Source organism: Lysinibacillus sp. C5.1 (assembly GCF_016350185.1).
GTDB classification, from domain to species: domain Bacteria; phylum Bacillota; class Bacilli; order Bacillales_A; family Planococcaceae; genus Lysinibacillus; species Lysinibacillus sphaericus.
This window is the reverse complement of record NZ_CP066226.1, coordinates 2,546,928-2,604,598: the sequence shown is the minus strand read 5'-3', so window position 1 is coordinate 2,604,598 and position 57,671 is coordinate 2,546,928. Positions and strand designations below refer to the sequence as shown.

The window sequence follows — 57,671 nt, the reverse complement described above, 5'->3', positions numbered from 1 at the left end:
TGTTCCAACGTCATTTTCTTTTTTGGAACAAATGCACCATCTACTGGATTAATCTCAATAAGACCAACTTCTTTTGCATAGTTGAACATCATCTTAGCAGCGTTTTGAATGCCTCTAAGGGTAAAATAGGCGCAGCCTTTTTCAAATAAGTCATTAATGACATTTTGATAGCGAACCGTTGTAATATTAATTAATTTGTAATCCGCTAAATATCGATTAAGGACAGATAAACAATACTCTCTATATTTAACAGTCGTTTCTTTATTTCCTTTCAGACGATAGAGAGTAAGCCATTGGTTATAGAATTTTGCAAAACGTATTTCTGGATCAATCGTAAACTGATGTTTTAATGCAGCAACACCTTGCTTTACTTTTTCCTCAGCTTCCTTTTTGGTTTTACCACGTCTAGTAACTTGCCTACGTTTGCCTGTAATAGGGTGACGAGGACCTTCTCCAATACATCGCCAAGTATGTTTGTCGATTCTCTCACAAAACATAAAATCACCTCTAAAATAAAGTACGGATACTTTTATCTTCCCATAGTAAGCAGTAATTTCAACATTTCCTGCTGTTCCAATATGGAACATAGAAACGCTTGTTTAAGTATTGTGTTAAACGCTTCAAAGCAAATTCATATTCAACATTAAATAACTCTTGAAGTTTTACCACGGTTTGAGGCAAATAATCATATAGCTGCATTTCATCCAACATAAAGGTAGGCATACAGGCATGATACATAAAATTATTCGCTTTATATTCTTGGTATTCACGGAAGAGGGGATACATATAGAATTGATCCCCGGTATGTAGTAACACATGTGCTAACTCATGGCAAAAATCCTGCCATTGTTGCTGCTGGGTAAGGGATTCGTCTAAGAATATGTAGGGTAGGTCGTTCGCATATAACGCCTGACTAGTTTCTGACCAATAGAAAACCTTAATACCTAAATTTTTTGCAATATCTCTGAAATCCAAAAGGGGAGGAGTGGTGATATTCATTTTAAAGTAGAATTCTTTAATGAAATCTTCTAAATGACTATAGTTCATGTAACCACCTCCGATTAGAACGTATGTTCTTTTTATTTTACAATAAAACCCTACTAATTGGTAGTGGCGTGAAACTTTATCTCATGAAGTTTACTTGTATTGTATTTTATATTGTTAATAAATAATAATACATTTATTGATTTAGTTGTTGATTTAAATGGTTTATTGAGTGTATTATAAATGTATTAAAAGGAGGTTTATAATACATTGGGTATAGAAAAATTAGTTTCTCAGTTGATAAGAGCCTCTTTAGATAATAACTCAAGAGAAGTAAGAGCTATTTCAATGAGGATAATTAGAAAAATTAAAGATGATCATCCTAAAATTGCGGATGAAATAGCATCAGCATTAGCAGAACATTCAATAGGCGCAAGTACACAACGATCGATTGGGATATCTCCAACTCCTCAAGATTCAGAGTCTATGAAGGATTTAGTTTTAATTGAAGAATTTATTGATTTGGAGAAACCGATATTTTCTGAAAATATCGCAGAGCAACTAGAGACATTCATTAAAGAAAGAGAACAAAGTGAAAAATTAATGCAAGTGGGACTTACACCACCTTCATCTTTATTGCTTCACGGTCCTCCTGGAGTCGGTAAGACACAAATTGCTAAGTATTTATCTAACAGATTCGAACTTAGCTTGATCACATTAGATTTATCTAGTGTTATTTCAAGTTATTTAGGAAAAACAGGACAAAATTTAAAAAAAGTTTTAGATTATGTAAAAAATCAACCATCAATTTTACTTTTAGATGAGTTTGATGCTGTCGCAAAACGAAGAGATGATATGTCTGACTTAGGTGAATTAAAACGAATAGTAAACGTGTTGTTAAAGGAATTAGAAAATTGGCCATCACATACCATTCTTATTGCTGCAACGAATCATCCTAATCTTTTAGATCCTGCGATTTGGAGAAGATTTGATAGAGATATTGAAATTACACTACCCGGTCCAAAAGAACGTAAATTAATGCTTGAAAGTGAATTTAATGATGTTGCTGAAAATCTCAAAGAAATAATCTCTTTATTAGTACAATTTACTGATGGATTATCCGGAGCAGATATTAAAAAATTAAGTGATCGAACAAAACGCCGCGTGATATTACATGATGTTGATTATGCTGAGGCTATTATTCAAGAGTTACTACAATTTAAAAATGATGGCTCTATAGAGTTTAATAAGAAGTTCGCTAAGTTAGCCCATGAACAAGTTAGAATTCCAATCCGAACTATTGCAAAATGGCTAGGGAAAAGTAGTTCAGCTGTACAATATTATTTGAAAAAATAGGGGGTAATGAATATGGGAGAAATGTTTAGACCTATTTTAGGTAAAGGGGAAAATTATATTTATCATGAAGAGCCGAGAAAAGGAGCACCTAATCAAGATAATAGGCCAAGTTATGATGAAGTAAAAATGAAATTGAAAGATCAAATATCACAAGTTAAACAGCAAATCCTTTATATAGATGCTGAAAATAAATTACCTGAAATAGTTCTTAATTTAAAGTTATCATTAGGTTATTCTGCTAAGTCATATCATCCAAAAGCACTTATTAGAAGTATGGGAGCTACTGAAATTGGTACTAAAAAATGGAGTGGTATGGTAAATACAAAAAAAGGTAAAAAACTAAAGGATGGTAAAGATATTTTTATTAGGGTTAATGAAGATAATCTTAATGAATTAGAGAACATCATAGCTTCGTCAGAGGAATTTTTGAGTCAAAATTTAATAAATGAAATAAGAACGGTAGAAGAAATCTATTTAGATTCCCATGAAAGTATGCTAGATATTTTTTCTGAAAATTGGTCAGCTGGTAGAATTGAATTTGTACTTCATCCTTTTGGGGAATTAGAGAGCGAGTTAATTGAGAAGTTTAAACAGTTATTTTCCAAAAATGGAGGAGATGTTTCAACTTTGAAAATTCGAAGTTATTCACCAGGACCAATATTTATTAGTGCTTATTTAGACAAAGATACGTTAAAAAAAATGGTGAATTTTAATCCATTGCGTACTTGTCACCCACTACAATTCAGAGGGTTACCAAATATTAGAATTAATAATACTCAGGGGTTTAAATTGCCGATACCACCTTCGGAAATATTTCAGTCATCTATAAAAGTAGGAGTATTCGATGGGGGGGTAGAGTTAAACTCTCCTTTAGTAGCACCATTTATATCTGAACACAACCCTATTGAAACTGAAAAAAATTTAAATTATGTACAACATGGATTAGGCGTAGCAGGTACAATACTTTATGGTGATCTTAGGCATTATAGCAGTACTGATCAATTACAGACTCCGATAATTAATGTTGATAGTTACAGAGTATTACCTCTACTTAATGAAAAAGATTTTGATTTATATGACGTAATAGACGTAGTTGAAGAAGTTGTACCTAATCGATCTGATATTAAGGTTTTCAATCTTTCAATTGGTCCTTATGGCCCTATAGAAGATGATTACATATCTCGTTTCACATATGTAATAGATGGGTTATCAAAAAATGGTGAAAGATTATTTGTGGTTGCTGTTGGGAATGATGGAGAACTTCAAAATGGAAATGATAGAATTCAGGCACCTTCAGATACTGTTAATGGATTAGGTGTAGGTGCGTATACAATCAATTCTAAGCAAATTAAAGAGAGAGCTTCATATAGCTGTGTAGGAAGTGGAAGAGAAGGTTCTAAAATTAAGCCTGATATTCTTGATTTTGGTGGTAGTGAAACTACTCCTTTCCATTTAATTGGGGTGGATGGCGTGAACAGATATTTATCTGCTGGGACTAGCTTTGCTGCACCTTTAGTTGCTAAAAAATCTGCTGAATTAATTGGGCGTTGTAATATAGTTGATCCTTTAGTAGCGAAAGCGCTGGTAATAAATAGTGCTGTACATCCTGAGGATAAACCTGATAAATATTGTGGTTATGGTTTGGTACCGGATGATGTTGATGAAATTTTAGGGTGTACTAAAAACAAGGTTACTGTGTTATATCGTAATAGGATTTTACCAAAAAAGTATGCTAGATTAGCAGTTCCAGTTGCTGGGAATTTAGATTATAAGGGAAGAGTTAAAATCCAATGGACGATTTCAGTAGCTACTAAACCTAATGCTGTAAATACTGAAGACTACACTTCTGTAACATTAGAAGATACATTTTATCCTCACAATAATAAGTTTAAGTTAAAAGCGCCTAAAGGAGTGAGCCCTAAAACAAAGATAGTCGACGTTATAGAGGAAAAACATCTTGTTAATCAACTACTAGCCCAAGGGTGGGAGATGCCCAAATACCCTATAACAACTGCACCAAAGAAACCAAAAACAGAGGAAGAGCGTAAAGCTGATTTCAAGTGGGACACAGTATTGAGAAAAGAAGCAACAGTTAATTATAAATCTTTAAAAAATCCATATTTAGTTTTACATGCTATGGATCGTTATATTAATGAAGATATGTCAGATTTCTTTAATTACGCTGTAGTTATTACAGTTGAGTATCTTGATTATAAAGATGATGCTTATAAAGAAACTATTAAACAATTTAATTTATTGGAACAAGCAAGTATCCGAAGTAGAAACGAATTAATAATTCGAGGGTAATAAAAAAAAGAAGTAGGTTATTTAGGTACTAAAAATAGGCATCCATTCGAATGGTATGCCTATTTCTCATCTCAATAATAGAAAAATTAATAACAAGTTTTAAAGGACATGCAAGCATGTCCTTATTTGATTTCACCGCTATCCTTCAAAATCTCCCACATTTTACGTAATCTCTGTAAATCCTCTTCGCGATTCTTTGGTAAATCCTTGTACCATTTTTGTAATGATGGGTCGTTGGCGAAAGCTTGGAATTCAGCTTCGTCCTCTGTTTGGTTAAGTGGTATATCATAATCAGTGTTACCGAGTAAATAATCTGTTGTAGTATTTAAGGCTTTTGCTAAAAGTACAAGCATTTCATTAGAAGGAGTGCTATAGCCATTTTCATAATTACTAATTGTACCTTTAGTGGTTTGAACTTGTATCGCAAGTTGTTCTTGTGTAAGTTTTTTTGCCTTTCTGGCTATCTTCAAGCGGTGGTCTAACATTCAATCACTCCTTTGACATATGTAAATAAAATAGATAAGTAAAAAATATACCTTCTAAAAATATTTTACATACAGAAGTAACTTAATGGATATACAGTTGGTGTTACTTTATTTTATCTCACCATTATCCTTCAAAATCTCCCACATTTTTCGTAATCTCTGTAAATCCTCTTCGCGATTCTTAGGTAAATCCTTGTACCATTTTTGTAATGAAGGATCGTTAGCGAATGCTTGGAATTCAGCTTCGTCATTTATGGATTGAGTATGAGGGTTTTTAACGTCACTTTCACATAAAATATATGCGACACTAACGCCATATTTTTCAGCTAATTTTTGTAGGCTACTTATTGAAATTTCATTGCGACCTTGTTCGTAATAACCATAGGCACTCTCAGAAATATTCAAGAATTTAGCAATATCAGCTTGTGTTAATTTGAATTCTTTTCTTAATTCCTTAAGTCTTTGTGGGACATTAGGCATGGTTACACCTCTTTCGCATATGTAAGTACATTATACAACTAATAGTTGGGTAATTAGGTAAATAAAAATCAAATACAACAAAAAATCCGATTTATTGTTGACTCACAACATTTTGTTGTGTAAAATAAAAACAACAAAATGTTGGGGAGGTGATGATTTGAGCCATTCTACTTGTCGACATAGGTTAGTAGGTCTTCGTAAAGAAAAAGGTTGGTTACAAAAAGATGTTGTTGCGAATTTGCTAAAAGAATACAACATATCAATCACTGAGAGTTACTACGGAATGATCGAGCGGGGAGTTAGAACACCCTCGTTAAAAGTTGCTTTAGCGATTGCAGCATTATTTAATGTTGAACCAATTGATATTTTTTTAAACGTTAAAACAACATTTTGTTGTATTTAGGTAAGTGAGAGAACAACTTAATGTGGAATTATCAAGATTAGTAAGTGATGTCATTGGATGTAATTTATCATTTTCAATCTACTACTAGCTTAGCAGATTGGAAGACTTCAAAAATAGGAGGTTATTTATGAATCCATTACAAGTAATCGTACATGATAATCAGCGTGTGTTAACAACAAATCAATTAGCTGAAAGTTATGAAACAGATGTAAAAGTCATTTCGAATAATTTCACTCGTAACAAAGATCGGTATATCGAAGGCAAACACTTTATTCATCTTTCGGGTGAGGACTTAAAACAATTTAAAGCCATTCATCAAAATGATGAAAGCCTAAAATTTGCTTCTTCATTGTACCTTTGGACTGAAAAGGGAGCATGGTTACACGCAAAATCTCTTAACACCGATAGAGCGTGGGATGCCTATGAAAAACTAGTGGACGAGTACTACAACATGAAAGAAAAGATTGTGCCTTTATCAAAAGACCAAGCGCTTGTCACAGTTCTTCGTACTACTGCAGATTTGGTTGAAGATACGCAGGAGATTAAAAAAGAACAACACGAGATCCGTAAAGAACTGTCACTTATCAATGAAAAGGTTGAAGAGCAAATTACCCTAACGTCAGGTGAACAGCGTGCCGTACAAAAGGCTGTAGCGACAAAAGTCTATGAATGTGAACAGGACACAACACTACGACCAAAACTTTTTCGTGAATTATATCGTGAAATTAAAGACCGGTTTGCTGTAGCCAGTTACAAGGATATTCGTCGTCAGGATTTACAACTAGCGCTACGATATATCAATTCTTGGATTCCACGAAAAGTTTCATTGGAAGAGGCTGCCGGGCAAAGCAGCCTATAGATTGGAGGGCTGGTCATGTTTAGCGAGGATTTTAAGAAGAATTTGATGCTTGAGTTTCGCACGATGATTCGTGAGGAGATGGAAGCAACTTTACAGGGGACATATGTACAAATTCAACAGTTGCCACCGTTTTTAACGAAAGAAGAGTTAAAAAAATTGCTTCGAATTGCGGATACAAAGGCTTCATCGTTGCTTGCAAGAGCCGATTTTCCGGTATTGCGAGAAGCGGGTGTTTTAGTACCCTCTCACTTATTTATGCAATGGGTTGAAGCCAACACACAGTGGATTGATTTAAATACAGGGTTAGCCCCTCATTCACTAAAAGCATTAAGACCAATTAAGCCCTACTTACTTAAGTGATTGGGCATACAACCTCTTGACACTATTTTACCTCAACTATCAACAACAATTGGTTCTGCTTTTGCTATCCCTTGTTCCGCCTTGGAACGTTGAGAGGAGGTGAGACCAATGTCATACGGAGCTATCTTAAAAGCGCTACGAGTAAAAGCCAATCTCACACAACAAGAATTAGCGGACAAACTACATCGCAGCCGTTCGTGTATTTCTAAATTTGAAAAAGAGACTAAAACAATTGATATGCCAACATTTATGCAGTGGATACAAATTACAGATGGGCAAGTTGCAGCGGCTGCCATGATGTTTGGAATGGATGCATTATCAATCGTAAATCAGTTATTACCGTTTATCGGAGGAGGTTTTATATGGTGGATGTAATTATGCTTATCAAGCATCGTAGAGCGATTTACGGGGCAATAGGAGCAATTGAATCCAATTTAATAATGGAAGATTACAACTTAGCTATTGAAAGGGCTTATGACATTATCAGAAGTTTAAAAGCTTTACAAGCCAATCAAAAAATTGATTTAGCAGAAATAGATAGAGTGATAGATCACATCCAGCAATGGGAGGTGCAAGATGTTCAAGTTTAAACGATGGAGCAGGTTATCTTTACAACAACGTCTAGTGTCGGTCGGCAATTGGTGGTGCCGATGGTGAAGTGGTTAGTGGATTACTTATACATGCCAGACGATGGCCGTGACCACCGCCACAAAGTGTTCTGTGTGAAGTGCGGTCTAATCATCATCGCCATTGGTGTACCAGTAGTTATTGCTTGTTGGCAATAAAAAAGCTGCTTAATCGCGGGAACGATTAAACAGCAGTGCGGTTTTGTCTACACATAGTATACCACAATATTCGACGTTTGCGAGTCGCAACTCGCTCTCGTCAAGCAGTTTGTAAAAAGGGTTGGTTAGCCGGCTCCTCAATTGATTTTACAAGCTGCTTGATGGGAAAGTCCATCAGAAAGAAGGTGAGGACATGAATCTTCAAGTTGAGAATCCAATGGTATTAGGAACACTCGAAACAGTTAATCGAGTATCGACAAATCACTTGGTTGAGAAAGAATTTCGGGATTTTTATGGCAGTTTAATAGTAAGCAATGACGATTACATGGAGTTTCAGAACGGTGATATTGTTCACATGGATAACATTCACACGTACTTAGAAGATCACTTTAAAGCTTCATTTTGCACAAAAAAATAAACCACTACTCGCAATAGTGGCTTAGAAAAAACATTAATTATCGTTATTTTAACACAGGAGGTTAAAAGAATGGAAGCAGTATCTACTTTAAAGATGGATCGTATTGAATGGCTCCAACTACGTAAAAGCGGTATCGGCGGTTCAGATGCATCAGCAATTCTTGGATTTAATCGCTGGAAGTCAGCGTTTCAGTTATTCATCGAAAAGACATCTAAAATGGTTGAAGAAATCGACAATGAATTTGTGTACTGGGGCAATGTGCTAGAAGATATTGTTGCACAAGAATTTGCAAGACGAACACGTAAAAAAGTACAGCGTGTGAATCGTATGCTACGACATCCTGATTATCAATTTATGATAGCAAACTTAGACCGCCGAATCGTTGGAGAAAGAGCAATCCTCGAATGTAAAACAACTTCTACGTACAACAAAGATGCTTGGAAAGGTGACGAAGTACCAGCAGCGTATATTTGTCAGTTGCAACATTATCTAGCGGTCACTGGATTTGAAAAGGCATATATTGCGGTTTTGATTGGTGGGAACACTTTTGTGTGGAAAGAAGTTGCCCGTGATGATGAATTTATTGAGTTAATGATTGAGCGAGAAAAAGACTTCTGGCATAACCATGTCCTTGCTAACGTACCTCCGGCGATTGATGGTAGTTCATCTGCTAGTGAGTTTTTAGCTAAAATGTTCCCTCAGGATGATGGTTCAGCCATTATGTTGGATGAGCAGATGAACACATTAATTGAGGCGATTGAATCATTAAAAAGTGAAGAAAAGCAACTCGAAAACCAACGTAAAGAATATGAAAATCAACTAAAAATAAAGCTTGGTGAGGCCGTGGAAGGATATTCGAATCGATTTAAAGTGACTTATAAAACAATTACAACTAATCGAATTGATAGCAAGCGATTAAAGGAAGAACAACCGGAGCTATATAAGAAATATTGCAATGAATCATTATTTCGCCGTTTGTCGATTAAGGAGGCGAATTAAACATGGCAACTACAAATGACTTAAAAGCGCAAATGCAAAGTCAAGTACAACAAGGTCTTACACCAGAACAATCATTAAACAAATTGTTAAAGCGTATGGGTCCTCAAATTCAACGAGCATTACCTAAACACATGGATGCTGATCGTATTGCACGAATTGCCTTAACAGCAGTTCGTGCTACACCAAAACTATTAGAATGTGACCAAATGAGTTTTCTAGCAGCACTTATGCAATCTGCTCAACTAGGAGTGGAGCCAAATACAGGGCTAGGACAAGCTTATTTAATCCCATATGGCAAACAAGTACAGTTCCAGTTAGGTTATAAAGGTTTAATTGATTTAGCTGTTCGTAGCGGTCAATATAAAGCCATTTATGCGCATGAAGTGTATAAGGAAGATGAATTTTCGTTTGCATACGGATTACACAAAGATCTTATACATGTACCTTCGACAAATCCAGAAGGCGAACCAATCGGTTACTACGCTGTGTACCATTTAAAAAATGGCGGATACGACTTTGTTTACTGGACAAGAGAACGTATTGATAAACATGCTCAAAAGTTTTCGCAAGCCGTTCAAAAAGGTTCGACAAGCCCTTGGAAAACTAACTATGACGCAATGGCTAAAAAAACTGTACTAAAAGAAGTATTAAAATATTCTCCTAAATCAATCGAGCTGCAGAAGGTAGTAGAGGCTGATGAAACGATTAAAAACGAGGTATCAGAGGATATGAGTGATGTTATTGATATCACAGATTATTCGATCATTGAAGCAGAAGCAGTTCAAGAGGAAAAGATTATTGAACAGTAACGTACCACACAAAGTCCTTCTGCCTGCGTGGATCTTTCAACAGGCGAAGGATAACGATCAAATCAAACGTTTGGTGTTGCAATACATGATTAGATATCCAAACTATCGAATTATCAAAATCAAGGGTAGTTTTGCGGTTTGTGAAAGATTAGAGGGGTTCTTATAAAAACGATATGTAAAGGTGACATTTAGAGTTAGGAATTAAAGTATTAAATTCCTTTGTTGTTACGAAGTTCTACTATTGTTCCTTCAGGTGCTTTTATTTTGCATAAGCTACCATTCCCAACATGGTAAATTATTTCATTATTCTTCATTAAGAATTCAGTGTCTAATTCATGAAGGCGAGATACTTCTGATTTTAAATCTTCTACCCATAAACAAAAGTGAACTAGACCCAGGGAATTTGTGTTTACGTCACATAGTATTTCATTTTGTTTTCCAGTTTGCAGTTCAATATAAAAATCGCCCAATTGAATCCATGTATTAAAATTGCGTCCGTGAAAATCAGGTGATTCTTGTACTACTTTAAAACCCAGTATGTCTGTATAGAAATTTAACGATTCGGTGTATGTATTGGTTTGGATGCATAAATGATGCACGAAACTTTTATTCATAAATTACCTCTTTTCAGTGGATAAATGATGTTCAAATAAATAGTTCATTACAATATTATATCAATTTGGTTTAAGGAATAAATAAAAACCTTTAAAAAAGGTCGAGTTAAGGAGAGGCGAGGGCAAATGGGCATTATCCGAGTAGCTAAAAACAACAACTTTGTAGTGATGAATCGTACAGCATTAAATGACAACCGTCTATCTTGGAAAGCTAAAGGCATTATGGCTTATATGCTTTCAATGCCAGATGATTGGGTGTTTTATATGGACGAATTAATTACGCATGCTACAGATGGCAAAGATTCGTTCAAAAGTGGACTGAAAGAGCTTAAAGATAACGGCTATGTAGAGCGTAAACCAGTTAGAGATGAAAAAACGAAAAGGATCGTTGCTTGGGAGACAATTGTCCATGAAGCGCCTATCCAACAAGAGGAGAAACCACCAGTAGAAATGCCAACAGTGGAAAAGCCATTAGAGGAAAACCCACTAATGGAAAACCCACAAGTGGAAAAACCACTAGTGGCAAATCCGCCCCTACTAAGTATTGATAATAACCAAGTATTGAATAAACTAAATACTGATATTAACCAAGTACTGACTACAGACAAGCAGCATGCTCAAAAGCTATATAGCTTCTTTGTCAGTCGTCTGCAAAAGTTACCTAGCAATAAATTACGAGAAGATATTGATTACTATCTATCGACCTATCAAGATGCAAATCTAGTTATTGAAGCGTTTGAGCGAGCTCTGTTAAATGGACGAGTCAGAAATAAAGAAAAATATGCTAATGGTACATTACGTAATTGGAGATATGAAGGCGTAACATCTATGCAACTATTAGCGAAAAAGGAGGCTCAACAACGTGCATCCAATACAGGAAGTACTAGCAAAGGCACAAGCAAAGTACCAAGCATTATTGGACGAAGAAGCAGTCTCGATTAATGACAAACAGTACGATTGTACGAAGTGTAAAGATGTAGGCGGATTATTTGAAATGAAAGTCGATGAAGATGAAGCCAGTATTACTTACGGTAAATCATTTCAAATTTGGGTTGACTGCGAATGCGAGAAAAATAGAATTGTTAGCAAGCTGATGAAGGCTAGTGAAATCACCGAAGAATTTAAAGCAATGACATTTGATAACTTTTTCACCAATGGAGCACCCAAGGTAGTACAAGACATGCACCTATTGGCTACTAAATACTATGCAGATTTTGAACAAATTCAAAAGTCAAAGCAAAACAGTATTGCCTATCTAGGTCAACCAGGATCAGGGAAAACACACTTACTTATAGCTTTGGCCAACTTAATGATGACAGAGAAACATAAGTCAGTATTGTATTTTCCATTCGTGGAAGGCTTCGATGATTTACGTTCAGACTTCGAAAAGCTAGAGGCCAAGATGATCCGTATGAAGCAGGTCGATATTCTCTTTATCGATGACTTGTTTAAACCTGTTACAAAGCAAATGAAAGATGGGGAAAGGATTAAAGTGCCACAAGGGAGTGAGTGGGAAATTAAACAGCTTTATTCAGTTGTGAACTATCGTTATATGAATCATAAGCCAGTGTTTATTAGCAGCGAACTAACGTTTGATGAAATGATTGTTCAAATGGACGAAGGGCTCGGTACACGCTTTTATCAGATGTGTAAGCAGTTCTTTATTCATATCGATAAGGACTTAGGGTTGAATTATAGATTAAAGTGAGGGGCGCTTAGCCCCTTGATTGGAGGGCGAACAGATGAGGTACAACAAATCTATCGATTGTGGTTGTGGTCATAAAGTTAATCTAGACGACTTCTTAAATCTTGTCAGGAACGAAGCCTTAGACGATGGTGAAATAAGCGATTTACAGGAAGAAATAACGTGTAATGTATGTAATGCCATTTATCAAGTAAGTGCAAGTGCTTATGTACATGTCGATGTTTCACTGGAAAGAGTCGAATTATTAAGCCGAGGCTTTGTGCTTAATGGTGAAACAGTAAGTTTAAATCAATTTGGCATTGGTGAAGAAGTTGCTTTGCCAGATGGCGAATACCAAGCTGGTAACATGCTTTACAAGATTAGTGGTGGAGTAGTTTGCAACATTTACAATGCACAAATTGATGAAAATCAATTAGCTTTGGCTATTTAGGAGGGAGTATGGATGAATAATGATTTAAAACAGATTTTAGCCAAGGTTCGTGAGGCGAGATGTGAGTGGGAACTAAAAAACCTCATGAATGAGCTAGAGGAATTCAACAAACAAAATTACAAAGCTGCTGCTATCGATATCGCTCTAGAAACAGGTGACCGCAAGGCTTTTAATAAATTGGTGGTGTGTGATACAAATGCCTAAAAATTTCACATGGTACGCACCAAATGCAGAGCTGCTGAAATGCCCTGTGCCTGGCTGTCATCACATTGGGACCATCATCACGAAAAAGCATTGCTGGCTAGTGCATGGCATGACGAGAGATGAGGTTGGGAAAAAGTATGGGAAGCCTAAGCGTATTTTGACATATAGCAAGAATCAAATTAAAGCGAGGAATGCGGAATGGGTGAACAATACTTAATCAATCAGATGGTATTACACATTGGCCTCTACAAAAAATATCAGTACAAAGAAAACGAGATAGGGTTTTATCAGAACCTTGAAGCTTTACGGTTACTGAAAGGGTTGAGCACACAGGACGAAGCTTTGGATTATGCTATTGCAGTTACTGAAGGATTGAAAGCTTCATGAGACTGTGTAACTGTCTTTCCAATCGACATACCTAGTGCACGGAAGCCAGTACCCAAATGGAAGTTGTGTATCAAGAATAAACGATAAAAATTGTTTATTTTGATGAAGAAAGAGGTGTAATTTAGACTGATAAACAAGTTATTGTGGATTTAAAGAAATTAAAAGAGTAACAGAAGGCGATTGAACAAATGGATAATTTAAAAGCACAAATTTGACTTACTAAACAATTCGTCAATCTCTGAACAATATGATGAAATAAAAAACAAGGTAGGTGTTGACGAAATGAGAATGCGAAATTTAGAAATATCTAGAAATGGTATGTTAAAAATTGATACAATAGAACTACCTTCAAGTTGTGTAATTATACTTAGTGACGGTGTTGCGAAATTAACTGAACTACCTGCACATGCTGAAATAAGGATTATTACTCATCAAGGAAAAGTTAAAAGAGTTCGTTGGGATGAGGGTGAAGAGTTTTAATATCATAATTAAAAGGATGATACGATTGTTAAACCATTATACAGGTAGTAAAAATTCTGCAATATCTATTTTAAAATCTAAAAAATTTCGAATGAGTAGAACTGATATTGTTAAAACAGATGATAATGAGATAAATCATTACCTAGATATAATTAACAAGATTAATGAAATTTCAGAGATTTTAATAAAATTAGACGAAGCTGAAAATACATTCATGTTTAGTAGAGTTTTAAAAATAAAAGAACAAAGGGATAAATTAATAAAAGATGCATTTCGAACTTTATTTCGTTGTATTACTACTAAATTTTACTATGATAATTCTCTAGCAATTGGAAAATTGGCATCAGAAATTTTAAGGACGGAAAGTTACATGGCCTGTTTTACAGAAGAAAGTTCAAGTGCTCATCATCTAGGAATATATGGTGATGTTTGTTTTTCTTTTGCAGACAATGATGTCTTTGAGAAAATTAATGGATTTGAAATATTCTCAAATGAGATAAGATATTTAGATACAGAAAATTTTTCTGAGCTTGGGAATACAGCAGAATTATTCATAGACTTACTTAAAACACAAGAAAGAGGCTTATTTGATGATACAAAATTCATTGATCAGTTCTATGAAAAATTATTATCAATTAATTATTCTCAAGAAGAATATTTTAAAAAAATAATATTCATATTGAATGAATTCAATAGTATTAAGTTAAAAAATAAAGATGAATTTAATCTCCATAACCAACTATTTACTACATCTAAAGTTTTTATTGCTTTAAAGGATTCCATTAATGTTTGTAATTACTTAGATGAACATACAAGATCAATAAGGCAAAATCGGTTTAAGGATTATTTAAAGGATGGGGGATTAGTAGAGTATTATATGGGAATAAGAAATCCTTTCACGCATCATATAAACCTTGCAAGTTGCTTCATAAAGGATATAAAATTTAAGGATGATAAAGAATACAGATTCATTGCTTTACCTACAAAATATAATCAAAATCAAAATTATATAGAAGTTCCGATAAATACTAGGAATCTTAGGAAAATTACGATAAATCCAGATTTGGAAAATAGAGAAAATGCAGTTTCCGAAATTGAAGAAGTGCTTAAAAATTTTGGCTATAAAGATGTAGAAGTAATTTAGACGTTAAATTTTGTTCTACCAGCCCTCTGGAGGACAACATTTGCTTAGTAGTAGTCACTACTTTCATTTGTTGTTCTCTTTTATTTTGTAAAAAAAGGGAGATGTTGAAGTTGTATGAGTGGTTGAAGGATTATCGAAAACTTGAGGATCAAATTACTTACCTTGAATACAATCTAAATAAAACCAAACGTGAATTAAGACGGTGGGAAAACGTAAATGATTTAGGTAAGTACAAACTTGAAGCAGAGTCTCTTGGTGCCAATGTTGAAGAAAAGATTGAATTAATCGAATATGAATTAGCTCATAAAATAAATGACCTTTATGATTTAAAGAAACTTATTAATACATTTGAGGGTTTAGAATACAAGATACTGTATCGTAAGCATGTGGAGGGCAAGACACTTGAAACAATAGCGTTTGAATTAAATTACAGTACAAACTACATCAAGATGAAACATGCCAATATAATGCGTATGATGAAATATGCTAAAAAAGTATCATCTAAGTAATGTATTAAAATAGTACCTTACTATCTAGAGACTGAAAATATTGAAAAAGCGTTATATGATGGTATTATCAAAAAGCGCACGGAAATACTATGTGAAATTTCCTATAGAGATCGTAGATTTAATACGGTCTTTTTATTATAATTGTATATTATTAGGAATTATATAGGAGATGAAGATTAGTTGTTTAATTTATTTAGAAAGAAAAAAGTGGATTTAAACCGTGGCCTTTACGACAGTAAATACATATTAAAGAATTTTAAAACAGAAGATAATTTAAGAGAACTAAGTAAAAAACAAATAGAAAAAGTTATTGATACATTGGAAAAAGAATTAAACTTTCAAACTAATTACTTAAGTGTATACTTAATGTTTACGGCGTTAATTTTTGCAATAATTTTCTTTATTGTTCCCAATACTAATAATGAAATTGAAAGTGGTGTTTTTACAAATATTAACGGAAAAGATTACCAATTAGAAAGTATAAATTTAGAATATAAAGATTTTAATTACCCTGAAAAGGATAACATTAATGGTACATTTAAGTATTTTGATGGGGTTGGAAAATCTTTATTGATAATTTATGGTAGTTGTGCTCTATTTGCAGGTATTTATTTAGTATTTTTTACTAATATTTATCATTGGCGAAAATTACGAAAATTGTATAACAATGCGAGATATATCTATTCATTGAAATGATCTAAACCATTGAGACTACTATATTGGTAGTCTCTTTTGTATGACATATCTTACCTTTTATTCTATGATAATTATTATCCTATGTAGATTAGAGGGGAAAAATATGAAATGTCCGAAATGTAAATCATCAAACGTAGTAGAAATAAGTAAAAAGACTGTTAGACGTAATGGAAATATTGTTACATTGGCTATGGTTCAATGTAATGATTGTTATTCTCGCTCTAATATAGAAATTCATGAGTGAACATTAAGTCGCATCTACCAAGTTGTGGCTTTTTATTATGCCTTGAAGACTGCATCAAACAGCTATAAATATAATAACGGACTAGTTTTACGGGTGAGTAAGTATCTTAGGAACATTAGAAAACGAAAAGTGCGAGCATGTACTTGTAGACGATAGGGTGGAGTTTGGTGTGGTTTTGAGAATGGAATATGTAGAAAATTGTTCCAATATGTAGATTCTCAGGCTAATATTGTTTGAGAGGTGAGGAAAATGAAGAAAAACCTATCAGATGTTAATAAGGAAGACGTTTACGAAAAAGAAAGATCTTTACCTTGGTGGATGTACGTTATTATCGTTATATTAATTTTAATAACACCAGGGATATTAGCTGTATTTATGGATTTTGAAATATTTGCATCTGCAAGAGGTGGAATTGATGGATGGTTAAGTTATTGGGGTGCTTATTTAGGAGGTATTATAGGATTAATTGCAATTGTTGGTACTACACAATTTCTAATTAGTACTCAAAAAAATCTCCATAAACAACAACTGTTTCAACAGAATCTTCATCAAAATAAATTAATTGAAGATCAACAAAAACACCATCAAGAGCAATTAGATCAACAAAAAGAGCATCATATTAAAATGATTGAAGAACAGAAACAACAACATCAAGCTCAATTAGAATCACAACGAAAAGCAATTGAAGATTCAGCTAAATTGCAAGATAAAACAGAAAGAGAGAGATATATTTTACAATTAGAATTACGGAAGACTGAAGAATTTTCCAAACTGTTAATTGATATTGAAGACCATCTACAAAAATTAAAATTGATTGCTTTTAAGAGTATGGATATGCTTAAAAATGTAGCTGAAAGATATGGTAGTTATACTCTCGCTAGTCTTAAAGAAGATGTAGAGGGTAAAAATGAGCACGAAGATGGATTTAAAAATAACATTGCTAATTTAAATAGCATTTTTACTAATTATACTAATCTTACTTTAGATATTGATAAAATTATTAATAACTTACTTATCTATAATATTGCAGAGGATCTAGAAATGTTGGATTTTAGAAATGAACTTAGAGATGGAATTGATATTGTGTCATTAAATTTAAAAGGAGAGCAAAAAAGATTTGAAGATATAAAAAACAATAAAAATCTAGAATCAAAATTGGGAATTGTCGATATAATAAATGACTGTGAAAGTATAATAGTTAAAAATGATAAAAGTATAGATAATATAGTAAAAAAAGTAAATGAAAAAAAATATCAATTGCTTGTATTACAAGATAAATTATTAGATGAATTTCGTCCCAAAGAAAGTGATATTAAATAAAAATACTTACATTTCGAAAAGCTGATACCTTAAACTTGATACTCTTGTCTTCAAGACTTCCGCCATTTATTGCGGAAGTCTTATTTTATTATGAAAAGAGGAGATTTTATTTTGAAGATAATTAAGTTGCCAATAGAGAAGATTAATCCTGCACTATATAACCCACGTGTAGATTTACAACCAGGTGATGCAGAATATGAAAATTTAAAGCGTTCTATTAAAGAATTTGGTTATATAGATCCTTTAATTTGGAATGAAAAAACAGGAAATCTGGTAGGGGGTCATCAACGCTTTAAAATTTTAGTAGCTGAGGGTTATCAAGAATTAGATGTTTCAGTAGTGAACTTGGAGCCAACGCAGGAAAAAGCTTTGAATATTGCTCTTAATAAAATTAGTGGCGATTGGGATGAAGATGGATTAATTGCAGTATTACAAGAACTACAAGATAGTGACATCGATTTACAATTAACGGGATTTGACGAGGTGGACTTAAAACACATGATAGGCGATATCGAGGTTCCAAACTTTGATGAAGGTACAGAGGATGATCAAGGCGACCTAGGAGTATTAACTTCTAAGCTTATTACATGTCCACACTGCCATGAGGAGTTTGAGCATGAATGACTACATTAAAAATTGCATGGGCTACACATGAAGCGGCTAAATTCGCATGTGAAAATTTTCATTATAGTAAGTGCCTACCTGCTGGGAAATTAGTGAAAGTTGGCGCATGGGAAGATGGAAAGTTCATTGGTGTTGTGATTTTTAGTAGGGGGGCAAATGGCAAGATTGGTTCACCTTATGGACTTACACAAAAGGAATGTTGTGAACTGACAAGGGTTGCTCTCAATCATCATAAATCATTTGTATCAGAAATATTAGCCAAAGCAATCAAATTCTTAAAAGTACAGTCACCAAATATTGAGTTGATCGTTAGTTATGCAGATACTGAACAAAATCATCATGGGGGTATATATCAAGCTACTAATTGGATTTACCAAGGCAAAACAGATGGCGAACACTATTTTATTATTCATGGTAAAAAAGTTCACCCAAAGTCTATCTACTCAAAATATGGGAAGGGAAGTCAACGTATTGAATGGTTAAGAAAAAATGTTGATTCAAATGCCCAAATATATATGACTACTGGTAAACACAAGTATCTTATGCCATTAAACAAAAAAATCCGTAAGAAGATCTTGCATTTAAATAAGCCATATCCTAAGCCTAAAAAATAAAAAAGAAAAGACGAGTGCGCTAACACTCATCTTTTCTACAAAACCATGCCACATCATGGCAGAGATAGCGATATACCGTGCACGGTTTTAGCCCACTCGCTATCTCACTTTCATTATAAGTGAGGGGTTATGATGAGGTAATGAAAAATACAAACAAACGTTCTGTATCTATAAAAGAAGATGACTTGCTACTGCAACATGAAATAAGCATGGCTGAAAGTATTCATGAATCAAAAGAACGATATAGAAAGATTGTACAAGCAGGAATCGCACAATGGATAAAGGACTTCAAAGGTGGTCATATCAAAGTTTCGACTGTGGATGATTTAAAAAAGCTAATCGAGCTAGATTTGCAATTATTAAAGGATGAGGATTTATGAAACAAACTCAACTCAACTGACGGAGGTGGTGTTAATGTAACATGGCTGAAAAATATCAATTAGCTTATCAGGATTATAAAAGCGGCATGAAGCAAAAAGACATCGCTGCTAAGTACAACGTGTCCATTAACACCGTCAAAAGTTGGCAACAACGCAAATGGCGAAGTATGGACAATGCGAATGAAAAAGTATGCACACCAAACGAAAAAAGTGTGCAAACCAAAAAAGGTGCACCACGTGGCAATAAAAATGCTGTAGGCAATACAGGAGGAGCCCCCCTCAATAATCAAAATGCAAAAGGTAATAAGGGTGGATCAGCTCCACAAGGTAATAAGAACGCTGTTACAACTGGTGAATATGAATCTCTCATGTGGGACTACCTAGATGAAGAGGAACGGGAGTTATATGGCACTATTGAAACTGACCCGTTATTCCAGATTGATAGAAACGTTCGCGAACTAACCATACGGCAACGTAGGATGATGAAGCGGATTAAAACAATTGAAGAAGGTCTGACAGAAAAGCAAAGACGTGTGTTGCAGCAATTGCGGAAAGTGAAAGAAGCTGCAACGGGTGCGGATGGTCAAACTGTCACAATAGCAAAAGAACGCATGGTTACTGTTGAGGTTGAAGAAACGATTTTTCGTAAAATGGATGACATACTCAACCTTGAGGAAGCACTAACAAGAGTCACGAGTCAACTTGTGAGAGCGATTAAACAAAAACATGATATTGAAAAATCCAATAGTGAACAGCAATTGAAGTTAAAACAAATGAATTTGAATGTTAAAAAGTTAAAAATTGAAATTGAAAAAATTCAGTATGGAGATACATCAACACAAGAAAGTGAAATTGCTAAGATGTTGCGTAAGATTGCAGGTGATGAATAATGATAGAGCTCACACCAAAACAAAAAGAGGTTATGGATTCATTTATTCAAGAAAATCCTAAAATACTACTCGCCAGTGGTGCAAAACGTGCAGGGAAAACATTCGTGTTTATTCTGCTTTTTTTAATGCATATTGCTAAATATGAGGGGCAAGGATTGTCTTTTATTATAGGTGGAGCTACCCAAGCTAGTATTAGACGTAACATATTAAACGATATGGAAGTCATTCTAGGCAAAGAGTTAAAGTTTAATAAATCAAATGCTGTTTCTGTTTTTGGCAACAAGATATATTGTTTTGATGGAGCTAATTCTGATACGTGGAAAAAAGTGCGCGGTTTTACCGCGACAGGAGCTCTACTTAATGAAGGAACAGCACTTCATGATTTATTCGTGAAAGAAGTTATCTCACGTTGCTCATATCAAGGGGCTCGTATATTAATTGATACCAATACTGAGAATCCAGCACATAGTATTAAAACGGATTACATTGATAAAGATGGTCAGATGTTAGAGACCGGCCGTTTAAATATCAGAGCATTTCATTTTACTTTGTTTGACAATATTTTTCTTGATCCTGAATACGTTGAGTCCATTATTGCTTCTACACCTTCAGGCATGTTTACTGATCGCGACATTTATGGTTTATGGGTAGCAGCCGAGGGCATTGTCTACAAAGACTTTAATGAAGATCGTCATTATATTTCCAGTGAAGAGTTTAATAAACTCAACATCGTTAAATACTTTGCTGCTGTAGACTGGGGATACGATCACTTTGGGGCGATGGGTGTATTTGCAGAAGATGAAAAAAGGAACGTTTATTTATGTGAAGAGCATGCTAAACAATATGAAGAAATTGACTACTGGGTAGCAGTTGCGAAGGCTATTAAGAAACGTTACGGTAATATCAATTTCTATTGTGATTCGGCACGACCTGAGCATGTAAAACGCTTTAGACGTGAAGGATTAAGAGCATTCAATGCGAAAAAGAATGTAATATCTGGGATTGAAGAAGTCGCCAAAATGTTTAAAATAGGGCGGCTTTTTATTGTTGAAGATAAAGTAAAAAGGTTCAAAGATGAAATATATCAATATGTATGGAATGGCACAACTGGTGAACCAATTAGATTATGGAATGACGTACTAGACATGATTCGTTATGGTATCTACACACATTATCAAAAAGCAATTCTCAAAGGGAAAAACCGATAAGGAGGTGTCAGCATGAATGAATATATCCAATACATCGATGGGAATGGTATTTCGCCTTTGTTACTTGATAAGTTAATAAAAGAAACACAAGCAGAACGAAATAAACGATTACTCAACTACAACCGCTATAAGGCTGAAGCATCTGCAGTGCCCATTTTAACACGTAAACCTACAGACTACGCCCAAGGTAATGCACATGTGCAACGAGTGGATGATAAAGTGAACAACACGCTAAACAATCCACTCGACGCTGAAATTGTAGACACGAAAGTTGGCTATATGTTCGGTAATCCAATTTCATATGTGGTAGATAAACAAGCTCAAAGCCTAAAGTCATTAACAGAGGCCATTGAGCTTTTTAATTTGCGTAATTCCATTGATGACTTGGATAGTGAATCAGGGAAGAAAACGGCTATTTGTGGCTATTCTGCTCGGTTACTGTACATTGACACTGAAGGAAATGAACGTGCGATGGTGATTGATCCGTGGGAGACTATCATTCTTTCAGAAACTGGAGAAGTCAGTGAACCTAAATATGGATTTCGCTATTTTAAAAGCGCGGAACTTAATGCTGAAGGTGAAAAGGTAGAAATCGAGCAGCTGGTATTTTACGATGCTACAACTGAAAAACTCTACACTCGTGCAGATAAAGATTCACAGTTTGTACTGAAAGATGAACGCAAACATCTATTCGATTACTGTCCTTTATTTGGGATATCAAATAATGAGGAGCTGCAGGGCGATGCGGACAAAGTGTTTAACTTGATTGATGCGTACGACCGCACTTTATCTGATGCATCTAATGAGATTGAACAGTGGCGTTTAGCGTATTTGGTGCTGAAAGGCATGGGTATGGATGAAGAGGATGCACAGAAGGTTGCACGCACTGGTATTTTTGAGCTAATGGGTGAAGATGACGACATTAAATACCTAACCAAAGAAGTCAATGATCAAATGATTGAGAATCATCTAAATCGTTTAGAGGAAAATATCATGCGATTAGCTAAAAGCGTGAACTTTAGCGATGAAGCGTTTGCCGGTAACACAAGTGGCGTGGCTATGAAGTTTAAACTCATGGCGCTTGAAAACAAATGCAAAACGATGGAACGAAAATTTACTACCGCTTTACGATATCAATTCAAAGTGTTATGCAGTGCATGGGCAAAGAAGGGAATCTGTTCGAAAGATGATTACTTAAAGCTTTGGTTCGAGTACAAGCGCAACGTTCCTATGGATTTATTATCTGAGGCACAGGCATCACAAGCTCTAAAAGGGCAAGTGTCAGAGCGTACACGTCTTTCTAAGATGTCGATTGTGGATGATGTAGATTATGAACTAAAAGAGATGGAGAAGGACGCTAAGGTGTATGGCAAAGACTTAGAGGACTTGGATGACGATCCTGAAGAAGTGGATAAACTATGAATCAGCAAGAGATTAATAAAATCCTAGACGAACTGGAGAAGAAGGCTGAAAAAGACATTGAAGTTGTCTTTAACAAGCGTTTAAAAGCCATCCTCGACCAAATGCTGCAGATGCATAGAAAGTTTGGTAAGAACGGTGAAGCCACTTGGACTGACGTCAATAAATACAATCGCTTCAATCAAGAAATGAAGCTAATAGCTCAAGAGCTCAATGCGGATTATAAAGCAATTATTAAGTTAATAAGAGCGTCAGAGGAACGACTATACATTGAGAGATACTTAATGATGGCTTACCTGTTAGAACAATCTACAGGCGAGGAAATGGGCTTTGTATTGCCTTCAGTTGAAACAGCTCTAACTAATCCAGTTGAGTTTTTAACACTTCCCAAGATATTTGAAGCCCACAGGAATGACATTATTAGACGACTAAACATCGAGATAGCACAAAGCCTTCAAGCTGGCGAAAGCTACACTGAAATGGCTTATCGTATAGAACAAGCGATGGGGTGGTCCAAGAAGAAAGCCATCCTTGTTGCTCGTACAGAAGGTGGCCGAGTACGATCGCAAGCAGATTTAGCTGTAGAAGAACAGGCGAGTAAAACCGTTCGGCTAACAAAGGTATGGATGTCCTCCCTTGATACGAGAGTACGGAAATCTCATAGAAAGCTAGATGGGCAAAAGGCTGATAAAGACGGCTATTATCACTATGGAAAGTGGAAATCTAAAGGTCCAAGGCTATGGGGTGTTGCATCCATGGATATTCAATGTCGGTGTCATTCGATTTACTTGGTGAACGGTAAATTACCTGAATACAGACGTGGCAAAGACTATATGGATGATAAGTATCAAAAGAATTTAGCAGCTCGTATAGACGCTTACATGGAGGACTTGGGACTAATGTATAAACAAGCGCTTACCAAAGCTTACAAAGAAGTTAAGCCACCAAGTGTGACAGTACCATTTATGAGCTTCGAGGATTGGAGGAAGCAGTTTAGTGGTGAAGGATGAGTGAAGTTTGTATGGGCATAACTAATTTAGTTCTCGAAATAAAGTTTGATAAAAATCACCTCGTTAGTTTTTATTAGAGGTGATTTTGTTTTGGATATTTATGTTAAAATTATTTTGATTTTGAAGTTTTATGTAAATTTTATTCAACAATCGGGCCAGATTGTCAAGTAATTCCTTGAATGTATAATGTTATTAGGTGATACTAAATTGGGGGGATATTAATGATAGTAGTAAGTTCTTGTTTAGCAGGATTAGAGGTAAGATATAACGGTACACATTGTTTAAATAATAAAATTATGAAACTAATAGAAGAGAATAAAGCAATAACCGTATGTCCCGAATTACTTGGTGGCTTTTCAACTCCTAGAGAACCTGCAGAAATAATAGGAGGTAACGGGGAAGATGTATTGGATGGAATAGCTAAAGTAATCGAAAAATCAGGTAGAGACGTTACGGAATTATACATAAAAGGAGCTTATATTACTCTAAAAAAGGCTATTGATGTCAACGCAACGGTAGTTGTACTGAAAGAGTATAGCCCATCTTGTGGAAGTTCCATGATTTATAATGGTGAATTTATAGGAAAGGAAATTGCAGGGAATGGCGTTACGGCTGCTTTATTAAAAAGAAACGGTTTACAAGTAATTTCGGAAAGACAGTTTTCCGAAATATTCTAAATAAAATGAAGAATTAGCTCAAAATACATTAATTAGGCGCGATTCTGTAATAAGGATTAGCGCACGGTTTCATTAAAGAGCCAGATTGCGGAATAAGGGATATAACCAGATTTATATGAATTCACAACGGTAAACAAAGAAATATCCCCAAACGACGCTTTGGAAAGGTTATACTTCAACTAACGGCGCAGGATAGTTGAGTTAGCAAATATAGCTGCTAGTTGTTGGAGTAGTAATTATATAGCATTGTTCAAATAATGATGCCAGGAAATGAGGAATAACCGATGTCAAAAACGGTACTTGATAAAGCTAAGAGGATTGTAGCGGGAATCGAAGTTTATCCAGGATTAGCTAAAGATTGGAGTAAAGATAATTATGACAATTATTATCTTTACTTTTCAAATCCAGATCCTGAAATACGAAAATATTCGTTACTTGTTTTTTTTGTGGGTCTTGGTAATTGGCAATTGGGGTCAGCTTTTATCTTTAGACCAATCAAAGAACTTAAAAAAGACGAAGATTTCGATGAAAATAAAGTGTATCGTTTTGAGGATTATGTTCGATCATTTCTCGACAATAGAGAAAACATTAAACAAGAGTTCCCATATTTATATGATAATTTGGTTTGGTATTTACTTAGGTTAGATAATCAAAAACATTTTGAGTATATATTTAGATCCGTTGATAAGCAACTATTCATTGAACTTAGACAAGTGTTAATTAAATCGGGTATTGATGCTAACATATTACCCAACAATTTAAATAACATATTAAGAGAAGTAGGAATTACTCCATATTTTGTAGATTAAACATAATTTTTAAACGAACGGCATTCCTTATTGATCAAACGTGCGCTTTAGTGCAACAAGGATTTATAACGTATTCATAACTAAACCTAATAACGTTCCCAAATGAAACTTTGGTGACATTGAAAGGAATTCAATAACATCTTCTAGAAACCTTAATATATCAACTTAGGAGGTTTTAAATGTCTTCTCATATTAGAGTTCGAGCTGGTGCAATAATAATAGAAAATAATGAAATATTATTAACGGTGTATAATGACCCAATAAGAGGTATCGTTTATGATTTACCTGCTGGAGGTGCAGAACCCAATGAATCAATTATAGATACAGTAAAAAGAGAAGCCAAAGAAGAAGCGTGTATAGATGTAGAAGTAGGTCCACTAGCTTTTGTTTATGAATACACACCTCACCTTAATTTAGATAAATTTGGTAAAATACATACATTGGTTATGATGTTTGAATGCAAAATAAAAAGCCCTAGTACACCAAAATTTCCAAAAAACCCGGATTCAAATCAAATAGATGTAAAATGGCTACCTATTTTAGAGTTACAAAATATTGAAATGTACGCAAACATCGGACCTTATTTACAGGAATATACGCAAAATCCTAGAAACATTGATTTAATAGAAGAGCATAAACTAAATGAGGTATATCAAGTTCGTTAGAGTTATTTTATACAATCCCATACAAAATAACGTTCCCAAATAGAAGTTTGGACGTACACCAAAAAGTCACGAATGTTGTTAAATCAACGTTTGTGACTTTTCTTGTGACATTTTTGATTCAGCTTTTTATGCAGAGAGCGGTTCTATGAAAAGTAGCAACTCTAGAATGTTAAGTTTTTATTATTCCTTTTCATGTTTTAAAATTTCCCTAATATCAAGGCATCTGTTAACTGTTAAATATTAATGGATAAATCACTTAAAATTGGAACTTCTATTCATGCTAGACGTATTAAAGTAAAGGGACTGTGTCAGTTCAAAGAGATATATGTAACGTAATCATTAAAAGAGAAAACGAAATGAGTATTTACATAGTGATATTACCAATGATTAGTATGTTGTTAGGTTTATATTTAGTGTGTCTGGGACTCTGGGAATTAAGACTAGGTATAGATAGAAAAAGATTTATAACCTTCTCGTTTACAGGGCTATTTTTAATCTTTATATTACCGAACATGTTTGGGTTTCTTCAATTTAATTTTTAATAACTTTCAATAAATATCTATCTGCTAACTGAAATATAGTTTAAGTGAAAATTAAGTTGAAAAGGGATGAAATGGAGTGAGTAATGATATTAAACGATTTAAGAAAATAAGTGACAAAGTAATATACGGCTCGACTGCTGAAGAACGATTTAAAGAAGTGTACGGGATAACAATCGAGGAATGGAAATCAAAAGCAGAAGAAAGATTTAAAGCTGAAACAGGAATGAGTTACGAAGAATGGTATATTAAAAAGGTTATTTCTTCGACACCAATTGATTATCTTAAAAATCTCAATGGCTCTGTTTCTCAGGACGATATAGAACTGGTTAAAGATTTACAAGAGTTGGGGTTAAATGATGGTGTTATAAATGTATTACTGGATTATGTAAAAATTGTTAGCAAAATTGGGTTTATTCACTCGTTGGTGAGAGATATAGGGGAAAGTTGGCTCAATAAGAACGTCACAACTATTGAAAGCGCTATGGCATTTGTCAGGAAAGAGTGGAATAAATAAAGTCCTCAAAATATATACTTCAATATCAACGTACTATCGGAAGCGAAAATGGTGAATTACCCGACGGCTTGGAGGAAGCTGAGCTCGCATTTTTATATAAAGTATTATGGACTGAAAAGGGAATGAACATTAGTGATGCAACAAAGAAAGGGAGACAAGGGCTTAGTATAATATTGGTGATGCACTCCCAGGAACGATGAGTAAGTTAAGGAAAGAGGTGGTGGAGAACCAATGGATTATTTTTCATTGATTGCTATTATATTTGTCTCACTTATTGCAGCTGTTGTTTATGAAATAAAAAAGAAAAATGATATAAAACTTGAACAAATTAAGTTAGAAAGAGATAAAGTAGCTTTGGAACAAAAAAGATTGGAAATTGAGAATAAAGTGGATTAATGATTCAACTGACGGGAGCTTTATATCAATAGCACTCAACTATTTAAAAAATTTTTATAAAATAATATCTAATCAAGCCATTCATTTTGTAGTGAACCCCAAAAGTTAGACTTATTTCGAAGAGGAGTTCTTCCTCTTCGTTATTTTAATTTAAAAGCTCAATTTTTGAATCAAACCATTGTTCCATGAAATTTATTTGTTCTCTAATTTGCTCTTTTGTGTAATTTTCATCCTCTGAAGTAACGACCCATTTTTCTTCAATATCATCATTTCTATGGACAATTGCGATAAGTTTACCTGTAAATTCATCTATTGGCCCCTTTACCTTATTTGAAAGGATATAGACATCCTGTTCCTCTCTATCGCCACCAATGATTCCAGGTACGTAACCATAATTTATCGGATAGACATTATCAAAATCATCCTTATAGCCCATTGGCCGATCTACTATTATTTTCAACTTTTGTAGTTTATGAAGTTCCATAGCGACTTTTGTCCTTTCTATGCAGCCAATCTTACACGATAGGTGACTGGACTACATCCAAATTTACTCTTTATTCGCTTGTAATTGTAATAGTAGATATACTTATCAATCGCTTGTTTTTTTCTTCAAAACTAGTATAGATAGTCCCATAATATATTTCTTGTTTCAGTAGGCCAAAGAAATTTTCCATTGGCGAATTGTCTAAGCAGTTTCCTTTTCGAGACATGCTTTGAAATATTTTATTGTTTTTCAGTAGATTTGCGTATTGTCTCATCTGATACGTTATGAACGCAAGCTCCGCACGTAATAATTCATTTTCTCGTTCTAATTCTTGTTCACGCGATAATTTCTTTTCTTCCTTTGTTTTCTTCGGTTTGTCTGACATGGATGGACGTCCTTGCGTTTTTGGAGAAATTCCACCGATACCATGTTTTCTAAATGCCGTAGTCCACAATGAAACCATCGAGTCATTTGGCAGATTGAATTTATGAGCGACATCTCGGATAGATTCTCCACTATTTAAATGATAGTTTATGACATCAAGTTTAAATTGAATAGTGTAATCCGAACGTCTTTCCTGTTTCCTAAGAGAGACAAATCCTAATGCAGTTACTTGTTTCACCCACCTTCTCACCACTCCTTGGCCTGAGGAAATACTAAATTGAAGAGCTATTTGTCTATAACCTCCATGCCCTTGAAAGTAGGCTTCAACGACTTTTTTCTTAAACTCATAATCGTATTTTGCCAAAATAAATGCACCCCAAAAGTTAGATTGAAGTGACCCCTAAAAGTTAGACACGGTTATTTCATTTAGGCAGCTTGGGTAAACTGAGTTCGGTATTGTACCGGACTCAGTTTTAATTTTGCCTTAATTCGTTTCGTATTGTAATACGTTATATAGTTTTCAAGTTCCAATTTAAAATGCTCAACACTTTCGAACTCCTTTAAATAAAGGAATTCCGATTTCAAAATCCCAAAGAAATTCTCCATCACCGAGTTGTCATAACAGTTGCCTTTACGTGACATACTTTGCACAATGCCTTTTGATGCAAGTGCGTGACGGTATTGCTTCATTTGATAATGCCAGCCTTGATCGGAATGCATCAGTAATTGGCGTTCCTCTGGTAACTTCTCTAATGCTTTCTCCAACATTTCTGAGACAAGTGAATACGTTGGTCGATGACCAATTGTGTAAGTAATAATTTCTCCGTTAAATAAGTCTAAAACAGGGGATAAATAGAGTTTTTCACCAAACAATTTAAACTCTGAAATATCTGTTACCCACTTTTCATTAGGGGCTTCAGCTGTAAATTTGCGGTCTAAAATATTCGGTGCGATTTTACCGACTGTCCCTTTATATGATTTATACTTTTTCATTCTGACTACGCACTTTAAACGAAGTGTTTTCATGATACGTTGTACTTTCTTATGATTCACTCTTCGTCCACGATTTGCGAGTTCATCACGAATGCGACGGTATCCGTAACGCCCTTCATGTTCGTTATAGATGGATTGAATTTCAGCCTTTAAGTCGGTATCTGGATCGGGACGATTCAGTTTCTTCACTATGTCATAATACGTACTACGTGGAATCTGTGCGAATTCGACAAGTGCCTTCACCGAGTATTTATGCCTTAATTCATAGATGACCTTTACTTTGTCTTCTTTGGTGATGTTTCTTTGGCTTGAACTAAGGCGTTCAACTTTTTTAAATACTCGTTTTCCATTTCAAGCTGCTTGATACGAGCTTGAAGTGCTTCTGGTGAGCCTTCTACTGGTGTATGTTTTGGTTGTTTATTGGTTTCTTTTTTCATGGATGGACGCCCCTTTTCCTTTGATTGAAGGGCATCGAATCCTTTTGTTTCAAACTGTTTTCGCCAATGAATAATGGACGATGGAGCTGCTATACCAAAGATAGCCGCTGTTTCTATTAAGGACGTGCCGTGCTCAATCATGAAGTTTAGTACGTCTAGTTTAAACTGTGCTGTATAGTTTGTATATGATTTTATAAACGCTTCAACACCGTTATACTCATATTGTTTAGCCCAGTTAAGAATAGCCTTATGATCTGTCCCAATCGATTTAGCAATTTCATGTGAACTTTCTTTGCCTTCTAAGTATCGTAAAGCTGCTTGTAATTTTTCCTCTGCAGTATATTTTGCCATTAAAAACTGCACCTCCAATTGTTAGATGTGTCTAACAATTGGGGTGCAGTTCAGATTTTTGGCCTAACTTTTGGGGTGCAGTACAAAATGAGTGACTTTTATTATTGCACCTGCTCGTTGCATGTATTTTAATTTTTAAAATAATGGTACCCCAATTAAAAGAGTATATATGTGTTTATACGTGTTAAAGTATTCATTCATAAAATTTTATTTTTGAAATCAAAATAAAATTTTATAACCTTCATTTTGCAACCTATCGAAATCTCCAAAGCCTAAACCCCACCAAATCAGCATTTTTACGCTATAATGTAGGACGAGGTGAAGAAAATGTTTGTGAGTGAAAAACAGATTGAGATTCGATATGCGGAGACAGACCAAATGGGCGTTGTCTACCATGCCAACTATATCATTTGGATGGAGATTGGACGTACGCAGTTAGTGAGCGATGCGGGATTTGAGTACGCTGCATTAGAGAAGGAAGGGTATGTGTCGCCAGTAATGGATTTATCTATTTCCTATAAGGCTGCTATGCACTATGGACAGGTGGCAACCGTGCGTACTTGGGTAGAGAAACACGATCGTCTACGTACAACATATGGTTATGAAATTTTACATGAAGATGGCACGATTGCAGCAACAGCACAGTCCGTACATATTCTAGCACATAAAGAAACATTACGACCTATTTCTTTAAGTAAAATTGACCCTGTTTGGGATGCTAAATATAAAGAAATTGCAGTGGCAACGAAATAATATCAGCAGCTTGATGTTTACGTTAATTGAATTGAAGTAAGCCAAAGGCAGGACCAGAATAATAACTGGTGCTGTCTTTTTTCTTTTAACCATGTTAAATGCATCAAGTTTTTTATCTTGCATAAAATTTGTTATATGCTATTATTAGAACAAATGTTCTGTATGGAGATGGGGGAAATTATGCAACTATACATATACGATAATCGCTTTAAAGCGTTCATTGACCAGTATCAATTAACAGCTGAACAACTTGAATATACAGGAACACCGCAAGAGAGTATTGCGCTTGTTAAAGAGGATGTCAATCGACATGCCATTTTAGCAATTGAGGATGGGATGCTTGTAGTATTCTTTGTGTTACATCGAAAAGAAGGTGTAAAGCCATATTGTGAAAATGATGATGCCATTTTAATAAGAGCTTTTTCTACAGATTATCGACATCAAGGGAAGGGCTATGCAAAAAAAGCTTTAATGTTATTACCTGACTTTGTCAAACAGCATTACTGTGACGTCAATGAAATTGTATTGGCTGTTAATGTAAGGAATGAGGCGGCACGAGGACTATATAAGAAGTGCGGTTATACCGATAAAGGTGTAAGAGTGATGGGAATAAAAGGGTAATTAATCGTTATGAACTACGATTTGTAAAAAGAATTGCAAAAAATCCACTGAGCCATTAAAGCAAAGTGGATTTTTACTAGCTAGATAAGCAATGTCTATTTCCTTGAAGTATTACTTAGCTCGTTTAAACAAGAATTTCCAAGAAATGAAATTGACAATGACCAGTACAAAGAAATAAATAAAAGTACCATAAGAAATGCTTGTTGCCAGTAGATAGTGTATAAATGCAAGTATACCTAATGGAATAAATAATATTAAGGCCTTCCAACTCTGCCCATCACCGATTTCGTCAAAGGGCTTCGTGAAAGGAACTTTGTTTTCAAAGCCCATGTAGCAAATGATTGTGTACAAACAGCTTGCTACTAAAACAATCAATAGATCTGGAATGATTCTCGGGCCATAAATAAAGCAAAATACGATGCTAAGAACGAGATACAGCGGAATATATAGCTTTATTAAAAAGGCTTTTAAACTACCCTTTTGTAAGTCTGTATAGTCTTTAATTGGAAAGACTTTGTAGATCCAAGCCGCTTTATATTTTGCGGAATGACCTAACATCATCACAGCAGATGGAATAATCAGCATACTAAAATAAATATTTAAATAGCTTATACTGGTCGAGTAGTCAACATGATCTGACCGCATCATATTAAACATAAAAATAAATGGTATCACGAAAGAAAACCCTAATGATGGATACACTTTTAATTTAAAATCCCGTTCTTGTTTCATCATAAGAGAGGCAAAACGATAAAATGCCTTTTCCTCACTTGTTCGGCATATAAAAGATAAGAAATAATCTTTTAAACGACTTTTCTTTTCCTTCTTTGATTTGCTCGTACTTAATAACTTTTGTAAATTCCGCTCAAAGGTTGGAATTAACGTTATATAGAGCCCTATTGAAATAAGTGGTATAAAGACGGAGAAGATAGTGCCTACTAACGTGAAGTAAGAGTTATTACCATTTAAGATAAGCTCATAAGGAGCGGCAAACCACATAGGGATGATGAAAATACTCCACCATTTGAACGTTACGACCATTTCAAGGTTGACAAACTCAAAGGAGCGAATAAGCACTTGATAACCAATCATTAACACTAAGGATAAGCCAATTTGCACATAATTAATGACGTCCTTTAGCATTTCTCCATCAAAAAATCTTAAAATCACAATATACAAAATAGTTGTAAGCACGACAATGAAAATATTGATGAAGATAAGTGCGAATACGGTTAATAGAAAGAATAATATTCCTTGTGTAAACAAGCTGACTAAAAGGGGAATCGCCGTTAAGGCAATTGTTAAATAAGTTAAATAAATAAGAATATGCAATATTTTAGCGGCATTTATCGTTTTAGCATTAATCGGCTTCGTTGACAGGATGCTTCTGTCACGAACATCAAGTAGTACAGAAGAAAAATCGGAAATCAAAGTAGTCATCACGATAAAGATAACTATGCCGTATGCAATGCTCATTTGAAAATGATAGTTATCACCAAACCCCATAAAAGGAATGAGTATAAGACCATAAAGGGCGTAAATCCATAAAGATTTGAAGTAGCTATTTTTTTGATCTTTTTTATTTTGGTTAAAGATGGTTGGTACTTTTCGTTCATCCATCGTTAGTTTAATATGGAGGATTTGTCTCATAATCGAATAATCAATGCCCATTTTCCGAAAAATAAATTGCATTTTATCAAGTAGTTGCAGGACTTTGAAATCTTTCATTACTACACCTCCTGGACAACCGCTACGAATTGTTCACCAATTTCTTTATGATTATGAAAACCTGTTAGTTGGTTGAAAATCCCCTCTAACGTTCCGGCCGTATTAGCTGCTTGTAGTTGAGCAAATGTTCCATCAGCAGCGATTTTTCCATCATTCAGTAATATAATGCGACTGCTGATTTTTTCGACCACATCCATGATATGGGAGGAATAAAATATCGTTTTACCTTGGGCTGCTAATTGCGTTAAAATCTCTTTGAAAATCATGACACTATTCGCATCCAAGCCGTTTATAGGTTCATCCAAGAACAGTAAATCTGGATTATGTATAAGGCTAGCGATAATTAATAGCTTTTGCCTCATGCCTTTTGAATAAGAAGATATTCTTGCATGATAGGCTTCTCCAACACCGAACAATTCCATTAATGATTTAGATTTGGCGGTCGCTACATCTAAATGCAATCCGTAAAGCTGGCCGATGAAAGTCAAATACTCATAGCCAGTTAAATTATCATAAACATCGGCTATTTCAGGCACATAGCCAATTTTCCGTTTATAATCAATGCTATTTTGTTTAATATCCTCCCCAAATAGCTTAATTTCACCACCATATTCCCCTTCAATCCCCAATATAATTTTGACAGTTGTACTTTTGCCAGCGCCATTCGGACCGATGTAGCCAATAATTTCGCCTCTTGACACATGTAAGTCAATTCCTTTTAAAATTTCTTTGCTGCCATAGCTCTTCGTTAAGTTCATAATCGTTAAAATCTCTTGTTGGTCCATGTTATAGCTCCTTTCTGTTTAGAAAATTAACCATACAACGGTATTAGCACCATTTTTCATCGTGCTATATATTATTATACATGATTTTAGCAATCTGTTATTAATTACAAATTCCTTTGTAAAAATTTGATTCGCTTTAACAGGAGATTTTCTGCAAGTGTAGAAAGTATATTCTATATAATTCAGTAATTTTCAGGAATAGGTGGCAATTTTGATTATTTAAAAAGGGATCACGCAGTCGAAGCAGCACTTCAGTTTATTACAAAACATTTCCCTCATTGCGATGGGGCTTTATTGGCTGGAAGTGTCATTCGGGGAGAGGCGATAGAGACCTCGGATTTAGATATTGTCGTTTTTGATAAAAATCAAAAGACAGCCTAATGAGGAGCTAGATAAAATGAATATTGATAATGTAGTTTTAAAATTACTTGAGTATAGTACTTCAAAGCCTAAAATAGAAATAACTTGGGATAATAATCAGACCAGTTTATGCGAAATTGATACATTTTATGACACAGACAACGGATTAGAACTTCATGAAGAAGGCTATGAAGAATATCATGTTGCATTGGTGAAAGAGGTGACGAATAACAAATATATCGAAATAGGAATAGGTGATAAAAGACCTGTAATTATTAAATTAGCAGATACAGGGGAAGTTATATTTAACAAATAAATATAACTATGATTAACTTACTTAACATTAAAAATGACCAAGTTCTCTATTAATATTGAATTTGGTCATTTTCTATTGCTATTAATTAAAACTATATGTGCAATAAATGTGTAGTTGAGCAAAGTTAATCGTAACATGATGATTATAAAGAATATTCCGAACTCTTATGAAAATTAGTTATGCAAGACCTTTAGCGAAAATTATTAATTCGCTTGGCTTCGCCTTGCACCATATGGTGGAAAATTATTTGACGGTTTTTCAGTAGGGAAGTAATAAGCATCCTAATGCACAAGTGAAAATTTTGAAACAAATTGTCCTTTCTTGCGTAGTACAATAGGAAGGACAATATTTTTAATGATAAAATAACATTAAGTATTTATTTAAAGGTGGGAAATAGAATGGGTTTATTAAAAGCAGGTATTGGGGCATTAGCAGGTGTATTAGAAGATCAATGGCGTGAGTATTTCTACTGTGAGTCCTTATCAGCAGATGTCCTTGTTGCTAAAGGTATTAAACGCACTTCGAAACGTGGCTCAAATAAAGGAAACGACAATCTGATTAGTAATGGCTCAATCATTGCCATTAATGAAGGGCAATGTATGATGATTGTTGAGCAAGGCAAGGTAGTGGAGTTTTCTTCCGAATCCGGTGAATATGTTTATGACACATCTACAGAGCCATCTATTATGTATGGGGATGATTTGTCAGCAAACATTACGGAAACGTTTAAGCAAATTGGAAAGCGTTTCACATTTGGTGGAGAGCCTGCTAAAGATCAACGTGTGTATTATTTCAATAAAAAAGAAATCGTTGGCAATAAGTACGGAACACCTGCGCCAATTCCTTTCCGTGTCATTGACCGCAATATTGGCTTAGATATTGATATTACCATTCGTTGTCATGGTGAATATTCTTATAAAATAGTAGACCCATTATTATTTTATACAAATGTCTGTGGAAATGTAGAGCGTGAATATACGCGGGATGCCATTGATAGTCAATTGAAAACAGAGCTTATGACGGCATTACAACCAGCATTTGCTCAAATTTCGGCAAGTGGCGTGCGCTATAGTGAAATCCCTGCGCATACAGTGGCGCTGGCAGATGCTCTTAACAAAGTGTTATCTGAAAAATGGTTGGCAACACGTGGTTTAGCAGTCGTATCATTTGGCATTAGTTCATTAAAAGCTTCTGAAGAAGATGAAGCGATGATAAAACAACTACAGCGCAATGCAGTGATGCGTGATCCTGGGATGGCGGCTGCGCATTTAACTGGGGCACAAGCAGAGGCGATGATTGCAGCTTCACACAATGACGGCGGTGCAATGGCTGGGTTCATGGGGATGAATATGGCAACACAAGCGGGTGGCGTCAATGCAAGCCAACTATTCCAAATGAGCGAGCAAAATAAACAGAGACAAACAACAACGCCACAACAATCGAGCCCATCCAATGCTTGGACATGTTCATGTGGACAAGAGAATACGGGTAAGTTTTGCTCAAACTGTGGTGCAGCAAAGCCAGTAGAAGAAGGCTGGCCATGTTCATGTGGCACAATCAATAAAGGTAAATTCTGTAGTGAATGTGGCGCAAAAAAACCGTCTGGCGCATTGCAATATGCTTGTGATAAATGCGGTTGGCAGCCAGAAACTCCTGCAAATCCTCCGAAATTTTGCCCTGAATGTGGCGATGTTTTCGATGATAATGATCTAAAGTAAGGAGATGACTGATGATGACGACGCAAGAAATGGAAAACGTCAAAGAGGCAAAGCTAGAATTCGATGCTGAATGTCCATCATGCAGTGCATCAATTGAGTTTAACCCCGCAACAGGCAAGCTAACTTGTCCATATTGTGGCTTTGAAACAGAGATTGCCAAACCGGAAAAGGAACAAGAAAAAGTGGCCCAAGAAATGGATTTTGCAAAGGCCGAAGAGCGAGGAAACTTTAACTGGGGTGTAGAGAAAAAAACGGTTGTTTGTAAAGCTTGTGCTGCTGAAACGATTTATGATGCATTACAAGTAGCAGATAGCTGTCCATATTGTGGCTCAAATCAAGTAATGGAAGCGAGTGCTTCAAATACACTTGCACCAAATGGCGTATGTACATTTGAAGTAACAGATAAACAAGCAGGCGAAAATTTTCAAAAGTGGATTAAAAGTAAATGGTTTACGCCAAAGGCTGCTAAAATTAGTGCAAAGCCGGATGCTTTTAAAGGTGTTTATCTACCTTATTGGACGTTTGATACAAAAACAAGCTCACGCTATTCGGCAAGCTATGGTAAGCATCGAACGGTCACTGATAAGGATGGCAATCAGCGTACAGTTACAGATTGGTATACTACCAGTGGTTTCTATCAGGAATTTATAGATGATTATTTAATTAGTGCAACAACTCGCTATGATCGTCAGATGATGCGAAAAATAGAGCCATTTAACTTATTAAATAATAAATCCTATAAACCAGAGTATGTAGCAGGATTTCTCTCAGAACGCTATAGCATTGGTTTACAGGATGGCTGGAACCAAGCAAAGAGAGAAATTCACGATCATTTAGAAGCGGAAATTACGGCAAAGATTCGTTTAGAAAAATTTGCAGATGTTGTCTCCAATTTGCGATTTTCTACAACACATGATGACATTACATATAAGTATTTAATGTTACCAATATGGCTTTCTTCCTTTAGATATAAAGAGAAAATTTATCGATTTATGGTGAATGGTCAAACAGGTCGTGTTGGAGGAGACGCACCGATTTCGCCATTGCGTGTAACAATTGCAGTCCTTGTATCGTTAATGATTGCGGCAGTAGTCTGGTATTTCTTTATGAATGAATAACGAATAATAACCGTATCCTAGAAGTGTGTACATTTTTTACTTTTAGGACACGGTTTTTTATTGTGAATTTTGTCGAAAAAATGTCGAACGCTGTAAAAAAAATGTGCAATTATGATAAATGTCACTATTCATCACGGTTCTGTCTATGTATAGTTGCATAAGTTATAAGGATTAATACTTTACAATAGACAGGGAGCACAGCATTTAATGAACAAGAAAATAGCATGGGTTACAGATACAGCAGCATTGTTAGATGAAAAATTCATACAGGACAATCAAATTCACGTGTTACCACTCAATATTGTTTTTGAAGAGGGCGTATTACGAGAAACTGTTGATATGACACATGATGAATTTTATGACAAACTTCGTACTACTAAAACACATCCAAAGACATCGCAACCTGCCATTGGTGAAGTGGTAGCGTTATATAAATCGTTAAAACAGCAAGGCTATGACTGTGCTATTGCTATTCATACTTCGCAACATTTGTCGGGCACTTATTTAAGCGCTTTCACAGCAGCACAACAAGCACAATTTGAAGTATATCCAGTTGATTCTAAAATCGGTTCATTCCCAATGATGAAAATGATAGAACTCGGGCAGCAATTGGAACGCGAAGGCGTCCCACCACAACAAATTGTTGAAAAAATCAATGAACTTGCAGATCATAGCGAGCTGTCCTTTATCCCAGCGAGCTTATCACAATTGCATAAAAGTGGCCGTGTGTCAGGGACACAGGCGTTTTTGAGTCAACTATTAAATATAAAAGTCGTTATTTCTTTTGATAATGGTAAAGTTGTCATGAAGGAAAAAGTACGTGCACTAGCAAAAGCAAAAGCATATGTAGAAAACCTTCTAATAAATGATTTAGACTCACATCAAATTCCAGAAGTAGCTGTTATTCACTGTAATAATGAAGAAGGTGCGATGAATTGGAAATTAGCCCTAGAAAAAGCGTATCCGTTTATTATTTTTCACGTTCTGCCATTGAGTGCTTGTGTCGGTGTGCATGCAGGGGAAGGAACACTTGGACTGAGTTGGGTACGCAGACCGGAGACAATCGCACAAAAACAACAGGAAAAAGAATTAGTGACGGTCTAAACGAACAAACGAATAACAAAAATATGGCATGTGAAGTTGCGAAATTCCTATAAACAAACTATTATACAGTCAGAGAGCTTTTTCATTAAATGAACTGTAGTTGTAATGTTATTTTTGAATAATGATAGATTATTCAAGTATGGAGGTTTCGACAATGGACGCAATTGAAGTGTTAACTAATTTAGATCAAATACATGGGTATTTTCAACCTATATTTAGCGCTGATGCGCATACGGTGATTGCCTACGAAATTTCCGGACAGTTACAAATAGAAGGTCAACAAATCAATTTAAAAGATTTTGTGAATAATGAAGATATTCCAGAAGAATATCGGATTGATATGGAGCATAAAATTTTACACGCTGCATTAACGCAGATAGACACAGTAGCACCCGATATTGATATTTATATTCCAAGTAATCCGAACTTGTTAATGCAAGATTTCGGTGAAAGTCATTTTAATATTATTCAACAATATATAGGGGAAGAAGATTTACATCGTATTGTCTTAGTTGTTTCCGAGCATCGATTTTTAGGCGATATTAATAAATTGCACCACGCTCTTCGCTATTTTACAACATTCGGTATGAAAATTGCTGTGCAAGAAGTAGGTGCTGAAAGTCATTTAGAACATATCGCATTATTATCACCTCAAATTTTAAAGGTTAATATACGTGATTTGAATTATGACTCATGGTCTGCACAATCTGATATGATTTCAGCCATTGGAAGCTTAGCTTATAAAATCGGGGCTAACTTATTGTTTGAAGGAATAGGAACTGTTTACCAATTGCAATTTGCTTGGAAAAACGGGGGACGATTCTATCAAGGTTCTTATTTAGCAAATGCTGCAAAGACATTTGTGGAGAAAGATATATTAAAGGAACGTTTTAAAGAGGAATGTCAGCAATTTATAACATCTGAAAAGAAGATGCTTCAGGCACAATATTTCGAGTTGAAGAAATTAAGAGAAGAGTTAGAAGCGATTGTTCATCGAGTAAAGCCTTCTAGCGATAACATTTCTCAATTAGAACATTTAGCAGAGCTTTTAGATCATTACTCTTTCCGATTATATATCTGTAATGAGGATGGTTTCCAATTAACGCCTAACGTGATGCGTGTAGAAGGGATATGGGAATTACAGCCAAATGCAATTAATAAAAATTGGAGTTGGCGACCGTATTTCCTACAAACGATTATTAAAATGCGAAATGATCAAAATGGGGAAATTTCAGAACTGTATCGAGATATCGAGACAGGAGAAATTACGCGAACATTTTCGATTGCCATTAATGAACACGAATATTTATTTGTCGATCTTTCCTATGATTTTTTATATGAACATAATATATTTAGATAGACTAATAAAAGCTTATATAGCAAGAGTGGAGGGGTACAAATATCGTTTGTACCCCAAATAAAGGTAAAAAATAGGAATTAACCAAATGTCATTCATGTTTTAGTTCTTCATAAGCCAACGACTGAGCATATGCCTTCATAACCATTTCTGGAGTATCTCCGATCATTTTGGCTATCTTGGTAACGGGAATACCTTCGGCAATTAAAATACTTACATAAGTGTGAAGTAGTACATGTGCGGAGAATCGTTTAATCTGCTGCTTCTTTTTGCAAGTGTGAAACAACTGAACTGCAATAACGAATCTTTAAAGAGTACCTTTGTGGTGCTCTTTTTCAAATTGTTGTTTAAAATCTTCCTTCCATGGTGTCGTAATTTACGCCAATACTGCGTCCGAACGAGGAAGTGGGAACCATTTAATTACAATTTATGTCTATATTGAAAAAGGGAGGTATCATTATGTGGATAATATTGGGTATTATTACTATAATAGCAACTTTTTTCAATCTATATAGGTATATAACAGGTAAGGATTATAAACTTGCGATGGCAATGGGGTTATCATTTACAGCATTGACACTCTGTGCAGAACATAGTCTTGTATCTAATTGGGTAAAAGTTGAAGATTGGGCGGCTTTATTGGATGTTGTACCGACTATGGAAAAAACGTTATGGTTACTAACCATTGTTTCAATTTTACTAAATATAGCACCTATCCTATTAGAACGAAAAAATAAAAAATAAATACTTATTGTGGTTCATTTGGATATACAGCGTTAAGAGCAAAATGTCCTCCATCCATTTTCGGCATGTTGAGTTATATAATATTTGTGAAAACAAGGTTACCTAATAGAAATGAGATGCTTAATTGAGGAGACAATTTTCTTTAATGTTAGTTACGGCAATCATAGTAGCAGCTTGTTATTCAAAAGAATTAAGTATTATTGAAATTCAAAGTGTTCCAACAAAAGTAACGGAAAGAATTAATCCTAATTCCACACTGCAATACATTCAAGATAGTGAAAAGGGAGACGCCTATATTATTTTTCAATCTTTAGAAACAGTTATAGCTCAGCTTGAAGTGAGAGAGAACATATTAGACATAAAGTTAGATAGTGTAAGTCAAGAAAATAGTGAGTTAAAACAGTACGTATTTAAAATTACTCATGGTGATGCAAAATATGACACAGTTCAAGTGTTAGTAAACGGATACGCTACGCCTTTTGATATTGTCTCGGGTTTTTAAAGATATTTCAAATAACGTTCTTAAATCACAGTATAGTAATTAAATTTTATTTCTTACTTCACTTAAATAGTAGCAGGAATTTAAAAATCTAATACTATTAAACTCTTTTGATGAAAAGTTTCGGGTGGGTCGATTAAATAATCAGGTGCTCATTATCTGGTTATTTATTTTTGCCCAATTATACTTGTGTAAACGTTGTTCTAGAATTATTGCAACAAATGCTTTTGTGTAAGGGAAGATAATCTTGTCATATACAGCAGCCTAATATACACAAGCAAAAGAACGAGATGAATTTAACTTTGATTTTATTATAAACACAAAAACGTCACTCATTTAAAATGAGTGACTGGGATTTTATTTTGAAAGATTTACTTTATATCCAGTTTGATTTTTAGCATGGTTTGGATTTAAGAATACAGAACGATCATTTTTTAAAACAATAACTTCAAAGAAAGGTTTGAATCTTTCTTCAGAAATCCCGAAAGCTTTTAAGAATTTAGCAAATAGTTGTTGTTCTTGGATTTCAGCTTCACCATCAGATAAAGATGAATCGATAATATTAACTAAAATGCACATCTTTTGAGCATCAGTTAATGCTGGAGCCGCTTCAAGTAAAAATTGGTCTACGGAATTTCTATTTACGTATTTAATAACTTGGTCCATTAAATCATTATTGTTACCACCTACATAAACTGTACTGCCTTTTTTCTTACCTCCAATAACTGATAACAACTGACCTATTTCCTCATTATCATATTCACCATCTGCCCCCATCATATAAAGTAAAGATGTTACAAATGCAAAATGGGGATTCATACCTTGTTTGTTATGAACCTTGTCCCCTTTAAAGATATCAAATAATCCCACTAATAAATCCTCCTATTATTTTAATTTATAAAAATTACATTGAAGATATGTAATGTTTTATCTTAAATCTATAATTGCCATCATTGTTAAGATTGTATCAATATTGGTAAGTGTTGTCAGTAATAATCGTGTGAATTAAATGCCATTCTATGAAATGTAACCTTAAATGGTGATTTTGTAATTTACTAGTAGTTCATAATAAGTTACCTATTCAATAGCATATCCTTTAACCTACCTCCTAATCATAAAAGATAGTTATATTTGCACCAGTTGCTAAGCAAAGAGGGTCTTTTATATGTGTAAACGTATATCAAATTTGACAGTTTAGTGAAAAAATACATGTCTATAAAAATATGAATTTTATTAGAAAGTCAATTGTTAGACAGTGGATTTTTTAAAAATACTACTTTCATAGTATTAGAAAATAATAGTAACGCCAAAAAATGACGGTGTATGTGGCGCGATGTGGCGTTATTGCATGGGATTGGAAATTTCAGTCTTAAAAAAAGGTGGTATGACCGCCAAAAAACGGCGTAAATTTATCCTTGAATTTCCATTAATGGAAGTGATAGTATGGTTTTGGAAGCGGAATAAATCTATTTTTAGTTAATTATGGTACTCGTGATAAGTGAAGTAAATTCTTTATTATGAAGATACGTTAGTTGATTTAAAAATAATTCCGTTACATTTTTTTAAAATACTTTTTCAAGGGAGTGTTTTTTTATGTTAGGTTGCAGTAGCTTATCAATTCGTACAACAGATGATAAAAGTTTATTCGCTCGCACAATGGATTTTACAATGGAACCAGATAGTAAAGTGATTATTGTCCCACGTAATTACGGCATTCGATTGTTAGAGAAAGAAAATGTAGTCATTAACAATTCATATGCTTTTGTTGGAATGGGAAGCACTGACATTACATCACCAGTTCTCTATGATGGGGTAAACGAAAAGGGATTAATGGGCGCAATGCTTTACTATGCTACATTTGCGACTTATGCTGACGAACCTAAAAAAGGCACAAGAGGCATCAATCCCGTGTATGTAATTTCTCAAGTTTTAGGAAATTGTGTAACTGTCGATGATGTTATTGAAAAATTAACTTCTTATACATTATTGAATGAGGCCAATATAATACTTGGCTTTGCACCCCCACTTCACTATACATTTACAGATGCTTCTGGTGAATCGATTGTTATTGAACCGGATAAAACAGGCATTACCATTCATCGAAAAACGATTGGCGTCATGACGAATAGCCCTGGCTATGAATGGCATCAGACAAATTTAAGAGCTTACATTGGTGTCACACCAAATCCGCCACAAGATATTATGATGGGAGACTTGGATTTGACACCGTTTGGGCAAGGGGCAGGGGGCTTAGGATTACCAGGTGATTTTACGCCGTCAGCACGTTTTCTTCGGGTAGCATACTGGAAAAAATATACTGAAAAAGCCAAAAATGAAACAGAAGGCGTAACAAACTTGTTCCATATTCTATCTTCTGTAAATATCCCAAAAGGTGTTGTTTTGACAAATGAGGGGAAAACGGATTATACCATCTATACCTCAGCTATGTGTGCACAAAGTAAAAACTATTACTTTAAACTGTATGACAATAGTCGAATTTCAGCCGTTTCATTAATGGCTGAAAATTTAAATAGTCAAGATTTAATTACATTTGAGTGGGATCGTAAACAAGATATTAAGCAATTAAATCAAGTAAATGTAATGAGCTAAAAATTGCCTATTATATAGTACAAGGTATTAAAAAATGCCCCCGATTGTTAGATATATGAACAATCGGGGGCTCTTTTTCGATAGTAAAATACACAAGGTCATTAGAATTAAAAAGATTTGTGGAATGTTAATATATTGTTAGAAATTATTTCACTGTAAAGATAGGAAAGTATCCGAAAAAGCTCATTGTGGTTGTGAGGATTGCCAACTTTTCACTAAGCAAATTCTATATGCAAGTTCACAAGGTTTGGATTTCTTTAAACAGCTTGGAGTTGATCCTACAAAAGAGGCAGAGGTCTGCAGAGCTATTCCTAATAAAGACGGTTTTGATACATATAGTGCAGATTATCATTTTATAGGTGCTATACAAGGCACAGATGATTTAGATTGGATTCAAGTAGGAGAAGCATCTTTTGGACTTGCAAATTAGCGATTTTCCAAGTCCAATGATTCCAAGTACCTTTTCACAGCCAATTGTAGAATTAGCTGTGAGAATAACAATGATCCATATGGAGATGTAATATAGAAAAATTATTCTTATATACTACAAGGCAATGATACTAAAGAAAGGGAAGTCTTATGAAAAAAGAAGAGATTTCGGTTCGTTTATAATTACTTCATATTTAGGAGATTTTTTGTAGTATCGAAAATATTTTCTTTTTCTGCTATAGCTAATTGGATTGCTATTTTTGTTGGTAGGAAAACATTTTTTGCATTCTTATTCCGTTGTAAACTATTCCATTTCATGTCGTTCTCATTCGAGATTTGGAAAGAGAGTGTTCATTCTTTCCAACGCTCCCAACAATGATGGAAACGACATTTCTTAAATCCTCGATTATCATAACCAAAAGATTTGATTAACAACAATTCATATTGTTAATCTTCTTTTCACTGCAAAATGAACCCTAATTAAACAGCAAATATTTCAATATTTAAAACGTTTATTAATATACTAATAAAATATGTATTTTACTATAGAGAAAATATCAAAATTTATGATATACAATATATAGTGTTATTTGTTTTAGAACATCAATATATTGTTTTGGTTTAGTTGTATACTAAATTAATAGGATTACTATAATTTTTTTGAGTCATTATATTTGTATCATTTTATTTTAGTGATAGAATGAAGTTGTGACAAAAAGACATAAATTCCATCGGAGGTTTCGACATTATGAAAGCAGCAGTTTGGTACGGAGAAAAAGACATTCGTATTGAGGACAGAGAATTAAAAGCTCTTAAAGATAATGAAGTTACAGTTCGTGTAGCTTGGGCTGGTATTTGTGGTAGTGATTTACATGAATATCAAGAAGGACCTGTCTTTATTCCAACAAAAGAAAAAGATGAATTAACTGGTGAAATCGCTCCACTGATTATGGGGCATGAATTTGCAGGAACTATTGAAAAAGTTGGTGCAAACGTTACTAAGTTTAAAGTGGGCGATCGCGTTGCAATTAACCCTACATTAACGCACGGTAACAAACCTGAAGATATGGACGCTTATGATGGTTTTAGCTTCATCGGTTTACATGGCGATGGTGGCTTCACTACTTATGCAAATGCTCCTGAAAGTAATGTTTATTTACTACCTGAAACAATGACACTTGAAGACGGTGCACTTGTTGAACCGACAGCTGTAGCAGTACAAGCTGTAAAAGAGGGTAATTTACGTTTCGGTGATACTGTGGCGATTTTTGGTGCTGGCCCAATCGGCTTATTAACGGCTATTGCAGCTAAAGCAGCTGGTGCAAGTAAAATTATCGTATTAGATTTATCTGAAACACGTCTTGAAAAAGCAAAAGAACTTGGTGCAACGCACGTGATTAACTCTGGTGAAGTAGATGGTGTAGAAGCAATTCGCGCAATCGTTCCAGATGGTGTGGATGTATCATTTGAAGTTGCAGGTGTTGCGCCAACATTTAAACAAGCAATCGATGCAACAAGAGCTCGTGGTACTATGGTTATTGTATCAATCTTTGCTCGTCCAATTGAATGGAATCCAATTCATTTAACAAATACAGGTGTGAAAATTACTTCAAGTATTGCTTACACACCAACATCATTCCAACAAACAGTTGATTTAATGGGCAGTGGTCAATTAAAACCTCAAGGAATTATTACTGGCCGTATTCAATTAGATGATATCGTTGAAAAAGGCTTTGAAGCTTTAACAAACGATAAATCACAAGCTAAAATTTTAGTAGAATTAAGCGGCGAGAAATAATACTTATTTTTAATAAATTGTAAACAAGCAAGCACCTATTAGTGAGGACTAATAGGTGCTTTTTAATTTTGATAGGCTATATGGGATGTTTATTTTGAAATCCCATTCAGGCCGATGAAAGAAATTCCTATCAGCCCCAATGGGTTATTAATCATTTATTGTGATAGAGAAGGCTTATTGACATAATAAAATCTGACGTAAGAAAGACTGCTTTTTCGCAATGCAGCGATCGGCAATCATGAAACCAGCATCATGTATTAAATCATCAATTGTTTCAATAGTAACGACAACTACTTTATCCGCAATTCGACGAGCATGTTTAAGTATATTATATTGATCTTCACGTGATGAATGCGTAAACAAATTATATGGTAAATCAATAATAGCTACATCATAGTGTTCTGTTACTTCTGAAATGGGACCTAAAGTAATCTTTCCTTGTAAACCAAAATAGGCTATATTTTCGCGAGAACCGCTACAAACAAAATGATTGATATCTCTTCCTTCAATATCAATACCCATAGAAAGAGCTTCTACTATTACCGTTCCTATTCCACAGCAAGGGTCAATAGCACGAATATTTTGTGGCTGAGGAATGGCGATATTGGCAACGGCGCGAGCAACTCTTGTACTAAGTGCTGTTGAATAACTATTTGGTTTATGTAAATGTTTACGCCAAATGGACTCACTTTTCAGATGTTTACCGAAATACCATTTTCCATCTATTAAAATAAGACCAAAAATAATTTCAGGATAATTTAGATCAGGGTCTCCCTCGATACACAATCCTAGCTCTCGTTCTATTCGTCGGCGCTCTGGCTGAGAAATTTTCTTTGTTTGACCTATAACAAAATTATTTAAACAAACTACCTTATAAGTTTTTTCACCAACTATTAAATTCTTCACTAATTTTTTTATATTTTCTACGCTATGGTCTTCAAACAGCACTGCAAGTCGATCTTGTATAAAAGGACTACGACTAGGGTCAACTTCTAGATTGCTTATCATATAGTTTGATGGGGAATCTACACCGAAAAAAGAGCGCATCTCCATTCTACATAAATCGTATTCATCTACATGATGGACATATGTGTATATATATTTATTGGTATGTTGTTCATTAATCAATGGGTTATCATCCTTTTCTATTATTGATCACTTGATATTGGTCAAATAATTGTAGATGTCTCTAGGCACTAAACTTCAAGTCTATCACAACTTCATCAATAATTGAAATGAACAAAAAAAGCGTACGTTATTGTGGGCGATTTTTAATATTCTAAAAATAGAAAAGAGTCACTTCCCTAAAGAAAGTGACCCCAAAACAGGAGAGTTTTTGTAAAGGCTTTTTAAGCTTTACACTACTATGAATATGCAGAGGAAGTTATCAAGCTTTAGCCATTTGTCAGTGCAATCAAATAAAATGTTTTATACGGATGGCAAAGTGACAGTGAAAATGGGAATAGGGTGCTTTAACTAATTTTTGTGCCATTGGGTACTGATTGATCGGGTGTTAATAGAATGACATCTCCCTCTATCGGCACACCACCGATTACGAGAACCTCTGATTTGAAACCTGCTACTCGTCGTGGCGGGAAATTGACAACTGCTACTACTTGTTTGCCGATGATTTCATCAGGTGTATATCGTTTTGTAATTTGTGCAGAAGATTGCTTAATGCCCAATGTTTCACCAAAATCAATGCTCATTTTAATAGCGGGAACTCGTGCCTTTGGTAATTCTTCCGCTTCCATAACTGTACCGATTCGAATATCCAGTGCCATAAAGTCTTCAATGGTCGCCATAATTTCACTCCTTAATTGGGGTTTTTGTAAATGTTAACATAGAAGGTCTTGTTATCCAAGAAACATCTCTATACATAATGAGAGAGGCAGTATAGTTACTATTAACAAGGCTAAGGATTTCACAACGTTACATCGTATACATATGGGCAAGGCGCAAACTCTATTTTACTGCTTACTTTTCCTTATTTTTAATAACTTATAAAATATTTATTTTCAGACCAACGAAAAATTTTCCACGCAGATCCTAATTGGAACGAGCCATTTATAAATTTCCTTCTTGATACATCGTTAAAATTTCTTTAGCCTGTTTCCGCATATGTTGGATTAATTCTTCTGGCTCAATAATTTTTGCATGTAATCCTAGTCTATAAAATAGAGGAGCGATAAAGTGAAGCTCACCTTCATCAATCACCGCATCGATAGTACCCGTACCATGTTCGTTGATGGTCACGAAACCTTGGAAATTTGGCTCGCTTAGACATTGGCGTACGCCTTCTTTAGACAGTTCAACAAGCAATCTAATAGGGGTTTTTACTTCATATGAATCAAACCATTCTTCTAAGTTTGTAAAATTGCTGTCGTCTTTTATGCCTGAAATAATGGCATGGATACGATCCACTCGAAACAATAAAACTTTATCTTTATGAAAGTCGTATGCAGGCATATACCATAGTCCATTATGAGCATATACACCGATAGGACGAATATGCTTTGTTGTTATCGCTTTTTTTGAGTGGTATTGAATGTGAAGCTGACTTCCTTCAATCGACGCATCTAAAACATTTTTTAATAAAGGGGTATCGATTGTTCTCTTTGGATTCCAAAAGGCAATATAAGAGCGAAGTTTATCTACTTTTGCTTGGGCATCTTTTGGAAGTGAACGATATAATTTATGCGTGACGGAGCGGATTTCAGCATCAAAAGGTAAATCACGATAATAATTGAACGCTTGAAATGCAAAGAAAATGGATACAACTTCTTCTTCTGTAAATAACATAGGTGGAAGTAGACGTGTTGTAATAACGGTATATCCTCCATTCCTCCCTTGTTCTGCATATATGGGTAAACCCATATCGCTTAAATCCAATAAATCACGATGCACGGTTCGGACGGATATTTTAAATTCATCGGCTAGTTCTTGCGCTGTAAATTTTCTTTTCGCATTTACAAATAGTAGAATATCTAATAAACGTTTTGCTTTAGACATATTCTCACCTTTTCTTTTAATCATGCCATTACTTGTCATGTTTACTGTTTAGTATAGTTTGTGCTAATGATTTAATCAAAAGCAAAACGCTCATGAGAAAAGGAGACCACCTAATGAATAGAAAAATTGTTTTATTTGTTGCGACTAGTGTAGATGGATTTATTGCGAAAGAGGATGATGACTTACAATGGTTATTAGAATCAGAAGGGGAAGGGGATAATGGGTACATGGATATGTATCAAACAATTGATACCATCATAATGGGGAAACGCACCTATGATTATGTGATGGAACACTCTGATGATTTTCCATATTCTGATAAAAAATGTTATGTTTTCTCGAAATCAGCAAAGAACAAAAATGACGATGTGGAATTTGTGAATGAAAATGTTGTATCGTTTACCCAACAGTTAAAGAAACAATCAGGAGCACATATTTGGATGGTTGGTGGAGCAGAGATTCTTGATGCTTTTATGAAAGAAAATCTAATTGACGAATACATTATTACCATTACCCCGCATATATTAGGTTCTGGCATAGCCCTATTTAAAAAGGATAATCCGCAAATCAATCTAGAATTAATAAAGACAACATGTTATGGACAGATGGTGCAAATGCATTATAAAGTAAAACAAGAAAGTTGATTTTATGTTTTAGCAATAAAGAGATATATCTAAAAGGCGGTCAAAAAAGCATTGTCCAACCAGTTGTCGGTATTATACCAACGACTGGTTGCTTAGTTTTGTTTGGATTTGGTAGGGAAAAACGTCGTTTATGAACAGGAGATAAGTGATTTGTATAGTTCACCTATGATTCCTTGCATTTGATGAACGCCTAAATCAGTATTTGTCATAACAATCATTCCTTTTTCTATATAAGGAAAAAATACAAGCATACATTGAAACCCAATACCCCAGCCAAGGGAGGAGATTTCTACTTCTTGTCCAGAGCCCTCAAGGAATACCCCTAAACCAGCCCATTCTTTAGCACCTTGTGGTTGAATTAGTTCTTCGACTAGGTTTGCAGAGATACCGATTTTACTAGAGCCCTTTAAAGCATTTATTAACTCTAGTAATAATTTAGCTAGATCAGCGGGGGATGTCCATAAGCCACAAGCAGCAGGGTAAGGATAAATTGGGTAGTTATCTGTCACCGATTTTCCATTTTTGTGGTGACCACTAGCGAAAGATTGTGCTTTTGATGATGCAAATGTTGTAGAAAGTGTGCTATGTGTCATAGTTAACGGTTTAAATATATGCTCTTCTATAATCGAGTCAAATGATTGTGCCACTACATCTTCTATTAATAACTGTATAATACAAAAACCAGCATCCGAATAATGAAATGCATGCCAAGGTTCACCACTTACTTCTATAGGGCTTTGACAGTAAGGTGTTGTGCCATTTAACAAATTTACCATTGACGGTTTCGCATGAGCAGCGTTTAAAGTTGAAAAACTATTCACTGGATCTATAATGCCAGATTGATGACAAAGTAAGTTTCGTAATGTTACTTTTTTTAGCTTCGTATATTGATTTTCCGGTACCTTCCACGATTTCAGTTTGTTATTGACATCCTCATCTAAATCTAAATAGCCTTGTTCTACTAATACCATTACTACCATGCTCGTGAAAAATTTGCTTATAGAACAGGCATTGAAAATAGATTGGTCATTTACTTTTTGCCTAGTTCCTGCCATAAGATATCCATAATGTTCTATTTGACTAATTTGCCCCTTTTCAATTACTAAAAGGCTTAACCCTTGAACACGATAGTGATTCATACGTTCCTCAATATTTACTTTGATCATTAGACACCATCCATCAATTTTTATACTAATTATAACATGATGAACAAACGTACGTTTCCTTTTGTGGGGGGTTAGCTATATCACAAGAAAAAGGCATCGAGTATATAAGTTCTCGATGCCTTTTGTTCTATGGTTGGTGAGCGCCGCATTACGCATTTTTCTTCGTTTTGGTTGCTCTTTTTCTTGTTGTTGGTTTTTTTGTTTTGTCTAAAGAAGCTTGGAGTGCTGACATCAAATCAGTAACGTTGTCAGGTAGTGGACGCTTATCACTGGCAGATACTGAATTTGTCGTTTTCTTTTCTTCGATAAGTTCCATTAAAGCATTGCGATAGTCATCTGTATATTTTTCTGGATTAAATACCGTTGTTAACTGGTCAACTAGCATCAGTGCAGCGTCTAATTCTTTTTGAACAATGGTTGGCTCGCTTGGGATGTTTGGAACATCTTGCACACTCCGAACTTCTTCAGGAAAATGGATTGTTTCCATTACGAGGGCATTTTGATAAACACGAACAATCGCAAGCTGTTCCTTCGAACGAATAATAATTTTAGCAACGCCAATTTTACCTGACTCTTCTAATGTTTGTCGCAATAGGGCATATGCCTTACTGCCTGTAGTATCAGGCGATAAGAAATAAGTTCGTTCAAAATAGATAGGGTCAATTTCGCCTAATTTAACAAAATCGATAATTTCAACAGCCTTATCTTCGTTTTCTTTACGCAAGTTCTCTAGCTCTTCTTCATCTAGAACGACAAACTTATTTTTTGCATACTCATATGCCTTTACAATATTTTCTTCCGTTACTTCTTGATTACAACCCTCACATACTTTCTTATAGCTAATAGGTGTATGGCATTCTTTATGAAGTTGTCGTAATTTAATGTCTTTATTTTCTGTAGCAGCATGTAGTTTAACTGGTATGTTGACAAGACCAAATGAAATACTGCCTTTCCAAACTGTATGCATGTTGTCACCTCGTTTTTCTTACTATGTAATAATTTGATGTGTTTTATGTATGCTAAATAAAAATAGTGTCAACAGTACAAAATAAGAAAGTAGGTGTACAAGATTAAACCAATGTTACTAGTAGAAGTAAATGAGCCTCCAAAAGGAGATGATTGGCTTTACGATATATTATCAAGAGTATTTTTAAACAAATGTTGTTTTATAAGTATTTTAACTTTGTTTATATATAAACTATGACAAGATGTCCTTTTGCAATAACTAAAAAGAGGAGTGGGTAAAATGCCTTACGTGGCTTTTTTTACAATAATCGGGTACCACTTTAAAAGTTTAGAATATGAGGTTGCAGTTGTTCAGAACAATATTTTAAAAACGGTTGGTACATTTAGAGAGGGTCTAAATACAAAAGAAAATAAAGCTTTACTCGAAACTCTTTTGCTAAATAGAAAAACTGATGATAAAAGCTATTTAAAAGTATCTCCTGGGATTTGTGTGGAGCTGGAGTATTCTGATTTTAAAAACGAGAAAGTTAATAATTTGAGATTTTTGAACTTCTCTTTAGATAAATCATGGAAGGATTGTACTTGGCAACAATTGTTGGATAATAACATGAATATCCAAACAGAAATAACTCACCCAGATAAGAGGTTGTTCATTGATAAATTAACCACCAAAAAAGACTATATTAATTATTTACAGGAAATTGCACCTTATATGTTACCATTTTTAAAGAATCGTTTATTAACTGTCATTCGCTACCCACATGGCTTATTTGGTGAGTCTTTTTATCAAAAAGAATGTCCTGATTACGCTCCATCGTATATAGAAACTTATAAAGAAGGTAGTATTAATCACATATTATGTAATAGTGAAGATGCTCTAATTTGGCTTGGTAATCAACTTGCTTTTGAATTTCATGTGCCATTTGAAACTATAGATTCTAAAAAGAATCCAACCGAAATAGTTTTCGATTTAGATCCTCCCTCAAAAGATTATTTCAAACAATCTATTCATGCAGCGAAAATGCTAAAAGATATATTTGACAACTTAAAATTAACTTCATTCGTTAAAACTTCTGGAAATAAAGGTATGCAGGTATATATTCCATTAACTGAAACTGTATTTTCCTATAAAGATGTTCGTTTATTTACAGAGTTTATTGCTAAGTATTTAATTTCTCTTGAGCCAGATCTCTTTACAATTGAAAGGCTAAAAAAAAATCGTTCAAATCGGTTGTACATTGATTACGTACAACATGGTAGAGGAAAAACCATAATTGCACCATTTTCTATTAGAGGGAATAATGGTGGCACCGTAGCATGTCCTTTGTTTTGGGAAGAAGTAAATGACAATTTAAGTCCTGACATTTTTACTATGAAAGAGGTTTTATCTAAAATTAAAATTAGAGGTAATCCGTTTGAAGAATTCTTAATCACCAACAATACCCAATCGTTTAAACGTGTTCTGGATTTCATTGGTAAAAAATAGAGAATGTAAAATAATAGGTTAACCATACTTAAGGAAAGATCTGCAATTATCTTCCAATAACAACTATCGCTTGTAAAGGATTGTTCATCTACAATATTGCTAATTTTTTTGAATAAATTTTAATACAAGTCACCTCTTTTGTTTTTCTTATAGATGTGATTTTTTATTGGATATTTATGTAGAAATCGATGTTAAGGTTGTGAAGAAATGTACTTAAAATAAGGGTGATGTATAACTATATACGGATAATCCTTTCCTAACAATGTAAATTGATGGTACAATTTATCTAGGGAAACATTGATATATAAATAGGAATAATAGAGCGTGTAGAGTGTATTCAATACAATTTGAAATTCCTTTCTATTTAATGTCAACTATTGTAAGTGTTTATGTAGAATAAATAATAGAAAAGAGATAAGAGAAGATTTTTAAAAGGATAATAATAACAATAATAGTGTTATTATTAAAAAAAGATTGTAGAAACGAGGGTGTCAAGATTGAACATTGAAGATGAGTTATTAGCTCATTTAAAAAAATTTACCACTGCTCCATTCCTGTTTATCGGTTCTGGGTTCTCAAGAAGATATTTGAATACGGAAGATTGGGAAGGGTTAATTCGCAAATTTTGTGATGTTGTACCAAGAGGATTTCCTTATTATAGATCTACATCAAATAGTAAATGGGATGTAGCAGCACAGATGATTGCAGAGGATTTTCATGAGATATGGTGGAACGATGATGGTTATTCTAAAAGTAGAGACGAATACCAGGAACTCGCGACTAATAGAAATAGCCCTTTAAAAATAGAAATGGCTAAATACCTAAAGGGGATAAAATATGTTCCTGGAATAAATGTTAAATACGATGACGAGTTAGAAGTACTAAAAGAAGTTGTAATTGACGGGATTATTACAACTAACTGGGATATCTTAATAGAAGATATTTTTGAAAAAGAAAAAATGAAAACTTACATTGGTCAGAAAGAGTTGCTATTTTCCAACAACTTTGAAGTGAATGAAATTTATAAAATACATGGTTGTAGTACAGATCCGGATTCTCTTGTGTTAACTGAAGATGATTATAAAGAATTTAATAACAAAAATGCTTATTTGGCTGCTAAATTGTTAACAATTTTTATTGAGCATCCTGTAATATTCATTGGATATTCTCTTTCCGATGAAAATATTATTAAAATATTGGAGTCTATTACAGCGTGTCTAGATGGGACTAATATATCTAAACTTAAAGACCGTTTAATTTTTGTTACTCGGGCAAATGGAGATTATGACAGTTTTCAAGAATCAACCATAACAGTTAATGGAATGACAATACCAATTACAAGAATTAAAACTGATGATTTTATAAATGTATATAAACCATTAGGAAAAATAAAGCGCAAATTTAGTACTAGAAAATTAAGACAAATGAAATCGGAAATGTTCGAATTAATAAAACACAATGATCCTAAAGGAAAAATTCAAGTTGTGGAGTATGATGAAAATAATGCTACTTATGATGATGTTGAGTTTGTTGTAGGATTTGGTATAGATCATTTCGCAAGACAAGTTCATGGATTTATTGATAAAGATGATTTTACTAAACCTAGCAAATTGCGCCATTCATCAACAGGTTACAAAACTTATTCAAGAAAAGATCTGTTAAAAGAGATAATTGCTGATACAGATATGGTTACATATGATTATGATGAACTTTTAAAAGACACACTTCCAGAAAAATTAAAAACTGATCGTTCTTTACCTGTTAATAGATTTATTAAATTTTCATCATTGGGCGAAAATGACAGCCTCGATCATAAAATTGAAAAGAAAAGAGATTTAAAATACAACGACTTTTTAACCGAAGCTCAGAAAAAAGAAATGGGTGACTTTGCTTTCAACTGGCAATTTACTAGTGTAGGAGAAGTTATGGAGGGTTTTAATAATTTGGAAGAAAAGTTCTACTATATTTCAATTCTAGGGCCAGACAAAATTAATATTGAGGAGCTAAGAAAAGTCTTAATCGAGCATATAGATTTGGTCGATGATAAAAAGACATTAGGAACAAACTTAAGACGTTTATTTAGAATTTATGATTATTTAGCATTCGGCAATTCTGCTATTAAAGTGAAAAATTAAACTGATATGTAGTTTTTTTCTCATATAGTTATTACTTTTTCTTCTTAAGCTTACAGGTGCGGATAAATTGAACAGAGAACCATTTTAATTGTGTTCTCTGTTCATACTTCTGATAAAAGTTCACTCTTTTCGCATATTAACTTTCAATGTATCTTTTAAGCCAAACATCGCATTAAATGTTGAATAAACCTCGCCTCTTTATCATATTTACCTCTAGCAATTGTTGACGACCTTTTAATCCAATTATAACTACCCTCCTTCAGAAAAATATTTCACCATTCTGGATCCTGTCGAGAACTTAGAAGAATCTCAGTTAAATAATCAAAATTCGATATATGATCTAAGAACATTTTTGAAAGAGATAAACTCTAGGTTTTATTATTTGAATTTATGGTAAAATAGTAGTAATGATGGTAAGAAAAGTATGTAGGAGATAGATAAATATATGTATATAGAAAAAATTAATATTAATAATTATAAAAGTTTCGCTAATTTAGAAATTCTGTGTGATAAATCTTTTAATATAATTATTGGAGAAAACAATATAGGTAAATCTAGTATTTTCGAAGCCTTGTTATTATGGAAACAATGCTATGACTGTTCTACATTATCAAAGCAAACAGGATTTTATAAACCTAATAGTAAACGTTATTTAAGATACGAGGATCTGGAATTCTTACGTTTTACATCAGATAAAGATCTCTACAATATTTTTGATGAAACAAATCGTACAATAACCATTTCTCTTCAAATCAATTATTGTGGAAAAAAATATAATTTAGGTTTTAATATTGAATGTCCTCGTAATCCAAGTAATACTTATTTTAGAATTCAATACACTTGCTATGATGATTTTGAACAATTTGCAAACGATTATAACGGGAGAATCTCGGAAGCAATTTTCATCTATAAGACTCAACCAATTTCTTCTGTTCCATCTAAAGAGCCTTATATGAATAGAGGGCAAGTTTTAAAGAAAATTTCAAAAGGAAAAAGCTATGAGGTACTCCGAAATAAAATAACTAAAACAACACAATTAACAGATAATATAGCTACAAATTTAACTACCGTTTTTGAACAATCAATTAGTTTTAAAACTACCACATCACGTACAAATGATGAATATATACATTTAGAAGTTGAGCTCGAAGGAAATCCTAAGGAATTGCATCTACAAGGTAGTGGCTTTTTACAAATCGCCGAAATTTTCTCTTCAATCGAATATTTTGAGTCTGCGCTTAATATTGTTTTACTGGATGAACCAGATTCTCATATCCATACAAAACTATTACATAATCTAGTGGAATCATTAAATTCCGAAAGCGAAAACAACCAAATTTTCATTATTTCTCATAATGAAAAATTTATTGATTATTCGGATTCGAATGGAGCTCTTTATTTTTTAAATCAAAAAGTAAAAAATGAAACTTTTATTTTAGAGCCTATAGATCCTTCACTTAAATATTATATAAAAAAAGAACTTGGTAATATTTTGTCGACTTTAGAAGAATTTAATTCAGTGGATAGAGTTATTTTTGTTGAAGGGAAAAATGATATTAAGTTTTGGGAAAAAATGGTTAATGTTTTCTGTGAAATAGAAGAAGAAAGACAGTCGAATTTATATTTTATTTTTATTGATGGTAAAGATGATATCGAAAATAAAGTTCGTCATTTCTTAAAGATGTCGAATCAGTTTATTGATATAAAAAAAATAGCCATTATTTTCGATAAAGACTTTTCTACTCGGGAAATTAATAAGAGAACAATAACCTCATTAAAAAAATATCTAAACCAATATGAAAAATCCATTATGTCATATCCCGGATATTGTTTAGAATCAACTTATTTTACAGATTTGAATTTACTTAGCGATATAATAGCTGAGATTATTCACATCCCTTCTAAAGATATTAAACTATTTATAGAAGAATATTTAAAAATACTAGG

General features: G+C 34.2%; 65 protein-coding genes and 3 pseudogenes (2 of these 68 cut by a window edge). 51 read left to right on the top strand and 17 right to left on the bottom strand.

Annotated elements, in window-relative coordinates; translation table 11 throughout:
* Positions 1 to 497: the 5' portion of a site-specific integrase gene (locus I5435_RS12605; protein ID WP_337982381.1), read on the bottom strand. The gene continues 652 nt to the left of window position 1, outside the view; the window shows 497 of its 1,149 coding nt (coding positions 1-497); the start codon lies at positions 495 to 497; the stop codon falls past the left edge of the window.
* Between the two features lie 58 nt (positions 498 to 555).
* Positions 556 to 1,047: an ImmA/IrrE family metallo-endopeptidase gene (locus I5435_RS12600; RefSeq protein ID WP_337982380.1), complete on the bottom strand. Its 492-nt coding sequence runs from the start codon at positions 1,045 to 1,047 to the stop codon at positions 556 to 558.
* Between the two features lie 207 nt (positions 1,048 to 1,254).
* Here I5435_RS12600 and I5435_RS12595 point away from each other — a divergent pair, with 207 nt between their 5' ends.
* Both I5435_RS12595 and I5435_RS12590 read left to right on the top strand, forming a co-directional pair.
* A complete protein-coding gene (locus I5435_RS12595; RefSeq protein ID WP_337982379.1) occupies positions 1,255 to 2,340 on the top strand; it encodes an AAA family ATPase in 1,086 nt (361 codons plus the stop codon).
* Positions 2,341 to 2,352: 12 nt separating this feature from the next.
* Positions 2,353 to 4,647, top strand: a complete 2,295-nt coding sequence (locus I5435_RS12590; protein WP_337982378.1) for a S8 family peptidase — start codon at positions 2,353 to 2,355, stop codon at positions 4,645 to 4,647.
* Between the two features lie 122 nt (positions 4,648 to 4,769).
* Here the strand turns inward: I5435_RS12590 and I5435_RS12585 are convergent, their stop codons facing one another.
* Both I5435_RS12585 and I5435_RS12580 read right to left on the bottom strand, forming a co-directional pair.
* Entirely contained in the window at positions 4,770 to 5,132 is a 363-nt protein-coding gene (locus tag I5435_RS12585; protein ID WP_229386897.1) for a helix-turn-helix domain-containing protein, read from the bottom strand.
* A 108-nt stretch (positions 5,133 to 5,240) separates the two neighbouring features.
* Positions 5,241 to 5,612, bottom strand: coding sequence for a helix-turn-helix domain-containing protein (locus I5435_RS12580; RefSeq protein WP_108030164.1), 372 nt, complete (start codon positions 5,610 to 5,612; stop codon positions 5,241 to 5,243).
* Between the two features lie 157 nt (positions 5,613 to 5,769).
* Between I5435_RS12580 and I5435_RS12575 the strand changes: the two genes are divergently transcribed.
* From I5435_RS12575 to I5435_RS12535, 9 genes are all read left to right on the top strand, one after another.
* On the top strand, positions 5,770 to 6,015 hold the full coding sequence (locus tag I5435_RS12575; RefSeq protein WP_108030165.1) for a helix-turn-helix transcriptional regulator: 246 nt from the start codon (positions 5,770 to 5,772) through the stop codon (positions 6,013 to 6,015).
* A 127-nt stretch (positions 6,016 to 6,142) separates the two neighbouring features.
* Positions 6,143 to 6,874, top strand: coding sequence for an ORF6N domain-containing protein (locus I5435_RS12570; protein ID WP_337982377.1), 732 nt, complete (start codon positions 6,143 to 6,145; stop codon positions 6,872 to 6,874).
* A 15-nt stretch (positions 6,875 to 6,889) separates the two neighbouring features.
* Positions 6,890 to 7,234 (top strand): DNA-binding protein, encoded by a 345-nt coding sequence (locus I5435_RS12565; protein ID WP_337982376.1) that lies wholly within the window; start codon positions 6,890 to 6,892, stop codon positions 7,232 to 7,234.
* Positions 7,235 to 7,342: 108 nt separating this feature from the next.
* Complete coding sequence (locus I5435_RS12560; RefSeq protein WP_337982375.1) at positions 7,343 to 7,609, top strand: helix-turn-helix domain-containing protein; 267 nt, start codon at positions 7,343 to 7,345, stop codon at positions 7,607 to 7,609.
* Positions 7,597 to 7,824: a hypothetical protein gene (locus I5435_RS12555; protein ID WP_337982374.1), complete on the top strand. Its 228-nt coding sequence runs from the start codon at positions 7,597 to 7,599 to the stop codon at positions 7,822 to 7,824. The genes I5435_RS12560 and I5435_RS12555 overlap by 13 nt, the downstream gene beginning before the upstream one ends.
* Positions 7,825 to 7,884: 60 nt before the next feature.
* A complete protein-coding gene (locus I5435_RS12550) occupies positions 7,885 to 8,019 on the top strand; it encodes a hypothetical protein (protein WP_337982373.1) in 135 nt (44 codons plus the stop codon).
* A 193-nt stretch (positions 8,020 to 8,212) separates the two neighbouring features.
* The gene (locus I5435_RS12545; protein ID WP_337982372.1) at positions 8,213 to 8,437 is read left to right on the top strand and encodes a YqaI family protein; all 225 of its coding nucleotides are present in this window, start codon (positions 8,213 to 8,215) and stop codon (positions 8,435 to 8,437) included.
* Between the two features lie 69 nt (positions 8,438 to 8,506).
* On the top strand, positions 8,507 to 9,436 hold the full coding sequence (locus I5435_RS12540) for a YqaJ viral recombinase family nuclease (RefSeq protein ID WP_337982371.1): 930 nt from the start codon (positions 8,507 to 8,509) through the stop codon (positions 9,434 to 9,436).
* A 2-nt stretch (positions 9,437 to 9,438) separates the two neighbouring features.
* The gene (locus tag I5435_RS12535) at positions 9,439 to 10,245 is read left to right on the top strand and encodes a recombinase RecT (RefSeq protein ID WP_337982370.1); all 807 of its coding nucleotides are present in this window, start codon (positions 9,439 to 9,441) and stop codon (positions 10,243 to 10,245) included.
* A 209-nt stretch (positions 10,246 to 10,454) separates the two neighbouring features.
* Here I5435_RS12535 and I5435_RS12530 read toward each other — a convergent pair whose 3' ends face one another.
* The gene (locus I5435_RS12530; protein WP_337982369.1) at positions 10,455 to 10,859 is read right to left on the bottom strand and encodes a VOC family protein; all 405 of its coding nucleotides are present in this window, start codon (positions 10,857 to 10,859) and stop codon (positions 10,455 to 10,457) included.
* Positions 10,860 to 10,985: 126 nt separating this feature from the next.
* Between I5435_RS12530 and I5435_RS12525 the strand changes: the two genes are divergently transcribed.
* From I5435_RS12525 to I5435_RS12415, 23 genes are all read left to right on the top strand, one after another.
* Entirely contained in the window at positions 10,986 to 11,801 is an 816-nt protein-coding gene (locus I5435_RS12525) for a DnaD domain-containing protein (protein ID WP_337982368.1), read from the top strand.
* Complete coding sequence (locus I5435_RS12520) at positions 11,722 to 12,567, top strand: ATP-binding protein (protein ID WP_337982367.1); 846 nt, start codon at positions 11,722 to 11,724, stop codon at positions 12,565 to 12,567. The genes I5435_RS12525 and I5435_RS12520 overlap by 80 nt, the downstream gene beginning before the upstream one ends.
* Before the next feature lie 34 nt (positions 12,568 to 12,601).
* Positions 12,602 to 12,994: a hypothetical protein gene (locus I5435_RS12515; RefSeq protein WP_337982366.1), complete on the top strand. Its 393-nt coding sequence runs from the start codon at positions 12,602 to 12,604 to the stop codon at positions 12,992 to 12,994.
* A 12-nt stretch (positions 12,995 to 13,006) separates the two neighbouring features.
* Entirely contained in the window at positions 13,007 to 13,198 is a 192-nt protein-coding gene (locus I5435_RS12510) for a hypothetical protein (protein ID WP_337982365.1), read from the top strand.
* On the top strand, positions 13,191 to 13,415 hold the full coding sequence (locus I5435_RS12505; RefSeq protein WP_337982364.1) for a hypothetical protein: 225 nt from the start codon (positions 13,191 to 13,193) through the stop codon (positions 13,413 to 13,415). Before I5435_RS12510 ends, I5435_RS12505 begins: the two co-directional genes overlap by 8 nt.
* Entirely contained in the window at positions 13,397 to 13,585 is a 189-nt protein-coding gene (locus I5435_RS12500) for a hypothetical protein (protein WP_337982363.1), read from the top strand. The genes I5435_RS12505 and I5435_RS12500 overlap by 19 nt, the downstream gene beginning before the upstream one ends.
* A 282-nt stretch (positions 13,586 to 13,867) precedes the next feature.
* On the top strand, positions 13,868 to 14,065 hold the full coding sequence (locus I5435_RS12495) for an XtrA/YqaO family protein (protein WP_337982362.1): 198 nt from the start codon (positions 13,868 to 13,870) through the stop codon (positions 14,063 to 14,065).
* Positions 14,066 to 14,090: 25 nt separating this feature from the next.
* A complete protein-coding gene (locus tag I5435_RS12490) occupies positions 14,091 to 15,209 on the top strand; it encodes a hypothetical protein (protein WP_337982361.1) in 1,119 nt (372 codons plus the stop codon).
* Positions 15,210 to 15,319: 110 nt separating this feature from the next.
* Positions 15,320 to 15,718: a hypothetical protein gene (locus tag I5435_RS12485; protein ID WP_337982360.1), complete on the top strand. Its 399-nt coding sequence runs from the start codon at positions 15,320 to 15,322 to the stop codon at positions 15,716 to 15,718.
* A 180-nt stretch (positions 15,719 to 15,898) separates the two neighbouring features.
* Positions 15,899 to 16,414: a hypothetical protein gene (locus tag I5435_RS12480; RefSeq protein ID WP_337982359.1), complete on the top strand. Its 516-nt coding sequence runs from the start codon at positions 15,899 to 15,901 to the stop codon at positions 16,412 to 16,414.
* Between the two features lie 493 nt (positions 16,415 to 16,907).
* Positions 16,908 to 17,978 carry a hypothetical protein gene (locus I5435_RS12475; RefSeq protein WP_337982358.1) on the top strand — a complete coding sequence of 357 codons (1,071 nt, stop codon included), beginning with the start codon at positions 16,908 to 16,910 and terminating at the stop codon, positions 17,976 to 17,978.
* Positions 17,979 to 18,089: 111 nt separating this feature from the next.
* Complete coding sequence (locus I5435_RS12470) at positions 18,090 to 18,602, top strand: ParB N-terminal domain-containing protein (protein WP_337982357.1); 513 nt, start codon at positions 18,090 to 18,092, stop codon at positions 18,600 to 18,602.
* Positions 18,599 to 19,216: a Mom family adenine methylcarbamoylation protein gene (locus tag I5435_RS12465; protein ID WP_337982356.1), complete on the top strand. Its 618-nt coding sequence runs from the start codon at positions 18,599 to 18,601 to the stop codon at positions 19,214 to 19,216. The genes I5435_RS12470 and I5435_RS12465 overlap by 4 nt, the downstream gene beginning before the upstream one ends.
* A 140-nt stretch (positions 19,217 to 19,356) precedes the next feature.
* Positions 19,357 to 19,596: a hypothetical protein gene (locus tag I5435_RS12460; RefSeq protein WP_337982355.1), complete on the top strand. Its 240-nt coding sequence runs from the start codon at positions 19,357 to 19,359 to the stop codon at positions 19,594 to 19,596.
* Between the two features lie 41 nt (positions 19,597 to 19,637).
* Complete coding sequence (terS, locus tag I5435_RS12455; RefSeq protein WP_337982354.1) at positions 19,638 to 20,486, top strand: phage terminase small subunit; 849 nt, start codon at positions 19,638 to 19,640, stop codon at positions 20,484 to 20,486.
* Between the two features lie 2 nt (positions 20,487 to 20,488).
* Complete coding sequence (locus I5435_RS12450; protein ID WP_337983870.1) at positions 20,489 to 21,694, top strand: PBSX family phage terminase large subunit; 1,206 nt, start codon at positions 20,489 to 20,491, stop codon at positions 21,692 to 21,694.
* Positions 21,695 to 21,706: 12 nt separating this feature from the next.
* The gene (locus I5435_RS12445) at positions 21,707 to 23,116 is read left to right on the top strand and encodes a phage portal protein (RefSeq protein WP_337982353.1); all 1,410 of its coding nucleotides are present in this window, start codon (positions 21,707 to 21,709) and stop codon (positions 23,114 to 23,116) included.
* Entirely contained in the window at positions 23,113 to 24,123 is a 1,011-nt protein-coding gene (locus I5435_RS12440) for a phage head morphogenesis protein (protein ID WP_337982352.1), read from the top strand. The genes I5435_RS12445 and I5435_RS12440 overlap by 4 nt, the downstream gene beginning before the upstream one ends.
* A 221-nt stretch (positions 24,124 to 24,344) precedes the next feature.
* A complete protein-coding gene (locus I5435_RS12435; RefSeq protein WP_024364712.1) occupies positions 24,345 to 24,800 on the top strand; it encodes a 2-thiouracil desulfurase family protein in 456 nt (151 codons plus the stop codon).
* 284 nt (positions 24,801 to 25,084) lie between these two features.
* On the top strand, positions 25,085 to 25,609 hold the full coding sequence (locus tag I5435_RS12430) for a hypothetical protein (RefSeq protein ID WP_337982351.1): 525 nt from the start codon (positions 25,085 to 25,087) through the stop codon (positions 25,607 to 25,609).
* Between the two features lie 179 nt (positions 25,610 to 25,788).
* Positions 25,789 to 26,274 (top strand): NUDIX domain-containing protein, encoded by a 486-nt coding sequence (locus tag I5435_RS12425; RefSeq protein WP_024361854.1) that lies wholly within the window; start codon positions 25,789 to 25,791, stop codon positions 26,272 to 26,274.
* 618 nt (positions 26,275 to 26,892) lie between these two features.
* Complete coding sequence (locus tag I5435_RS12420) at positions 26,893 to 27,330, top strand: DnaD domain protein (RefSeq protein WP_337982350.1); 438 nt, start codon at positions 26,893 to 26,895, stop codon at positions 27,328 to 27,330.
* A gap of 231 nt (positions 27,331 to 27,561) precedes the next feature.
* Positions 27,562 to 27,726, top strand: a complete 165-nt coding sequence (locus tag I5435_RS12415) for a hypothetical protein (protein ID WP_158694859.1) — start codon at positions 27,562 to 27,564, stop codon at positions 27,724 to 27,726.
* Positions 27,727 to 27,871: 145 nt separating this feature from the next.
* Here the strand turns inward: I5435_RS12415 and I5435_RS12410 are convergent, their stop codons facing one another.
* The 4 genes and pseudogenes from I5435_RS12410 to I5435_RS12395 all read right to left on the bottom strand — a co-directional run bounded on the left by I5435_RS12410 (position 27,872) and on the right by I5435_RS12395 (position 30,375).
* Entirely contained in the window at positions 27,872 to 28,210 is a 339-nt protein-coding gene (locus I5435_RS12410; RefSeq protein WP_024361852.1) for an inorganic pyrophosphatase, read from the bottom strand.
* Between the two features lie 17 nt (positions 28,211 to 28,227).
* Positions 28,228 to 28,490 (bottom strand): annotated as a pseudogene (locus I5435_RS12405) (transposase); the annotation flags it as partial.
* A gap of 120 nt (positions 28,491 to 28,610) precedes the next feature.
* Positions 28,611 to 28,832 (bottom strand): annotated as a pseudogene (locus I5435_RS23180) (transposase); the annotation flags it as partial.
* Positions 28,833 to 29,020: 188 nt separating this feature from the next.
* Positions 29,021 to 30,375 (bottom strand): IS3 family transposase gene (locus tag I5435_RS12395; protein WP_337982349.1). Its coding sequence is split into 2 segments (ribosomal slippage): positions 29,021 to 29,922 and positions 29,922 to 30,375, totalling 1,356 coding nucleotides; the frame shifts between segments, so codons are not numbered across the junction.
* A gap of 327 nt (positions 30,376 to 30,702) precedes the next feature.
* Between I5435_RS12395 and I5435_RS12390 the strand changes: the two genes are divergently transcribed.
* Both I5435_RS12390 and I5435_RS12385 read left to right on the top strand, forming a co-directional pair.
* Entirely contained in the window at positions 30,703 to 31,128 is a 426-nt protein-coding gene (locus I5435_RS12390; RefSeq protein WP_337982348.1) for an acyl-CoA thioesterase, read from the top strand.
* A 180-nt stretch (positions 31,129 to 31,308) separates the two neighbouring features.
* Positions 31,309 to 31,749 (top strand): GNAT family N-acetyltransferase, encoded by a 441-nt coding sequence (locus I5435_RS12385; RefSeq protein ID WP_337982347.1) that lies wholly within the window; start codon positions 31,309 to 31,311, stop codon positions 31,747 to 31,749.
* Between the two features lie 111 nt (positions 31,750 to 31,860).
* On the opposite strand, the gene I5435_RS12380 is transcribed toward I5435_RS12385, so the two are convergent.
* Together I5435_RS12380 and I5435_RS12375 are read right to left on the bottom strand one after the other, a co-directional pair.
* Entirely contained in the window at positions 31,861 to 33,477 is a 1,617-nt protein-coding gene (locus tag I5435_RS12380; RefSeq protein ID WP_337982346.1) for a hypothetical protein, read from the bottom strand.
* A gap of 2 nt (positions 33,478 to 33,479) precedes the next feature.
* The gene (locus I5435_RS12375) at positions 33,480 to 34,262 is read right to left on the bottom strand and encodes an ABC transporter ATP-binding protein (protein ID WP_025219418.1); all 783 of its coding nucleotides are present in this window, start codon (positions 34,260 to 34,262) and stop codon (positions 33,480 to 33,482) included.
* Between the two features lie 198 nt (positions 34,263 to 34,460).
* On the opposite strand from I5435_RS12375, the pseudogene I5435_RS12370 reads away from it, so the two are divergent.
* From I5435_RS12370 to I5435_RS12335, 8 genes and pseudogenes are all read left to right on the top strand, one after another.
* A pseudogene (locus tag I5435_RS12370) lies at positions 34,461 to 34,628 on the top strand (nucleotidyltransferase domain-containing protein); the annotation flags it as partial.
* A 31-nt stretch (positions 34,629 to 34,659) separates the two neighbouring features.
* Positions 34,660 to 34,938 (top strand): hypothetical protein, encoded by a 279-nt coding sequence (locus I5435_RS12365; protein ID WP_337982345.1) that lies wholly within the window; start codon positions 34,660 to 34,662, stop codon positions 34,936 to 34,938.
* A 398-nt stretch (positions 34,939 to 35,336) separates the two neighbouring features.
* Positions 35,337 to 36,656: an SPFH domain-containing protein gene (locus I5435_RS12360; RefSeq protein WP_024361846.1), complete on the top strand. Its 1,320-nt coding sequence runs from the start codon at positions 35,337 to 35,339 to the stop codon at positions 36,654 to 36,656.
* A 14-nt stretch (positions 36,657 to 36,670) separates the two neighbouring features.
* Positions 36,671 to 37,774 (top strand): TFIIB-type zinc ribbon-containing protein, encoded by a 1,104-nt coding sequence (locus I5435_RS12355; protein WP_309501232.1) that lies wholly within the window; start codon positions 36,671 to 36,673, stop codon positions 37,772 to 37,774.
* A 207-nt stretch (positions 37,775 to 37,981) separates the two neighbouring features.
* Positions 37,982 to 38,878, top strand: coding sequence for a DegV family protein (locus I5435_RS12350; RefSeq protein ID WP_024361844.1), 897 nt, complete (start codon positions 37,982 to 37,984; stop codon positions 38,876 to 38,878).
* Between the two features lie 154 nt (positions 38,879 to 39,032).
* On the top strand, positions 39,033 to 40,238 hold the full coding sequence (locus I5435_RS12345; RefSeq protein WP_024361843.1) for an EAL-associated domain-containing protein: 1,206 nt from the start codon (positions 39,033 to 39,035) through the stop codon (positions 40,236 to 40,238).
* A 456-nt stretch (positions 40,239 to 40,694) separates the two neighbouring features.
* Entirely contained in the window at positions 40,695 to 40,979 is a 285-nt protein-coding gene (locus I5435_RS12340) for a hypothetical protein (protein ID WP_231786162.1), read from the top strand.
* Between the two features lie 145 nt (positions 40,980 to 41,124).
* Entirely contained in the window at positions 41,125 to 41,481 is a 357-nt protein-coding gene (locus I5435_RS12335) for a peptidylprolyl isomerase (RefSeq protein WP_337982344.1), read from the top strand.
* 354 nt (positions 41,482 to 41,835) lie between these two features.
* Here I5435_RS12335 and I5435_RS12330 read toward each other — a convergent pair whose 3' ends face one another.
* A complete protein-coding gene (locus I5435_RS12330) occupies positions 41,836 to 42,348 on the bottom strand; it encodes a tellurite resistance TerB family protein (RefSeq protein ID WP_025219423.1) in 513 nt (170 codons plus the stop codon).
* Between the two features lie 723 nt (positions 42,349 to 43,071).
* On the opposite strand from I5435_RS12330, the gene I5435_RS12325 reads away from it, so the two are divergent.
* The 3 genes from I5435_RS12325 to I5435_RS12315 all read left to right on the top strand — a co-directional run bounded on the left by I5435_RS12325 (position 43,072) and on the right by I5435_RS12315 (position 46,315).
* A complete protein-coding gene (locus I5435_RS12325) occupies positions 43,072 to 44,088 on the top strand; it encodes a linear amide C-N hydrolase (protein WP_024361838.1) in 1,017 nt (338 codons plus the stop codon).
* Between the two features lie 247 nt (positions 44,089 to 44,335).
* Positions 44,336 to 44,518 (top strand): hypothetical protein, encoded by a 183-nt coding sequence (locus tag I5435_RS12320; RefSeq protein WP_337982343.1) that lies wholly within the window; start codon positions 44,336 to 44,338, stop codon positions 44,516 to 44,518.
* 747 nt (positions 44,519 to 45,265) lie between these two features.
* The gene (locus I5435_RS12315) at positions 45,266 to 46,315 is read left to right on the top strand and encodes a 2,3-butanediol dehydrogenase (RefSeq protein WP_024361837.1); all 1,050 of its coding nucleotides are present in this window, start codon (positions 45,266 to 45,268) and stop codon (positions 46,313 to 46,315) included.
* A 174-nt stretch (positions 46,316 to 46,489) separates the two neighbouring features.
* Here the strand turns inward: I5435_RS12315 and I5435_RS12310 are convergent, their stop codons facing one another.
* The 3 genes from I5435_RS12310 to I5435_RS12300 form a co-directional block, all read right to left on the bottom strand.
* Positions 46,490 to 47,443 carry a TRM11 family SAM-dependent methyltransferase gene (locus I5435_RS12310; RefSeq protein WP_407080994.1) on the bottom strand — a complete coding sequence of 318 codons (954 nt, stop codon included), beginning with the start codon at positions 47,441 to 47,443 and terminating at the stop codon, positions 46,490 to 46,492.
* A 344-nt stretch (positions 47,444 to 47,787) separates the two neighbouring features.
* A complete protein-coding gene (csaA, locus tag I5435_RS12305) occupies positions 47,788 to 48,120 on the bottom strand; it encodes a chaperone CsaA (protein WP_024361835.1) in 333 nt (110 codons plus the stop codon).
* A gap of 262 nt (positions 48,121 to 48,382) precedes the next feature.
* The gene (locus I5435_RS12300) at positions 48,383 to 49,327 is read right to left on the bottom strand and encodes a helix-turn-helix transcriptional regulator (RefSeq protein WP_337982342.1); all 945 of its coding nucleotides are present in this window, start codon (positions 49,325 to 49,327) and stop codon (positions 48,383 to 48,385) included.
* A 113-nt stretch (positions 49,328 to 49,440) separates the two neighbouring features.
* Between I5435_RS12300 and I5435_RS12295 the strand changes: the two genes are divergently transcribed.
* Positions 49,441 to 49,971, top strand: a complete 531-nt coding sequence (locus I5435_RS12295; protein WP_337982341.1) for a dihydrofolate reductase family protein — start codon at positions 49,441 to 49,443, stop codon at positions 49,969 to 49,971.
* 128 nt (positions 49,972 to 50,099) lie between these two features.
* Here the strand turns inward: I5435_RS12295 and I5435_RS12290 are convergent, their stop codons facing one another.
* Positions 50,100 to 51,137, bottom strand: a complete 1,038-nt coding sequence (locus I5435_RS12290) for a serine hydrolase domain-containing protein (protein WP_337982340.1) — start codon at positions 51,135 to 51,137, stop codon at positions 50,100 to 50,102.
* A gap of 148 nt (positions 51,138 to 51,285) precedes the next feature.
* A complete protein-coding gene (gene ku, locus I5435_RS12285) occupies positions 51,286 to 52,104 on the bottom strand; it encodes a non-homologous end joining protein Ku (RefSeq protein WP_337982339.1) in 819 nt (272 codons plus the stop codon).
* A 279-nt stretch (positions 52,105 to 52,383) separates the two neighbouring features.
* Here ku and ligD point away from each other — a divergent pair, with 279 nt between their 5' ends.
* The 3 genes from ligD to I5435_RS12270 form a co-directional block, all read left to right on the top strand.
* The gene (gene ligD, locus I5435_RS12280; protein ID WP_337982338.1) at positions 52,384 to 53,589 is read left to right on the top strand and encodes a DNA ligase D; all 1,206 of its coding nucleotides are present in this window, start codon (positions 52,384 to 52,386) and stop codon (positions 53,587 to 53,589) included.
* Positions 53,590 to 54,077: 488 nt separating this feature from the next.
* Positions 54,078 to 55,724 carry an SIR2 family protein gene (locus I5435_RS12275; RefSeq protein ID WP_337982337.1) on the top strand — a complete coding sequence of 549 codons (1,647 nt, stop codon included), beginning with the start codon at positions 54,078 to 54,080 and terminating at the stop codon, positions 55,722 to 55,724.
* A 445-nt stretch (positions 55,725 to 56,169) separates the two neighbouring features.
* Positions 56,170 to 57,671: the 5' portion of an ATP-dependent nuclease gene (locus I5435_RS12270; RefSeq protein WP_337982336.1), read on the top strand. 319 nt of this gene lie beyond the right edge of the window; only the first 1,502 of its 1,821 coding nucleotides appear in the window; its start codon is at positions 56,170 to 56,172; the stop codon falls past the right edge of the window.

Excerpts from the sequence above, each read along its gene's own strand:
- I5435_RS12600 (WP_337982380.1), bottom strand. The coding sequence starts at position 1,047 with ATGAACTATAGTCATTTAGAAGATTTCATTAAAGAATTCTACTTTAAA.
- I5435_RS12590 (WP_337982378.1), top strand. The coding sequence starts at position 2,353 with ATGGGAGAAATGTTTAGACCTATTTTAGGTAAAGGGGAAAATTATATT.
- I5435_RS12585 (WP_229386897.1), bottom strand. The coding sequence starts at position 5,132 with ATGTTAGACCACCGCTTGAAGATAGCCAGAAAGGCAAAAAAACTTACA.
- I5435_RS12580 (WP_108030164.1), bottom strand. The coding sequence starts at position 5,612 with ATGCCTAATGTCCCACAAAGACTTAAGGAATTAAGAAAAGAATTCAAA.
- I5435_RS12570 (WP_337982377.1), top strand. The coding sequence starts at position 6,143 with ATGAATCCATTACAAGTAATCGTACATGATAATCAGCGTGTGTTAACA.
- I5435_RS12565 (WP_337982376.1), top strand. The coding sequence starts at position 6,890 with ATGTTTAGCGAGGATTTTAAGAAGAATTTGATGCTTGAGTTTCGCACG.
- I5435_RS12560 (WP_337982375.1), top strand. The coding sequence starts at position 7,343 with ATGTCATACGGAGCTATCTTAAAAGCGCTACGAGTAAAAGCCAATCTC.
- I5435_RS12555 (WP_337982374.1), top strand. The coding sequence starts at position 7,597 with ATGGTGGATGTAATTATGCTTATCAAGCATCGTAGAGCGATTTACGGG.
- I5435_RS12550 (WP_337982373.1), top strand. The coding sequence starts at position 7,885 with ATGGTGAAGTGGTTAGTGGATTACTTATACATGCCAGACGATGGCCGT.
- I5435_RS12545 (WP_337982372.1), top strand. The coding sequence starts at position 8,213 with ATGAATCTTCAAGTTGAGAATCCAATGGTATTAGGAACACTCGAAACA.
- I5435_RS12540 (WP_337982371.1), top strand. The coding sequence starts at position 8,507 with ATGGAAGCAGTATCTACTTTAAAGATGGATCGTATTGAATGGCTCCAA.
- I5435_RS12535 (WP_337982370.1), top strand. The coding sequence starts at position 9,439 with ATGGCAACTACAAATGACTTAAAAGCGCAAATGCAAAGTCAAGTACAA.
- I5435_RS12530 (WP_337982369.1), bottom strand. The coding sequence starts at position 10,859 with ATGAATAAAAGTTTCGTGCATCATTTATGCATCCAAACCAATACATAC.
- I5435_RS12525 (WP_337982368.1), top strand. The coding sequence starts at position 10,986 with ATGGGCATTATCCGAGTAGCTAAAAACAACAACTTTGTAGTGATGAAT.
- I5435_RS12515 (WP_337982366.1), top strand. The coding sequence starts at position 12,602 with ATGAGGTACAACAAATCTATCGATTGTGGTTGTGGTCATAAAGTTAAT.
- I5435_RS12510 (WP_337982365.1), top strand. The coding sequence starts at position 13,007 with ATGAATAATGATTTAAAACAGATTTTAGCCAAGGTTCGTGAGGCGAGA.
- I5435_RS12505 (WP_337982364.1), top strand. The coding sequence starts at position 13,191 with ATGCCTAAAAATTTCACATGGTACGCACCAAATGCAGAGCTGCTGAAA.
- I5435_RS12500 (WP_337982363.1), top strand. The coding sequence starts at position 13,397 with ATGGGTGAACAATACTTAATCAATCAGATGGTATTACACATTGGCCTC.
- I5435_RS12495 (WP_337982362.1), top strand. The coding sequence starts at position 13,868 with ATGAGAATGCGAAATTTAGAAATATCTAGAAATGGTATGTTAAAAATT.
- I5435_RS12475 (WP_337982358.1), top strand. The coding sequence starts at position 16,908 with ATGAAGAAAAACCTATCAGATGTTAATAAGGAAGACGTTTACGAAAAA.
- I5435_RS12465 (WP_337982356.1), top strand. The coding sequence starts at position 18,599 with ATGACTACATTAAAAATTGCATGGGCTACACATGAAGCGGCTAAATTC.
- I5435_RS12460 (WP_337982355.1), top strand. The coding sequence starts at position 19,357 with ATGAAAAATACAAACAAACGTTCTGTATCTATAAAAGAAGATGACTTG.
- terS (WP_337982354.1), top strand. The coding sequence starts at position 19,638 with ATGGCTGAAAAATATCAATTAGCTTATCAGGATTATAAAAGCGGCATG.
- I5435_RS12445 (WP_337982353.1), top strand. The coding sequence starts at position 21,707 with ATGAATGAATATATCCAATACATCGATGGGAATGGTATTTCGCCTTTG.
- I5435_RS12440 (WP_337982352.1), top strand. The coding sequence starts at position 23,113 with ATGAATCAGCAAGAGATTAATAAAATCCTAGACGAACTGGAGAAGAAG.
- I5435_RS12435 (WP_024364712.1), top strand. The coding sequence starts at position 24,345 with ATGATAGTAGTAAGTTCTTGTTTAGCAGGATTAGAGGTAAGATATAAC.
- I5435_RS12430 (WP_337982351.1), top strand. The coding sequence starts at position 25,085 with ATGTCAAAAACGGTACTTGATAAAGCTAAGAGGATTGTAGCGGGAATC.
- I5435_RS12425 (WP_024361854.1), top strand. The coding sequence starts at position 25,789 with ATGTCTTCTCATATTAGAGTTCGAGCTGGTGCAATAATAATAGAAAAT.
- I5435_RS12415 (WP_158694859.1), top strand. The coding sequence starts at position 27,562 with ATGGATTATTTTTCATTGATTGCTATTATATTTGTCTCACTTATTGCA.
- I5435_RS12410 (WP_024361852.1), bottom strand. The coding sequence starts at position 28,210 with ATGGAACTTCATAAACTACAAAAGTTGAAAATAATAGTAGATCGGCCA.
- I5435_RS12390 (WP_337982348.1), top strand. The coding sequence starts at position 30,703 with ATGTTTGTGAGTGAAAAACAGATTGAGATTCGATATGCGGAGACAGAC.
- I5435_RS12385 (WP_337982347.1), top strand. The coding sequence starts at position 31,309 with ATGCAACTATACATATACGATAATCGCTTTAAAGCGTTCATTGACCAG.
- I5435_RS12380 (WP_337982346.1), bottom strand. The coding sequence starts at position 33,477 with ATGAAAGATTTCAAAGTCCTGCAACTACTTGATAAAATGCAATTTATT.
- I5435_RS12375 (WP_025219418.1), bottom strand. The coding sequence starts at position 34,262 with ATGGACCAACAAGAGATTTTAACGATTATGAACTTAACGAAGAGCTAT.
- I5435_RS12365 (WP_337982345.1), top strand. The coding sequence starts at position 34,660 with ATGAATATTGATAATGTAGTTTTAAAATTACTTGAGTATAGTACTTCA.
- I5435_RS12360 (WP_024361846.1), top strand. The coding sequence starts at position 35,337 with ATGGGTTTATTAAAAGCAGGTATTGGGGCATTAGCAGGTGTATTAGAA.
- I5435_RS12355 (WP_309501232.1), top strand. The coding sequence starts at position 36,671 with ATGACGACGCAAGAAATGGAAAACGTCAAAGAGGCAAAGCTAGAATTC.
- I5435_RS12350 (WP_024361844.1), top strand. The coding sequence starts at position 37,982 with ATGAACAAGAAAATAGCATGGGTTACAGATACAGCAGCATTGTTAGAT.
- I5435_RS12345 (WP_024361843.1), top strand. The coding sequence starts at position 39,033 with ATGGACGCAATTGAAGTGTTAACTAATTTAGATCAAATACATGGGTAT.
- I5435_RS12340 (WP_231786162.1), top strand. The coding sequence starts at position 40,695 with ATGTGGATAATATTGGGTATTATTACTATAATAGCAACTTTTTTCAAT.
- I5435_RS12335 (WP_337982344.1), top strand. The coding sequence starts at position 41,125 with ATGTTAGTTACGGCAATCATAGTAGCAGCTTGTTATTCAAAAGAATTA.
- I5435_RS12325 (WP_024361838.1), top strand. The coding sequence starts at position 43,072 with ATGTTAGGTTGCAGTAGCTTATCAATTCGTACAACAGATGATAAAAGT.
- I5435_RS12315 (WP_024361837.1), top strand. The coding sequence starts at position 45,266 with ATGAAAGCAGCAGTTTGGTACGGAGAAAAAGACATTCGTATTGAGGAC.
- csaA (WP_024361835.1), bottom strand. The coding sequence starts at position 48,120 with ATGGCGACCATTGAAGACTTTATGGCACTGGATATTCGAATCGGTACA.
- I5435_RS12300 (WP_337982342.1), bottom strand. The coding sequence starts at position 49,327 with ATGTCTAAAGCAAAACGTTTATTAGATATTCTACTATTTGTAAATGCG.
- I5435_RS12295 (WP_337982341.1), top strand. The coding sequence starts at position 49,441 with ATGAATAGAAAAATTGTTTTATTTGTTGCGACTAGTGTAGATGGATTT.
- I5435_RS12290 (WP_337982340.1), bottom strand. The coding sequence starts at position 51,137 with ATGATCAAAGTAAATATTGAGGAACGTATGAATCACTATCGTGTTCAA.
- ku (WP_337982339.1), bottom strand. The coding sequence starts at position 52,104 with ATGCATACAGTTTGGAAAGGCAGTATTTCATTTGGTCTTGTCAACATA.
- ligD (WP_337982338.1), top strand. The coding sequence starts at position 52,384 with ATGCCTTACGTGGCTTTTTTTACAATAATCGGGTACCACTTTAAAAGT.